The 40,607-nt window shown below is 72.7% G+C and carries 37 protein-coding genes, 1 tRNA gene and 3 pseudogenes; 23 read left to right on the top strand and 18 right to left on the bottom strand.

Annotated elements, in window-relative coordinates; all coding sequences use genetic code 11:
• Positions 1-57 precede the first annotated feature (57 nt).
• The 5 genes from BBH68_RS25690 to BBH68_RS25675 all read right to left on the bottom strand — a co-directional run bounded on the left by BBH68_RS25690 (position 58) and on the right by BBH68_RS25675 (position 3,805).
• Positions 58-486 carry a lasso peptide biosynthesis B2 protein gene (locus BBH68_RS25690; protein WP_065965874.1) on the bottom strand — a complete coding sequence of 143 codons (429 nt, stop codon included), beginning with the start codon at positions 484-486 and terminating at the stop codon, positions 58-60.
• The gene (locus BBH68_RS25685) at positions 483-746 is read right to left on the bottom strand and encodes a lasso peptide biosynthesis PqqD family chaperone (protein WP_065965873.1); all 264 of its coding nucleotides are present in this window, start codon (positions 744-746) and stop codon (positions 483-485) included. The genes BBH68_RS25690 and BBH68_RS25685 overlap by 4 nt, the downstream gene beginning before the upstream one ends.
• Positions 746-2,434, bottom strand: a complete 1,689-nt coding sequence (locus BBH68_RS25680) for an asparagine synthase-related protein (protein ID WP_079151205.1) — start codon at positions 2,432-2,434, stop codon at positions 746-748. Before BBH68_RS25680 ends, BBH68_RS25685 begins: the two co-directional genes overlap by 1 nt.
• A 171-nt stretch (positions 2,435-2,605) precedes the next feature.
• The gene (locus BBH68_RS40890; RefSeq protein WP_104531406.1) at positions 2,606-2,746 is read right to left on the bottom strand and encodes a lasso RiPP family leader peptide-containing protein; all 141 of its coding nucleotides are present in this window, start codon (positions 2,744-2,746) and stop codon (positions 2,606-2,608) included.
• A 135-nt stretch (positions 2,747-2,881) separates the two neighbouring features.
• Positions 2,882-3,805 (bottom strand): MBL fold metallo-hydrolase, encoded by a 924-nt coding sequence (locus BBH68_RS25675; RefSeq protein ID WP_065965871.1) that lies wholly within the window; start codon positions 3,803-3,805, stop codon positions 2,882-2,884.
• Positions 3,806-4,077: 272 nt separating this feature from the next.
• On the opposite strand from BBH68_RS25675, the gene BBH68_RS25670 reads away from it, so the two are divergent.
• Complete coding sequence (locus tag BBH68_RS25670) at positions 4,078-4,389, top strand: hypothetical protein (protein ID WP_065965870.1); 312 nt, start codon at positions 4,078-4,080, stop codon at positions 4,387-4,389.
• 49 nt (positions 4,390-4,438) lie between these two features.
• On the opposite strand, the gene BBH68_RS25665 is transcribed toward BBH68_RS25670, so the two are convergent.
• Positions 4,439-5,383: a LysR substrate-binding domain-containing protein gene (locus tag BBH68_RS25665; protein ID WP_065965869.1), complete on the bottom strand. Its 945-nt coding sequence runs from the start codon at positions 5,381-5,383 to the stop codon at positions 4,439-4,441.
• A gap of 107 nt (positions 5,384-5,490) precedes the next feature.
• Here BBH68_RS25665 and BBH68_RS25660 point away from each other — a divergent pair, with 107 nt between their 5' ends.
• The gene (locus tag BBH68_RS25660) at positions 5,491-6,642 is read left to right on the top strand and encodes a diaminopropionate ammonia-lyase (RefSeq protein WP_065965868.1); all 1,152 of its coding nucleotides are present in this window, start codon (positions 5,491-5,493) and stop codon (positions 6,640-6,642) included.
• Positions 6,643-6,721: 79 nt separating this feature from the next.
• The gene (locus BBH68_RS25655) at positions 6,722-8,002 is read left to right on the top strand and encodes a M20 family metallo-hydrolase (RefSeq protein ID WP_065965867.1); all 1,281 of its coding nucleotides are present in this window, start codon (positions 6,722-6,724) and stop codon (positions 8,000-8,002) included.
• Positions 8,003-8,206: 204 nt separating this feature from the next.
• On the opposite strand, the gene BBH68_RS25650 is transcribed toward BBH68_RS25655, so the two are convergent.
• Positions 8,207-8,713: a GNAT family N-acetyltransferase gene (locus BBH68_RS25650; protein WP_065965866.1), complete on the bottom strand. Its 507-nt coding sequence runs from the start codon at positions 8,711-8,713 to the stop codon at positions 8,207-8,209.
• A gap of 36 nt (positions 8,714-8,749) precedes the next feature.
• Positions 8,750-9,157, bottom strand: a complete 408-nt coding sequence (locus BBH68_RS25645) for a winged helix-turn-helix transcriptional regulator (RefSeq protein ID WP_079151204.1) — start codon at positions 9,155-9,157, stop codon at positions 8,750-8,752.
• A gap of 154 nt (positions 9,158-9,311) precedes the next feature.
• Between BBH68_RS25645 and BBH68_RS25640 the strand changes: the two genes are divergently transcribed.
• Complete coding sequence (locus BBH68_RS25640) at positions 9,312-9,860, top strand: SRPBCC domain-containing protein (RefSeq protein WP_079151203.1); 549 nt, start codon at positions 9,312-9,314, stop codon at positions 9,858-9,860.
• Positions 9,861-9,920: 60 nt separating this feature from the next.
• Here the strand turns inward: BBH68_RS25640 and BBH68_RS25635 are convergent.
• From BBH68_RS25635 to sucC, 4 genes are all read right to left on the bottom strand, one after another.
• A tRNA-Leu gene (locus BBH68_RS25635) sits at positions 9,921-10,005 on the bottom strand.
• Positions 10,006-10,162: 157 nt separating this feature from the next.
• Positions 10,163-11,707, bottom strand: a complete 1,545-nt coding sequence (locus BBH68_RS25630) for an aldehyde dehydrogenase family protein (RefSeq protein ID WP_065965865.1) — start codon at positions 11,705-11,707, stop codon at positions 10,163-10,165.
• A gap of 5 nt (positions 11,708-11,712) precedes the next feature.
• Positions 11,713-12,624 (bottom strand): succinate--CoA ligase subunit alpha, encoded by a 912-nt coding sequence (gene sucD / locus BBH68_RS25625; RefSeq protein WP_065965864.1) that lies wholly within the window; start codon positions 12,622-12,624, stop codon positions 11,713-11,715.
• A gap of 13 nt (positions 12,625-12,637) precedes the next feature.
• The gene (gene sucC, locus BBH68_RS25620) at positions 12,638-13,759 is read right to left on the bottom strand and encodes an ADP-forming succinate--CoA ligase subunit beta (protein ID WP_065965863.1); all 1,122 of its coding nucleotides are present in this window, start codon (positions 13,757-13,759) and stop codon (positions 12,638-12,640) included.
• 196 nt (positions 13,760-13,955) lie between these two features.
• Between sucC and BBH68_RS25615 the strand changes: the two genes are divergently transcribed.
• From BBH68_RS25615 to BBH68_RS25595, 5 genes are all read left to right on the top strand, one after another.
• Positions 13,956-15,638 carry a thiamine pyrophosphate-binding protein gene (locus BBH68_RS25615; RefSeq protein ID WP_065965862.1) on the top strand — a complete coding sequence of 561 codons (1,683 nt, stop codon included), beginning with the start codon at positions 13,956-13,958 and terminating at the stop codon, positions 15,636-15,638.
• Positions 15,639-15,650: 12 nt separating this feature from the next.
• A complete protein-coding gene (gene frc, locus BBH68_RS25610) occupies positions 15,651-16,880 on the top strand; it encodes a formyl-CoA transferase (protein WP_065965861.1) in 1,230 nt (409 codons plus the stop codon).
• A 2-nt stretch (positions 16,881-16,882) separates the two neighbouring features.
• A complete protein-coding gene (locus BBH68_RS25605) occupies positions 16,883-19,027 on the top strand; it encodes an acetate--CoA ligase family protein (protein ID WP_065965860.1) in 2,145 nt (714 codons plus the stop codon).
• Between the two features lie 75 nt (positions 19,028-19,102).
• Positions 19,103-20,494, top strand: coding sequence for an OFA family MFS transporter (locus BBH68_RS25600; protein WP_065965859.1), 1,392 nt, complete (start codon positions 19,103-19,105; stop codon positions 20,492-20,494).
• 127 nt (positions 20,495-20,621) lie between these two features.
• Positions 20,622-20,900: a ribosomal protein L7/L12 gene (locus BBH68_RS25595; protein WP_065965858.1), complete on the top strand. Its 279-nt coding sequence runs from the start codon at positions 20,622-20,624 to the stop codon at positions 20,898-20,900.
• A 28-nt stretch (positions 20,901-20,928) separates the two neighbouring features.
• Here the strand turns inward: BBH68_RS25595 and BBH68_RS25590 are convergent, their stop codons facing one another.
• On the bottom strand, positions 20,929-21,606 hold the full coding sequence (locus BBH68_RS25590) for a GntR family transcriptional regulator (RefSeq protein ID WP_076970635.1): 678 nt from the start codon (positions 21,604-21,606) through the stop codon (positions 20,929-20,931).
• 117 nt (positions 21,607-21,723) lie between these two features.
• On the opposite strand from BBH68_RS25590, the pseudogene BBH68_RS25585 reads away from it, so the two are divergent.
• Both BBH68_RS25585 and BBH68_RS44555 read left to right on the top strand, forming a co-directional pair.
• Positions 21,724-23,058, top strand: a pseudogene (locus BBH68_RS25585) (L-lactate MFS transporter); the annotation flags it as partial.
• 52 nt (positions 23,059-23,110) lie between these two features.
• Positions 23,111-23,221: an MFS transporter small subunit gene (locus BBH68_RS44555; protein WP_425428844.1), complete on the top strand. Its 111-nt coding sequence runs from the start codon at positions 23,111-23,113 to the stop codon at positions 23,219-23,221.
• A gap of 242 nt (positions 23,222-23,463) precedes the next feature.
• Here the strand turns inward: BBH68_RS44555 and BBH68_RS25580 are convergent, their stop codons facing one another.
• On the bottom strand, positions 23,464-23,880 hold the full coding sequence (locus tag BBH68_RS25580; protein WP_065965856.1) for a hypothetical protein: 417 nt from the start codon (positions 23,878-23,880) through the stop codon (positions 23,464-23,466).
• Between the two features lie 317 nt (positions 23,881-24,197).
• Here BBH68_RS25580 and BBH68_RS25575 point away from each other — a divergent pair.
• The 9 genes and pseudogenes from BBH68_RS25575 to BBH68_RS25535 all read left to right on the top strand — a co-directional run.
• Positions 24,198-24,341, top strand: a pseudogene (locus tag BBH68_RS25575) (NADH-ubiquinone oxidoreductase-F iron-sulfur binding region domain-containing protein); the annotation flags it as partial.
• A pseudogene (locus tag BBH68_RS25570) lies at positions 24,338-24,938 on the top strand (2Fe-2S iron-sulfur cluster-binding protein). The pseudogenes BBH68_RS25575 and BBH68_RS25570, both read left to right, overlap by 4 nt.
• Positions 24,939-24,954: 16 nt before the next feature.
• On the top strand, positions 24,955-25,809 hold the full coding sequence (gene fdhD, locus BBH68_RS25565) for a formate dehydrogenase accessory sulfurtransferase FdhD (protein WP_065965854.1): 855 nt from the start codon (positions 24,955-24,957) through the stop codon (positions 25,807-25,809).
• A 187-nt stretch (positions 25,810-25,996) separates the two neighbouring features.
• Positions 25,997-26,581, top strand: coding sequence for a TetR/AcrR family transcriptional regulator (locus BBH68_RS25560; RefSeq protein WP_065965853.1), 585 nt, complete (start codon positions 25,997-25,999; stop codon positions 26,579-26,581).
• Between the two features lie 130 nt (positions 26,582-26,711).
• The gene (locus tag BBH68_RS25555) at positions 26,712-28,046 is read left to right on the top strand and encodes an MFS transporter (RefSeq protein ID WP_065965852.1); all 1,335 of its coding nucleotides are present in this window, start codon (positions 26,712-26,714) and stop codon (positions 28,044-28,046) included.
• A gap of 55 nt (positions 28,047-28,101) precedes the next feature.
• On the top strand, positions 28,102-28,860 hold the full coding sequence (locus BBH68_RS25550; RefSeq protein WP_065965851.1) for an SDR family NAD(P)-dependent oxidoreductase: 759 nt from the start codon (positions 28,102-28,104) through the stop codon (positions 28,858-28,860).
• A gap of 154 nt (positions 28,861-29,014) precedes the next feature.
• Positions 29,015-30,292, top strand: coding sequence for a serine hydrolase domain-containing protein (locus BBH68_RS25545; RefSeq protein WP_065965850.1), 1,278 nt, complete (start codon positions 29,015-29,017; stop codon positions 30,290-30,292).
• On the top strand, positions 30,289-31,479 hold the full coding sequence (locus BBH68_RS25540) for a serine hydrolase domain-containing protein (protein ID WP_065965849.1): 1,191 nt from the start codon (positions 30,289-30,291) through the stop codon (positions 31,477-31,479). Before BBH68_RS25545 ends, BBH68_RS25540 begins: the two co-directional genes overlap by 4 nt.
• 46 nt (positions 31,480-31,525) lie before the next feature.
• Positions 31,526-31,888, top strand: coding sequence for a MerR family transcriptional regulator (locus BBH68_RS25535; protein ID WP_065965848.1), 363 nt, complete (start codon positions 31,526-31,528; stop codon positions 31,886-31,888).
• Here BBH68_RS25535 and BBH68_RS25530 read toward each other — a convergent pair.
• Positions 31,860-32,249 carry a winged helix-turn-helix transcriptional regulator gene (locus tag BBH68_RS25530; protein WP_065965876.1) on the bottom strand — a complete coding sequence of 130 codons (390 nt, stop codon included), beginning with the start codon at positions 32,247-32,249 and terminating at the stop codon, positions 31,860-31,862. The genes BBH68_RS25535 and BBH68_RS25530 overlap by 29 nt on opposite strands.
• A gap of 209 nt (positions 32,250-32,458) precedes the next feature.
• Here BBH68_RS25530 and BBH68_RS25525 point away from each other — a divergent pair, with 209 nt between their 5' ends.
• Together BBH68_RS25525 and BBH68_RS25520 are read left to right on the top strand one after the other, a co-directional pair.
• On the top strand, positions 32,459-33,100 hold the full coding sequence (locus BBH68_RS25525) for an NAD(P)-dependent oxidoreductase (protein WP_065965847.1): 642 nt from the start codon (positions 32,459-32,461) through the stop codon (positions 33,098-33,100).
• Positions 33,101-33,315: 215 nt separating this feature from the next.
• Complete coding sequence (locus BBH68_RS25520; protein WP_245738307.1) at positions 33,316-35,301, top strand: sialidase family protein; 1,986 nt, start codon at positions 33,316-33,318, stop codon at positions 35,299-35,301.
• 116 nt (positions 35,302-35,417) lie between these two features.
• On the opposite strand, the gene BBH68_RS25515 is transcribed toward BBH68_RS25520, so the two are convergent.
• The 3 genes from BBH68_RS25515 to BBH68_RS25505 all read right to left on the bottom strand — a co-directional run bounded on the left by BBH68_RS25515 (position 35,418) and on the right by BBH68_RS25505 (position 39,453).
• Complete coding sequence (locus tag BBH68_RS25515; protein ID WP_065965845.1) at positions 35,418-37,301, bottom strand: serine/threonine-protein kinase; 1,884 nt, start codon at positions 37,299-37,301, stop codon at positions 35,418-35,420.
• A 182-nt stretch (positions 37,302-37,483) separates the two neighbouring features.
• Entirely contained in the window at positions 37,484-38,269 is a 786-nt protein-coding gene (locus BBH68_RS25510; RefSeq protein WP_245738306.1) for a polysaccharide lyase family 7 protein, read from the bottom strand.
• A gap of 122 nt (positions 38,270-38,391) precedes the next feature.
• Positions 38,392-39,453 (bottom strand): bile acid:sodium symporter family protein, encoded by a 1,062-nt coding sequence (locus BBH68_RS25505; protein ID WP_065965843.1) that lies wholly within the window; start codon positions 39,451-39,453, stop codon positions 38,392-38,394.
• Positions 39,454-39,636: 183 nt separating this feature from the next.
• On the opposite strand from BBH68_RS25505, the gene BBH68_RS25500 reads away from it, so the two are divergent.
• Entirely contained in the window at positions 39,637-40,494 is an 858-nt protein-coding gene (locus BBH68_RS25500) for a LysR substrate-binding domain-containing protein (protein WP_065965875.1), read from the top strand.
• Positions 40,495-40,607 lie beyond the last annotated feature (113 nt).

Raw genomic sequence — 40,607 nt, 5'->3', positions numbered from 1 at the left:
ATGAGACAGCGACACGCCGACGTTACGGCGTGTCGCTGTCTCATACTCACCACAAACTCAACTCCGCTCGCGGGCCGCCGGGGCCACGGACAGCAGCGGGCGGTAGTGCCCCGCCGGGTAGGGCTCCCCGATGGGCTCGCCCGCGACCTCGATCCAGGCGTGGGCCTCGAACGGGCTGGTGCGCACCCCCGTGCACCAGGTGGGCCACACGCCCCGGCCGCGGCACAGCAGCGCCGCCGCGATGGACCGCTGGAGACACGCCTGGCCCGCGCAGCGCAGGCTCACCGCCACCACGGCCCGCCGGGCGGCCAGCGCCTGTTCGGCGGTGGCGGGCCGGGCGCCGCGCCGCAGGAACTCCAGCACCGCGCGCACCCGGGCCGGTTTGGCGCGGGCGAGCAGACGGGCCACGACCACCGCGAGCCAGGGCATCACCCGCCGGTGGAGCGGCAGCCGGTCGCGGTCGGGCAGCGCCACCGGGGCGCTCATCGGGCCTCCGTGAGCAGGTGCGCGGCCCGCAGCTGGGACACCAGGCGGGACACGTCGCGGCGGGCGTCGGCGGTGTCGAGGCGGTGGCGGGCGGCGAGCTGGTCGGCGGCCTGCTCGTCCGTACGCCCGTCCAGCAGGGTCTTCAGCACGAACACCCCGGTGGGGTTGAGCTGCCAGTAGCGTCCGGTGCGCTGGTGGAGCAGCACGGCGCCGTCGTCGGTCTCGGCCATGGACACGTCCTGATGCAGATTCAGGGACATCATCGCTTCCCAAGAGGTTTCCCGTGGGGCTTCCCCAGGGGTTGAGGTTGCCGTGCCGCGCGGGCCCAGGTCTCACAGCCCAACAGCTTTTCGGTGGCGATGTCCCGGGAGATGTCGGCGTGCGGTGTCAGCAGGTAGTCGCGCAGCGCCCCCGGGGACACCAGGCCCATGTCGGCCAGGGCGGAGTCGGAGAACACCTCGAGCAGCGCGGACAGGTTGCGTCGCCGCCCGGCCCGCACATCGGCGCTGAAGTCGCCTTTGGTGATGCGGCCGAGCACCACGTCCGGCACCAGGCCCCGCATGGACGCGGCCAGCAGCGGCTTGTACCGCCATGGTGTGACGCGCTCGTGGAGGCGCACCGCCAGCGCCGCCTCCACGACCCGGTCGTCCAGGTAGGGCTGGTGCAGTTCCACCCCCGCCGCGCCGAAGAGCCAGGACACCTGCCGGTACGCCGGCGCGGTGATCCGCAGCGCGGTCAGGTACTGGTGTTGGCCCCGGTCCTCGGCGAACGGCGCGGCGTGTTCGGCGGCCTCGCGCAGCGCTCGGCGCGCCGCGTCCACGGCGTCGGCGGTCGCCCAGACCGGGGCGCGGAGCGGTGTGAGGCCCCAGCCGAGGGAGGGGACTCTGCGGGGCGGGGCGGGGCTGGTCAGCTGCTCGGCCTGGGTCAGCCACCACTGGGCCGGGCCGTCCGTCCGCACCAGTTGGGCGAGGGTCGGGGCGAGGGACCAGCGGCTGAGCGCGCGGTGTCCGCGCAGATGCCGGAGCGCCGTCAGGGGCCGGCGGCGGGCCAGCCGGTGCAGATAGCCGGGGACCGGCCCGAAGAGCTCGTCGGCGCCGTGTCCGGCCAGGTGCGAGCGGGACCCGCGCTCGGCGAGCAGCCGCGCCGTGTACCGGACGCGCGCCAGGGTGCGCGGGTACAGATACGGCCGCTCGGTGTCGGCCAGGGCCCCGGGGTCGGTGAAGATCGACGGCAGGTCCCGCTGCCCCACGACCAGATGGCGCGCCTCGGGCAGCGAGCGGGCGGCCTGTTCGGCGAAGCGGGCGTCGTCGTTTCCGGCCTCGGCCTCGGCCCATCGGAAGGTCAGCAGGGTGGGGGTGTGCCGTGCGGCCAGGAAACTCAGCGTGGTCGAGTCCATGCCGCCGGACAGGTCCGCGCTGAGCCCGCCTCCCGCGCGGCGGCGCCCGTCCACGGCGGTGATCAGCGCCCCTCTGAGCGCCGATGCGCCTTCTTCCAGGCCGAGTTCGGGAGCGGGCGGCCGCCACCACCGCACCTCGCGCGCCCCACCCGGCTCCAGCCACAGGCTGTGGTCGTGCGCCACCGTGGCCACGCCCGCCCACACGCTCCGGTCGGCGAGCGGCGGCGGCAGCATGCCCCCGCACACGACGCGCACGGCCAGCGTGTCCGCGTCGATCCCGGCCCCGGTCATCGCCGCGAGCACATCGGCCCGGTCGGCGGCGATCGGCACCCCGCCCAGCCTGGTGTGGAACACCTGGCGCAGGCCCGTCACGCCGCCCTGCACACGTGTGGTGGCGCCGACGGCGGCGACCAGATGGAAGCTCCCCGGCAGCGCCTTGGCCACGGCGTCCACCTCGGCCACCGTGCGAACCCGCCGGCACAGCTCCTCGAGCCGGCCGGTGGTGACCGGGCAGAACCCGATCACCACCAGTCGCACGGGCCCGGTCGCCACCTGACGAATCTCATCCGGCTCCCACCGCCCCACCAGCCACGGTCGGCCGGACGGGTGCGGGATCAGCCGGGGAGCCTCAAAGGGATACGCATCAAACGAGAGCTGTGTACCCGGCGCGTCCGGAAGGACGACAAACCCGGCGCTCATCTCAAACGGTCCGGAAGGCTGCCGTCACCCCCAGCCCTGCTCGCCGAGCACGTCCTCGTACCGGTGGCCGAACCCCAGCGTGTCCTCCGAGAACTCGCCCACGCCCACCAGCGCCGGCGGCTCGTAGCTCTCGACGGTCTCGTCCGTTCTCGACTGCTTCTCCATGGGTTTCCTCCAGAGATTGATCCAGTGAATCGACCCCGAGGTCGCCCAGTCCCTACCCGCCCCCCACACCCCACTAGCCACAACGCGGCGGCAGCTTCCTGACACGTCGGAGCGGACTCGTTCCTGACACGTCGCTCAGACCCGGGTGGGCAGCGGCCCTCCGTTGTAGGCGATCGCGTCGGCGAAGGTCCCGAACGGGTCGAAGTCCGCACCGGTGCGGTCCGCGTACGCGCGGTGCAGGTTGAGGACGATGCGCTCGGCGTCGGGCAGACCGCCGAATTCGCCGAGCGAACAGCCCCGCGCGGCCTCCAGCGGCGTCAGCCCGTCCCGCAGACCGGCCTCGGCGGTGTCCACCACCAGCCGGTAGTAGCGCCGGTGGGTGTCCAGCACCTCGGGCAGGGTGTCCGCGTCGATGAGCGGGCCGTGCCCGGGTACGACACGCTCGGGCTCGAACGCGGCGATCCAGTCGAGCGAGCGCAGCGCGCCCTCCAGCGAGCCCATGAACACCAGCGGAGTGACCTGGTGGAAGAGCAGATCCCCGGCGAACAGAACACGCTCCCCGGAAAGCCACGCGACGGCGTCGCCGGGGGTGTGCGCGGCGTACCCCGGGTGACGCAGCTCGATGCGCCGCTCCCCCACGTGCAGCGTCAGCGCCGTACGGAAGGTCACCCCGGGCGCCCGCCGCGCCACCCCGCCCCAGTCCGGCAGCGGATGCCACGCGGGCGGACACCCGTCGATCACGGTGTCCGCCAGGATCCCCTCGCGGGTCGCCTCGTGCGCGACGATCGTCGTGGCCTCGGGCAGCAGGCTGTTCCCATGGGTGTGGTCGCCGTGCAGATGGGTGTTGACCGCGTACCGCACGGGCGCGCCACCGGTGGCTTCGGCGACGGCGCGCAGCAGATTGCGGGTGCGGCGCTCGGTGGCGCAGGTGTCGATCAGGACGACACCGTCGTCCGTGGCCACCACCCCCGCGTTGTTGACCCACCACGAGCCGTCCGGCTGGACCCAGCCGTAGACGCCGTCGGCCACCGGCTGGAGGGTGCCGGTCTGCGCGCTCATCGGTGGGTGGCGAATCGCAGGAACCGGGTCCAGGCGAGTTCGTTCGCCCTCATAGCTCTCCTCGCAGTCGCTCCGGCAAGTCCCCGCGCGTCCTGGTCAGTCGGGGCCTGGGAGCGCAGTGTGTCACACCGCCGATGGAGCGGACGCGCCTCTGTCGAGTCGGCCTCCTCCCCATCGCGGCTCCACCGGAATTCCGGTGCGTGCCGGTATCCAGGGACTGTCGGTCGGTCTGGGACGGCCACACCGACCGCAGCCCTCGGAAGGAGTCAGGCATGATGCGCCGCCTCACCACCACTGCCGGGATTCTGGCCGCAGCGGGAGCCCTCACCCTCTCGATGGCCACCTCGGCGTCCGCCGCTCACGGCGACCTGTTCAACAGCACCTGGCGTGTCGTCAACCCAACGGGCTGCGTCCGGGTGCAGCTGGAGGACAACAGGTTCCACGTGTACAACGACACCAACGAATACGCTCTCGCCTACGCGAACAACGACTGCAGCGGGCCGGTCATCGATGTGATCCCGCCCGGCGGCCGCTCCCAGGAGGGCGAGATCGCCATCCTGGGCCGGGCCGTCTGGATCCGTTGACGTAGGCGAGGCCCGCAACCGACGCACGTGGCCTGGCCGGCCGGCGCGCTCATGGCCCCGGGGTTCCCGCCTGTTGGTCGGACCGGAGGCCGACCGCGCGCAGGAGGGCGTCGCGGCAGGCCAGGATCGCGGGGTGTCGGCTGCGGCCGCGGCGTACGACGGTGAAGATGCGGCGGGTGCGGTGGCCGCGGGGCAGCGGCCGCAGGGTGACGGTCGGGGGTTGTGCGCTCCAGACGAGGTCGGGCAGGAAGGCGGCGGCGTGTTCCTGCTCGACGAGGCGGAGGTGGAGCAGGAGGTCGGTGGTCTCGAACCGCACATCGGGTTCGAAGCCCGCGTTGCGGCACAGGGTCATGGCCCAGTGCCGGGCGGCGGTGCCCTCCGGCTCCATGACCCAGGGCCGGTCGGCGAGTGAGCGCAGCGCCGCCATCGGGCCGCCGGTGGCCACCTCCGGGCGGTCGGCCGGGGCGGGCAGGGCCAGGCGCAGGGGATCGTCGAGCAGGTCTTCCTGTTCCAGTCCGGCGGGCCGCGGGTTGGGGTTGCCGGGGTATTCCTCGGCGATGACGAGGTCGAAGTCGCGGGCCTGAAGGGCGGGCAGGGACCTCTCCGGCTCCATGTGGGTCACGTGGACGCGCAGCCGCGGGTGGAGGTCGCGCAGCAGGCCGAGCGCGGTCGGGACCAGCGCCAGGGCAGCCGTCTGGAACGAGGCGACGCGCAGGGTGCCGGTCAGGTCGGTGAGGGAGGTGGCGATGTCGGCCTCCGCCCGCTCCAGGCGTTCGAGGACGGCCTCGGTGTGGGCGACGAGGATCTCCGCCTGCTCGGTCAGCCGCACCCGCCGCCCGACGGGCTCCAGAAGACGGACACCGACCTCGGCTTCCAGCTGCGAGAGCTGCTGGGAGACGGAGGAGGGGGCGTAGGACAGGGCGGCGGCGACGGCCGCGAGGGTGCCGCGGTGCTTCAGCTCGCGCAGCAGACGCAGTCGGTGCAGGTCGAACACCGGCGGTCTCCTCTGGACTCGCCCTTCAGCAATCATCGGTGGTTCCGACGACTATAGGTCGAAAACATTCGCTGGACCGATCGTGGCCGTCCGTGGACCCTGATCGTGTGCCTGAGAACGCTCCCTCCCTCCGTACGCCCGCCCTCCACACGCCCTCCCTCCGTACGCCGCCGTGGACCGCGCGGTCGGCCGCCCGCGGCTGGCGCTGCGCACCCGCCCCCGCCGAGGTGCGTGGCTTCCACGCCGCGCTGCCGGGCTACTCCCCCACCCCGCTGACCGAACTCCAGGCCCTGGCCATCGAGTTGGGGGTCGGCCGGGTCTTCGTCAAGGACGAGTCGTGCCGTCTGGGACTGCCCGCCTTCAAGGCGCTGGGCGCGTCCTGGGCGGTCCACCGCATCCTTGCCGAGGCGGCCGCGGACGGCGCCGAGCCGGGCCCGGTCACCCTGGTGACCGCCACCGACGGCAACCACGGCCGCGCGGTGGCGCGCACCGCGCGGCTGCTCGGGCAGCGTGCCCACGTCTTCGTTCCGCGGGGTGTGCATCCGGGCGCCGTGGCGGCCATCGCCGCCGAGCAGGCGGAGGTCACCCAGGTCGCGGGGCCGTACGACGAGGCCGTGCGCCTGGCGGCCGAAGCCGCCGCCGCGCCGGACGCGGTCCTGGTCCAGGACACCGCCTGGCCGGGCTACGAGCGGATCCCCGGGTGGATCGTCGAGGGCTACTCCACCCTCTGCGCCGAGATCGACGAGCAGCTGGCGGCCGCGGGGGCCACCGAGGGACCCGATCTCGTCTCCGTACCGGTGGGCGTGGGGTCCCTGGCCCAGGCCGTGATCACCCACTACCGCAGCCGCCCGTCCGGGCGGGCTCCGGCGCTGCTGTCGGTGGAGCCGGAGGCCGCGGCCTGCGTCCTGGAAAGCCTCACCCGCGGCGAACCGGTCAGCGTCGCCACCGGCGACACCACCATGGCCGGGCTGAACTGCGGCACCCCCTCCAGCATCGCCTGGCCCTACCTGCGGGGCGGCCTGGACGCCGCCGTCGCCGTCCCCGACTCGGCCGCCGCCCACGCCGCCGCCCGCCTCGCCGCCCTCGGCGTCGCCTCGGGCCCCTGCGGGGCCGCGACGCTCGCCGGCCTGCGGGTGGCGCTCACGGGCGCGGGCGCCGAGGAGCGCCGGGCGGCGCTGGGGCTCGGCCCGTCGTCGGTGGTCGCGCTGCTCAGCACGGAGGGCCCGGCGGCCAACCCCCACGCGGCCACCGCCCACTGACCACCGACCACCGAGCACCGCCCTCCGCGCCCTTCGCCGGTTTCCGGCACCAGAACACCAGACATCCGGGAGAGAGCCCATGCCCGCCCCCACCCCCACCCCCGCCACGATCACCGTCAACGGCGACCGCCTGTGGCAGTCGCTGATGGACCTCGCCGAGATCGGGGCGTACGACGACAAGCGCACCGGCCTGCGCGGCGTCAACCGCCTCGCCCTGACCGACGCGGACGCGGCCGGCCGCCGCCAGGTCATCGCCTGGATGGAACAGGCCGGCCTGGCCGTCCGCGTGGACCGGATGGGCAACATCTACGGCCGCCGGGAGGGCACCGACCCCACCGCGGCCCCGGTGCTGACCGGCTCGCACATCGACAGCGTCGCCACCGCGGGCGCCTTCGACGGCTGCCTCGGCGTCCTCGGCGGCATCGAGGTCGTCCGCACCCTCGACGAGCGCGGCATCGCCACCCGCCGCCCGATCGAGGTCGGCGTCTTCACCGAGGAGGAGGGCGTCCGCTTCGGCACCGACATGCTCGGCAGCGCCGTCGCCGCGGGCCGCCTCACCCTGGAGTACGCCCACGCCCTGACCGACCGCGACGGCCTCACCCTCGGCGGCGAACTCGCCCGCACCGGCTTCGACGGCCCCGCCGACGTACGCCTCGCCCCGCCGCACGCCTACGTCGAGTGCCACATCGAACAGGGCCCCGTACTCGCCGAGCGCGGCGTGGAGATCGGTGTCGTCACCGGCGTGCAGGGCATCTCCTGGCAGGAGATCACCATCCACGGCCGCGCCGCCCACGCCGGCACCACCCCCACCCGTCTGCGCGCCGACGCGGGCCTCGCCGCCGCGCAGATCGTCGTCCACCTGCGGTCCCTGGTGGACTCCGGCGCGTACGGAGACCTGCGGGCCACCGTCGGCCACCTCACCGTCCACCCGGACCTGACCAACATCGTCCCGGCCCGCGCCGAGCTGACCGTCGATCTGCGCAACCCCGACGACGGCCAGATGGCCCGGGCGGAGGAGGCCCTGGCCGCGTTCCTGGGCGACCTGGAGGACAGGTGGCCGGGCCTGTCGCTGACCACCCGGCGCATGGCCCAGACCGCCTACGTCCCCTTCGACGAGGGCGTGCAGAAGGTCATCGCCCAGGCCGCCGACGACCACGGCCTGGACCACGTCTCCCTGCTCTCCGGCGCCGGACACGACGCCCAGGAGATCGCCGCCCTCTGCCCCACCGCCATGATCTTCGTACGCGGCGAGTACGACGGCATCAGCCACAACCCCCGCGAGTACTCCACCCCCGAGGCCTGCGCCCACGGCGTCGACGTCCTGGCCACCACCCTGCTGCGCCTGGCCGACCAGGACTGACCGCTCACGCCGCTCCCGCGGCGTCGAGATCCGCCACTGGAAAAGCGCCCCGGCCGGCCCTCACTCGTCGCGACCGCCCGCGCCCCCGGCGGCGGCCGCTCCCTCATGCGGCCTGGCGCCGAGGGAGTGCTGGAGCCCTTCACCGCCGACGCGGCGCGCGTGCCGGCGAGCGCGCCCCGAGCGGTCGCGGCCCGCCCGTCGGGGCTACGCCGGCGGAAGCTCCCACCTGATCTCGCCCTCGTGCCGGTGATCGGTGGGCGCCAGGCCGGCAGCGGCGGCAACGGCACCGGACGCGTGGTGGTCCGGATGGATGTGGGCACGGATCGCCCGCACTCCTTGCTCCCGCAGCCACCCGACCAGCCCTCGTGCCGCCTCGGTGGCGATCCCGCGCCCTTGCCACGGGGTCCCGACCACCCAGGCGACCTCGGCCGTACAGCCGCGCCCCGCGGTGGTGATCGTCGCCTGCACCGTCCCGGTCAGACATTGCTCCTCGCGGAGCCGGATCACCCAGTTCCACCACGTCCGGGCGGGGTCGGGCGAGCCGGCCACCAGGCGTTCGTACCGTGCCCGCAAGGCCTGCGGAGAGTGCGGGGCGCCGCCGATGAAGACATGCAGAGCCGGGTCGGAGAACACCTCGGCCATCTCGTCCGCGTGCTCGACGGCGAGCGGCACGAGGCTCAGCCGGCCCGTCTCGACAGCCTTGATCTCCATGGCGCTGACGCTACCCCCTGCCCCGTCCGGCCCGCCTCACCGCGCCGCGGGCTCGTCTCCTGCGAACACCTCGCGGTTCCGGACGATCTCCGCCTGGTGTTCCCGCACCCAGCCCACGACATGCGCGACGGATTCGCTGAGCGATCGGCCCAGCGGGGTGAGCTCGTATTCGACCCGGGGCGGTACCTCGGCGTAGGCGGTTCGCGTGACCAGGCCGTCGCGGGTGAGGGAGCGGAGCGTCTGGCTCAGCATCCGCTGGGACACCCCGGCGATCCGCTGGTGCAGGGTCGTGAAGCGCAGCGGTCCCTCGGCGAGCGCGGTGATGACCAGGACGGTCCACTTGTCGCCGACGCGCGCGAGCACGTCCCGCACGAGCTCGATGGTCGCCGCGCACTCCGGGGCGACCCCGGCGGCCGCCAGTTGGGAACGCAGCGCGGAGCCCATGGGTCTGTTCCCCTCCAGTGCGTAGCTTCCAGTGCGTAGCTGACTTCAAAGTGCGTGACGGCGGGCCCTTGATCGTGGCGACCGCGTCCCCGTTACATACGGATGGTAACCACGGGGCGCCCGCCCCGATCCGCGACTGCCACCTGAGGGAAGCATGGCCACCACGGAAGCCACCGCACCTGACCCGCCCGCCGACGGGCACGTCGGCGACCCGGTCCCGGGGGTGCGCCACGACACCTTCACGGTCGGTCTCCACCTGGCCGCACCCGCGAGCGCGGTCTTCGAGGCCTTCGCCGACACCTCCATCCGGCGCCGCTGGTCCAAGCTGCCGGGCCGCCACGTGTCGTACGAAAACGACTTCACGGTGGGCGGCGGCGAGACGGCCTCGAGCCTCTTCCCGGTTCCCGGCGCGGCGCCGGAACGGCTCGGGTACGAATCCCGGTACCTCGACATCACCCCGGACTCCAGGATCGTCTACACGTACACGGCCCGCGTGGACGACGTGCCGCGGTGGACCTCGTTGGTGACGGTCGAACTGCTCCCGGAGGCCGCCGGCACCCAGCTGCGGTGGGTCGAGCAGGCGGCCTTCCTCACCGCCTCCGCGGAGCCCGACCACGACCTCCCCCACCTGCGCGGCGCCACCCGCCTGCGGTTGAACGGCCTCGCTGCGGCCCTGAGGCCCGGCCCCGGCCGCGCCGGTTAACACAACGGCGCGGGCCGTGACCCTTGGGTCACGGCCCGCGCCATCCGTCTGTGTGGATCGTGTCCGAGGGGGGACTTGAACCCCCACGCCCGATAAAGGGCACTAGCACCTCAAGCTAGCGCGTCTGCCATTCCGCCACCCGGACAAGGTGTGCTCCGCGGTTGCCCGCGGCGACAGGGACAACGATACCAAGGTTTTGGAGTGCGTTTCACCTGCGTAAGGGGCCCGCCCCCGGGCCGCGCCGACCTGCGGGGACGCGGCCTGGGAGCCGGTGGGGGGCCGGTCGGGGTCACGGTGGGTGGTCAGGTGGGCATCAGGTGGTAGTCGGGGAAGTTGCCGGGGGTGCGGTCGGGGTCGGGGCCTTCGGTGACGGCGTGGACGAGGAGGTGGCCGCCGACGAAGGCGCCGCGCCAGGAGGCGCCGAAGCCGCCGAAGAGCTCGTCGCGGTCGCCGCGGGAGCGGGGGGTGCCGTGGCCGGTCTTGAAGGCGCGGATCTGGGGGGCGAGGCGCTGGTAGGTGGCGGGGTCGTCGCAGGAGAGGGTGGCGACGAGGGCGCCGTTGCTGGCGTTCATGGCGGCCAGCAGCTCGGCCTCGGTGTCCACCAGGACGAGGGTGTCGACGGGGCCGAAGGGCTCGGCGTGGTGGAGGGGGGAGGACGGGGGCGGGTTGAGGAGGGTGACCGGGGCCAGGTAGGCGGAGCGGTCCTGGTCGGGGAGGAAGTGGCCGGCGGCGAGGTCGCCGCGGTGGAGGGGGACGGCGCCGCGGTCGATGGCCTCGGCGACCTGGTCGCCGAGTTCCTTGGCCTTGGCGGCGTTGATCAGCGGCCCGAAGTCGAGGTCGGGGAGGGGGGCGGCCGGGTGTTCGACGGCGAGGGGGTGGCCGAGGCGGATGGCGCGTACGGCCGGGAGGTAGACGGCGAGGAAGGCGTCGAAGCTGGAGCGCTGGACGACGAAGCGCGGGTAGGCGGTGCAGCGCTGCTTGGCGTAGTCGAAGGTCTTGCGGATCTGCGGGCCGAGCCGCTCCCAGCCGGTGAAGTTCCACACGCCCCAGGTGTTGAGGCCCTCCTGTTCCAGGATGTGGCGTTTGCCGAGGTCGGCGACGGCGGTGGCGACGCGGGCGCCGGTGTCGCGGCCGCCGACGAAGGAGACGCAGCCGATCTCAGGCGAGCGGACCAGGGCCTCGGACAGCTCGCCGCCGCTGCCGCTGACCAGGGTGACGGGGACGCCCTCGCGGGCGGCGAGGGCGCAGGCGAGGGTGAGGCAGGCGAGGCCGCCGTCGGTGGGGGTCTTGGCGATCACGGCGTTGCCCGCCAGGGCCTGGACCAGCATGGCATGGGCCAGGACGCTCATCGGGTAGTTCCAGCTGGCGATGTTGGAGACCGGGCCGGGCAGCGGGGAGCGGCCCTCGAGCATGCGGTCGATCTCCTCGACGTACCAGCGGACGCCGTCGACGGCACGGTCCACGTCGGCCCGGGCGAGCCGCCAGGGCTTGCCGATCTCCCAGACGAGGAGGAGGGCGAGCAGGTCCCGGTGGGCGGCGAGCGCGTCGAGGGTGGCGGAGACGCGGGCGCGGCGCTCGGGGAGGGGGAGGTGGCGCCAGGCGCGGTGCTGGTCGAGGGAGGCGCGTACGGCCTGGCGGGCGGGGGCCGCGTCCAGCCGGGGCGGGCCGGGGATGGGGGTGCTGTCGATCGGCGTGGTCGCGGGGAGCGGGTGGCCGTCGTCGTGCCAGCGGCCGTCCCAGAGGTTGCGGACGCGGTCGTCCTGGAACGCCTCGGGCGCGGCGGCCCGGCTGCGCTGCCAGGCGTCGGCCCAGGCGGTGCCGGGCTTGAGGGTGAGGGTGGCTGCCATCCTCATCACCTTCCCGACCGGTGGCGGGCCGCATCACCGGTGTCCGCCAGAAGGGCGAACACCAGCTCGGCCGTCTCCGTCGGGGTGGCCCCGACCCGTACGCCGGCGGCCTCCAGCGCCTCTTTCTTGGCGCGGGCGGTGCCCAAGGAGCCGGACACGATGGCTCCGGCGTGGCCCATGGTTTTGCCCTCGGGGGCGGTGAAGCCCGCCACGTAGCCGACGACCGGCTTGGTGACGTCGGCCTTGATGAAGTCCGCGGCCCGCTCCTCGGCGTCGCCGCCGATCTCGCCGATCATCACGATCAGGTCGGTGTCGGGGTCGGCCTCGAAGGCGGCCAGGGCGTCGATGTGGCTGGTGCCGATGATCGGGTCGCCGCCGATGCCGACGCAGGTCGAGAAGCCGATGTCGCTCAGCTCGTACATGAGCTGGTAGGTCAGCGTGCCGGACTTGGACACCAGGCCGATCCGGCCCGGCTTGGCGATGTCGGCGGGGGTGATGCCCGCGTTGGACCGGCCGGGGGAGATCAGGCCGGGGCAGTTGGGGCCGATGATCCGGGTGGCGCGGGCCCGGGCGTGGGCCTGGAAGGCGACCGCGTCGTGGACCGGGATGCCCTCGGTGATCACGACGGCGAGCGGGATCCGGGCGTCGGCGGCCTCGGTCACCGCGGCCTTGGCGTGCGGCGGCGGGACGAAGACGACGGTCACGTCCGCGCCGGTGGTGGCCACCGCCTCCGCCACGGTGCCGAAGACGGGCACCGTACGGTCGTCGAAGGCGACGCGTGTCCCGGCCTTGCGGGGGTTGACGCCGCCGACGACGTTCGTGCCGGCGGCGAGCATCCGGCGGGTGCGCTTCCTGCCCTCCGCGCCGGTCATGCCCTGGACGATGACCTTGCTGTGCTCGGTGAGGAAGATTGCCATGCCGTGAGCCTCCTCAGGCCGCGAGGTGGGCGGCCCGCGCGGCGGCGCCGTCCATGGTGTCCGCCTGGTGTACGAGCCGATGGGCGCGCGCGGCGAGGATGGCCCGGCCGCGTGCCGCGCTGTTGCCGTCGAGCCGGACGACCAGCGGCTTGGTGAGGGTGACGGTGTCCAGGGCGCGGACGATGCCCTCGGCCACCGCGTCGCAGGCGGTGATGCCGCCGAAGACGTTGACGAGCACCGACCGTACGTCGGGGTCGCCGAGGACGAGCGCGAGGCCGCCCGCCATGACCTCGGCCGAGGCGCCGCCGCCGATGTCGAGGAAGTCGGCGGGGCGGGCGCCGCGGCTCGCCACCACGTCCAGGGTGGACATCACCAGGCCGGCGCCGTTGCCGATGACGCCCACGTGGCCGTCCAGCTTGACGTAGTTCAGGCCCTTGGCCGCCGCCTCCGCCTCCCGCGGGTCATCGGCGGTGTCCGCCGCGTACGCGCGCGGGCGGCGGAAGCGCGCGTTGTCGTCCAGCGTGACCTTGCCGTCCAGCGCGACGATCGCCCCGTCCCGCGTCCTCACCAGCGGGTTGACCTCGACCAGCAGCGCGTCCTGCTCGGTGAGCACCCGCCACAGGCGGCGCACGGTCGGCGCGGCCTCGGCCGGCAGCCCGCCCGCCGCGGCGATCTCGGCGGCCTTCGCGTCGGTGACGCCCTCGTCCGGGTCCACCGGGATCCGGGCCACCGCCTCGGGGCGGCGCGCCGCCACCTCCTCGATCTCCATGCCACCCTCGGCGGAGGCGATGGCCAGGAAGCGGCCGGCGGCGCGGTCCAGGGCGTAGCCGAGATAGAACTCGCGCTCGATCTCGACCGGTTCGGCCACCATCACGCGGTGGACGGTGTGCCCCTTGATGTCCATGCCGAGGATCTGACGCGCGGTCAGATACGCGGCCACCGGGTCGGCGGCGAGCCTGACGCCACCCGCCTTGCCCCGTCCCCCGGCCCTCACCTGCGCCTTGACGACGACTCGGCCGCCCAGCCGCTCGGCGGCCGCGCGGGCCTCGGGCGCCGAGTCGGCGACCTCCGCCCGTGGCACCAACACGCCGTAGTGCTCGAAGAGTTGCCGTGCCTGATGTTCGAACAGGTCCATGCCCGCTCCTTCGGTCCGGGTCGCAGCGGCCCGGTCGCAGCGCTTGGTCAAACCCTTGCCGAACGCCCCCTGGACATCGATCAGTCGATGCGGGATAACAATGTTCATACCGCATAACGTCGACTGTATGCAATCTGCCTCCATGTGAGACACGCGAGACCGCACCCCCACCCCCGACGAAGGGACGCGCATCGCCATGCCCGACGACAGCCAGGAACTCATCTCCGGCGGGCACTTGGTCGCCAAGGCACTCAAAGCCGAGGGGGTCGACGTGATCTACACCCTCTGCGGCGGCCACATCATCGACATCTACGACGGCTGTGTCGACGAGGGCATCGACGTCATCGACGTACGCCACGAACAGGTGGCCGCCCACGCCGCCGACGGCTACGCCCGGATCACCGGCAAGCCCGGCTGCGCGGTCGTCACCGCGGGACCCGGCACCACCGACGCGGTCACCGGCGTCGCCAACGCCTTCCGCGCCGAGTCCCCCATGCTGCTCATCGGCGGCCAGGGCGCCCACACCCAGCACAAGATGGGGTCGCTCCAGGACCTGCCGCACGTGGACATGATGGCGCCGATCACCAAGTTCGCCGCCACCGTCCCGGACACCGCCCGCGCCGCCGACATGGTCTCCATGGCCTTCCGCGAGTGCTTCCACGGCGCGCCGGGGCCCTCCTTCCTGGAGATCCCGCGCGACGTCCTGGACGCCAAGGTCCCGGTCACCAAGGCCCGGGTCCCCGAGGCCGGGAAGTACCGGGCCTCCACCCGCACGTCGGGGGACCCCGAGGCGGTCGAGAAACTGGCCGACCTGCTGGTGCGGGCCGAGAAGCCGGCGATCCTGCTCGGCAGCCAGGTGTGGACCTGCCGGGCCACGGACGCGGCCATCGAGCTGGTGCGGACGCTGAACGTGCCCGCGTACATGAACGGCGCGGGGCGCGGCACGCTGCCGCCCGGCGACCCGCACCACTTCCAGCTCTCCCGCCGCTACGCCTTCGCCAACGCCGACCTGATCGTGATCGTCGGCACCCCGTTCGACTTCCGGATGGGCTACGGCAAGCGGCTCTCCCCCGACGCCACGGTCGTCCAGATCGACCTCGACTACCGCACCGTCGGCAAGAACCGCGACATCGACCTCGGCATCGTCGGCGACGCCGGGCTGGTCCTGTCGGCCGTCACCCAGGCCGCCTCGGGCCGCATCGACGGGGGCGCGGGCAAGCGCAAGGAGTGGCTGGACGAGCTGCGCGCCGCCGAGCAGACCGCGCTCGGGAAGAGGCTGCCGCAGCTGCGCTCGGACGCCTCCCCCATCCATCCGTACCGGCTGGTCAGCGAGATCAACGACTTCCTCACCGAGGACTCGGTCTACATCGGTGACGGCGGCGACATCGTCACCTTCTCCGGCCAGGTGGTGCAGCCCAAGTCGCCCGGCCACTGGATGGACCCGGGGCCGCTGGGCACCCTCGGGGTCGGGGTGCCGTTCGTGATGGCCGCCAAGCAGGCCCGCCCCGACAAGGAGGTCGTGGCCCTCTTCGGGGACGGGGCGTTCTCCCTCACCGGCTGGGACTTCGAGACGCTGGTCCGCTTCGACCTCCCCTTCGTCGGCATCGTCGGCAACAACTCCTCGATGAACCAGATCCGTTACGGCCAGAAGGCCAAGTACGGCGAGGGGCGCGAGCGGGTCGGCAACACCCTGGGCGATGTGCCGTACGACCAGTTCGCGCGGATGCTCGGCGGCCACGGCGAGGAGGTCCGCGACCCGGCGGACATCGGCCCGGCCCTGCGGCGCGCCCGCGAGTCCGGCAAGCCGTCGCTGATCAACGTCTGGGTGGACCCGGACGCGTACGCCCCCGGAACGATGAACCAGACCATGTACAAGTGAAGGGGCCGCGAGATGACCAAGGCTCTTGAGGGCGTGCGCGTCCTCGACATGACGCACGTACAGTCCGGTCCCTCCGCCACCCAGCTGCTGGCCTGGCTCGGCGCGGACGTCATCAAGCTGGAGTCCACCACCGGGGACATCACCCGCAAGCAGCTGCGCGACCTCCCCGAGGTCGACTCCCTCTACTTCACGATGCTCAACTGCAACAAGCGGAGCATCACCCTCAACACCAAGACGGAGCGCGGCAAGGAGATCCTGACCGAGCTCATCCGGCGCAGCGACGTCATGGTGGAGAACTTCGGCCCGGGGGCCGTGGACCGCATGGGCTTCCCCTGGGAGCGCATCCAGGAGATCAACCCGAGGATCGTCTACGCCTCGATCAAGGGCTTCGGCGACGGCCCGTACACCAGGTTCAAGGCGTACGAGGTGGTCGCGCAGGCCATGGGCGGGTCGATGTCCACGACCGGCTTCGAGGACGGGCCGCCGCTGGCGACCGGGGCACAGATCGGCGACTCGGGCACCGGGGTGCACTGTGTGGCGGGCATCCTGGCCGCGCTCTACCAGCGCACCCGCACCGGGCGCGGCCAGCGGGTCAATGTGGCCATGCAGCACGCGGTGCTGAATCTGTGCCGGGTCAAGCTGCGCGACCAGCAGCGGCTGGCGCACGGGCCGCTCGCGGAGTACCCGAACGAGAGCTTCGGGGACGAGGTGCCGCGCTCGGGCAACGCGAGCGGCGGCGGGCAGCCGGGCTGGGCGGTCAAGTGCGCACCCGGCGGGCCCAACGACTACGTCTATGTGATCGTGCAGCCGGTCGGCTGGCAGCCGATCACGGAGCTGATCGGCCGGCCGGAGCTGGCGGAGGATCCGGAGTGGGCGACACCGGAGGCGCGGCTGCCCAAGCTGGCCAAGATGTTCCAGCTGATCGAGGAGTGGTCCGCCACCCTGCCCAAGTGGGCGGTGCTGGAGGCGCTGACCGCCCACAACATCCCCTGCGGGCCGATCCTGTCCACCAAGGAGATCGTCCAGGACGCGTCGCTCGCGGCCAACGGGATGGTGGTGAAGGTCGACCACCCCGAGCGCGGCACCTTCACCACCGTCGGCTCGCCGCTGAAGCTCTCCGACTCCCCGGTGGACGTGGAGCGCTCGCCGCTGCTGGGCGAGCACAACGAAGAGGTGTACGTCGGGGAACTGGGCCTCGACGGCGAGGAACTGCGGCTGCTCAAGGCGAACGGAGTGATCTGACGGTGGCGGAGCCAACGTATGACACAGCGGCCGTGCGGGCCGTGCTGGACACCGCCCGCGCCGAGGGCCGCTCGGCGCTGACGGCGCCCGAGGGCAAGCGGATCACCGACGCGTACGGGATTCCGACCCCGGCCGAGGGGCTGGCGGAGTGCGCGGACGACGCGGTGGCGCTCGCGGACCGGATCGGCTTCCCGGTCGCGCTCAAGATCGTGTCCCCGGACATCCTCCACAAGACCGACGCGGGCGGGGTGCGGGTGGGCCTGGCGTCGGCGGCGGAGGTGCGCGGCGCGTTCACCGCGATCGTGTCGAACGCCCGGGCGTACGACCCCAAGGCGCGGATCCAGGGCGTGCAGGTGCAGCAGATGGTGCCGGCGGGCGGCCAGGAGGTCATCGTCGGCGCGGTCACCGACCCGACCTTCGGGAAGGTCGTCGCGTTCGGCCTGGGCGGGGTGCTGGTGGAGGTGTTGAAGGACATCACCTTCCGGCTGGCCCCGGCGAGCCGGGACGACGCGCTGTCGATGCTGGACTCCATCCGCGCGGCCGAGGTGCTGCGCGGGGTGCGCGGCGGGGCCGCCGTGGACCGGGAGGCGCTGGCCGGCCTGGTGGTCCGGGTCTCCCGGCTGGCGGCGGACTTCCCCGAGATCGCGGAGGTGGACCTCAACCCGGTGTTCGCCTCGCCGAGCGGGGTGCTGGCCGCCGACGTACGGATCCTGATCGGCGACGCGCCGCCCGCCGAGCGGCGCCGCTACTCGCGGGAGGAGATCCTGGCCGCGATGCGGCGGCTGATGCAGCCGCGCTCGGTCACCGTCATCGGCGCCTCCAACGAGCAGGGCAAGATCGGCAACTCGGTGATGCGCAACCTCATCGACGGCGGTTTCCCCGGCGAGATCCACCCGGTGAACCCGAAGGCCGACGACATCCTGGGCCGCAAGGCGTACCGGTCGGTGACGGAGGTGCCCGGCGAGGTGGACGTGGCGGTGTTCGCGATCCCCGCGAAGTTCGTCCCCGCCGCGCTGGAGGAGGTCGGCCGCAAGGGCATCCCCAACGCCGTGCTGATCCCGTCCGGTTTCGCCGAGACCGGCGAACACGAGTTGCAGCGGCGGATCGTGACGATCGCCGAGGAGCACGGGATCCGGCTGCTGGGGCCGAACATCTACGGCTACTACTCGACCTGGCAGGATCTGTGCGCCACCTTCTGCACCCCGTACGACGTCAAGGGCCCGGTGGCGCTGACCTCGCAGTCCGGTGGTATCGGGATGGCGATCCTCGGCTTCGCCCGCACCACCCGCACCGGCGTGTCGGCCATCGTCGGCCTCGGCAACAAGTCGGACGTGGACGAGGACGACCTGCTCACCTGGTTCGGTGAGGACCCCAACACCCGGTGCATCGCCATGCACCTGGAGGACCTGAAGGACGGCCGCGCCTTCGTCGAGGCCGCGCGCGCCACCGTGCCGAAGAAGCCGGTCGTGGTGCTCAAGGCGGGCCGTACGGCGGCGGGGGCCAGGGCCGCGGGCTCGCACACCGGGGCGCTGGCCGGTGACGACGCGGTCTACGACGACATCCTGCGCCAGGCCGGGGTGATCCGCGCCCCGGGGCTGAACGAGATGCTGGAGTACGCGCGGGCGCTGCCCGTGCTGCCCACGCCGCAAGGTGACAACGTCGTCATCATCACCGGCGCCGGGGGCTCCGGGGTGCTGCTGTCCGACGCGATCGTCGACAACGGGCTGTCGCTGATGGAGATCCCGGCGGACCTGGACGCGGCCTTCCGCCGCTACATCCCGCCCTTCGGCGCGGCCGGCAACCCGGTGGACATCACCGGCGGCGAGCCGCCGGCCACCTACGAGGCGACCATCCGGCTGGGCCTTGAGGACCCGCGCATCCACGCGCTCGTCCTCGGCTACTGGCACACCATCGTCACCCCGCCCATGGTGTTCGCCGAGCTGACCGCGCGGGTCGTGGAGGAGTTCCGGGCGCGCGGCATCCGCAAGCCGGTGGTGGCCTCCCTCGCGGGCGACACCGAGGTCGAGGAGGCGAGCCAGTACCTCTTCGAGCGCGGCGTGGTGGCCTACCCCTACACCACCGAGAAGCCGGTGGCCGTCCTGGGCGCGAAGTACCGCTGGGCCCGGTCAGCGGGGTTGCTCACGTAGAGCCCGCCGTTCTCCCGAGCACGAAGAGTTTGGACAGGGGGCGCTGGCCAGTTCCTTCGAAGCCAAGGGGACGTCATGAGCACAGAGCAACACCGGAACGGGACCGTGCCGTACCGGGAAGTGCGGGACGGCAAGGGGCGCGTCTACCGCGTCGGCGAGACGGACCGCGACATTCTCGGCCACAGCCGGAAGCTGATGGTCTACCTGCCGTGGGTCGCGATGATGGCCATCAGCGTGTCCGAGTACGCGTACGGATCGGCGGAGGACACGCTCTCCGATGCCCACGGCTGGAGTCAGAGCAACACGTTCTGGATCCTGAGCGTGTGGGTGTTCTTCCAGGCGGGGATCGCCTTCCCCGCCGGCTGGCTGCGGGAGAGGGGGATCCTGACCGCCCGCAGGGCGATGTACACCGGGTCGGGCCTGTGCCTGGTGGGCTTCCTCGCCCTCTCCCACCTCGACAACGTCTCCGCCGCGATCTGCGGCTTCGGCGTCATCGGGGGGCTCGGCTCCGGGCTCGTCTATGCCACGTGCATCAACATGGTGGGCAAGTGGTTCCCGGAGCGGCGCGGCGCGAAGACCGGATTCGTCAACGGCGGCTTCGCCTATGGCGCGCTGCCGTTCATCTTCATCTTCAACTACTGGTTCGACACCGGGAACTACCACGAGGTACTCGACCTCATCGGTGTCTACGTCCTGCTCGTGGTGGCGGTCTGCGCCTGGTTCTTCAAGGACCCGCCCAAAAACTGGTGGCCGGCCCACATCGACCCGACCCGCGCCGGCGGCACCGCCAAGAGCGCCGCGAGCCTGGCCAAGAACCCGCCCGCGGTGCGGCAGTACACGCCCAGGGAGGCCATCCGGTCCGGCATGCTGCCGCTGATGTGGCTGGCGCTGGTGATGACCGCCGGGGTGTCCATCTTCGGCATCTCCTTCCAGGTCGACTACGCCAAGGACGTGGGTTTCGGCCCGCTGGTCGCGGCCTCGTCGATGGGCATCATGTCCGTCATCAACGGCGTGGGGCGCGGGGTCGTGGGCTGGCTCTCGGACATCTGGGGGCGCAAGACGACCCTGGTGTTCGTGATCGTGCTGCTGGGCCTCGCGCAGTTCGGGGTGATCTGGGCGGGACATCTGCACAACGAGGCGCTGTTCCTGGCCTTCGCCTTCCTCTCCGGCTTCGGCGGCGGCGCGTTCTACCCGATGTTCGCCGCCCTGACCCCGGACTACTTCGGCGAGAACTACAACGCCACCAACTACGGCCTGGTGTACAGCGGAAAGCTGGTCAGCGGGCTGTTCGGCGGCGGACTCGGCTCCATGGTGGTCGACGCCTGGGGGTACGACGGCGCCTACGCGCTGGCCGGCGGCATCTCCATGCTGGCCGCCGGGGTCGCCCTGCTGCTGCGCCAGCCGGGCCGCCCGAGGGTCCGCGACATCGCGCCCAACCCGCGGCCGATCAGCCGGGAGGCGGTGTGACGGCGACATGAGGACGGCCGCCCGACGGCGGCCGGTTCGGGACGGCGGCACGCCCGGCACCACGGGCGTGCCGCCGTCCGTTTCCCGGCGGGGCGACGGACCCGCGTCCTCGTTAGGATCGCGGAGCATGGAACTGACAGTGGTAGCCCTGCTCATCATGGTCATCGCGACGATGTGGTCGGCCATCGAGCGCAAGGTGGACAAGCTGAACCGCAGGACCGCGCAGTTGACCCGCAAGGTCGACCTGATACTCGAACACCTGGGCATCGAGGAACCCCAGCCGGATCTGGCGCCCGTGCGGGCCCTCGTCGTGGAGGGGAAGAAGATCCACGCCGTCAAGGCCTACCGGGAGATCACCGGGGCGGACCTCAAGGAGGCCAAGGAGGCCGTCGACCGCATGGGGTGACACGCCTCCGCGGCGACCCGGCAGCCCGTCAGTCGCGCTCGCGCTCGTGATACGTGCGGCGGGTGTGTTCGGTGTGGGCGCGCATGACGGCGGTGGCGCGCTGTTCGTCGTGGTCGGAGATGGCCGCGATCAGCTCACGGTGTTCGATCCAGGACTGCTTGCCGCGCTGCCGGGCCACCGGGGTGTAGTACCAGCGGACCCGGCGGTCCACCTGGGCGGCCAGCTCGGCCAGGACCGTGTTTCCCGCCAGCTCCATCACCTTGGCGTGGAACTCCGCGTTGGCCGCGACCGCGCCGTCCACGTCGTCGGCGAGCACCGCGCGCTCGCCCCGGGCGCACAGCTCCTCCAGGGCCTCGACGCCGGACGGGCCCGCGCTCGCGGCGGCCAGCCGGGCGGCCTCGGCCTCCAGGAGGGTGCGGACCGTGAGGAGCTGGTCGGCCTCCTCCTCGGTGGGCTCGTGGACGAACGCGCCCTGGGCGGGGCGCAGGTCCACCCAGCCCTCGGTGTTCAGCCGCTGGAGCGCCTCGCGCACCGGCTGGCGGGAGACGCCGAGCTGGGCGGCCAGCTCGCTCTCGACGAGGTGCTGACCGGGGCGCAGGGCGCGCGTGGTGATCAGCTCGAGCAGGGCCTCGTAGACGCGCTCGCGGAGCGGCCCCGGCCGCTCCAGCCTGGGCACCGCGCCCTGCGGCAGTCCTCTCACCGTCATCGGGCCCCCTAGGGACGGACTCTGCGGATTGGCTATTGTCTACAGTTTACTCATACTGTCCACACATAGCGGCCTGACATCTGGTCAGGCCGTGGCCGAATCCATAGAGTCGCGGCCATGCCCTCCACTCCCCGCCCCGGCCTCCTCGACCGCTCCCGCTCGCTCGCGCCGCCGGGCTGGAGCCGCTGGCTGGTCCCGCCCGCCGCGCTGTCCGTCCATCTCGCCATCGGCCAGGCGTACGCGTGGAGCGTGTTCAAGCCACCGCTGGAGTCCTCGCTCGACCTGTCGGGGACGGCGAGCGCGCTCCCCTTCCAACTGGGCATCGTGATGCTGGGCCTCTCGGCGGCCTTCGGCGGCACGCTGGTCGAGCGCAACGGCCCGCGCTGGGCGATGTTCGTGTCGCTGGTCTGCTTCTCCTCGGGCTTCCTCATCGCCGCGCTGGGCGCCGCCACCCGCCAGTACTGGCTGGTGGTCCTCGGCTACGGCTTCGTCGGCGGCATCGGCCTCGGCATCGGGTACATCTCCCCGGTCTCCACGCTGATGAAGTGGTTCCCCGACCGGCCGGGCATGGCCACCGGCATCGCCATCATGGGCTTCGGCGGCGGCGCGCTCATCGCCTCCCCCTGGTCGACCCGGCTGCTGGAGGCGTTCGGCACCGACAGCTCCGGCATCGCGTCCACCTTCCTGGTGCACGGGCTCACCTACGCGGCCTTCATGACGCTCGGCGTGCTGCTGGTGCGGGTCCCGCCGGACGGCTGGCGGCCGGCCGGCTGGGTGCCGGCGACCGCCCCGGCCCGCCTGATCAGCACGGCGGACGTCTCGGCGCGCAACGCGATCCGCACCCCGCAGTTCTGGTGCCTGTGGGTCGTGCTGTGCATGAACGTCACGGCGGGCATCGGCATCCTGGAGAAGGCCGCGCCGATGATCTCCGACTACTTCGCGGACACCTCCACCCCCGTCACCGCCTCCGCCGCCGCGGGCTTCGTGGCCCTGCTGTCGGCGGCGAACATGACCGGGCGGCTGGTGTGGTCCTCGGCCTCGGACCTGATCGGCCGCAAGAACATGTACCGGATCTACCTGGGCGGGGGCGCGCTGATGTATCTGGCGATCGCGCGGCTCGGGGACTCCTCCAAGCCACTGTTCGTGGTCTGCGCGCTGGTGATCCTGTCCTTCTACGGCGGCGGGTTCGCGACCGTGCCGGCGTATCTGAAGGACCTGTTCGGCACCTATCAGGTGGGCGCGATTCACGGGCGGCTGCTGACGGCCTGGTCGCTGGCCGGCGTCCTCGGCCCGTTCATCGTCAACAAGGTCGCCGACCACCAGAAGGAGGCCGGACACACCGGCCCCGGCCTCTACTCGCTCTCCATGTCCATCATGATCGGGCTGCTCGTCGTGGGCTTCCTGGCCAACGAGCTGATCCGGCCGGTCCATCCGCGCTTCCACGAGCCGGCCGGAGATCCGGTCGGGATCGCAGAAGCCGCCCCGCCGAGAAGGGAACCGACCGATGAGGAACCGCACGGCGCTGGCCGTCGCCGCCTGGGCCTGGGTCGCGCTGCCCTTCGCGTACGGGGTCTACGAGCTCGTACGCAAGGCCAGCCGGCTCTTCACCGGCTGAGCCGAGAACTGCGGCGTCCGGCCAGGTCTCACACAACTGGCGGATCACAGGCAGCGGCCCCGGCCGTCCGGAAGTGCCGGACCGGGGCCTCTTCGTCTCGTCGCCGGGCCCGGGGAAGGCCCTGGAGCTTGCCCTGGAGAGCGAGTCTCTCGGAGTTGACCAGCCGGTTTCAGCTTTGAGCGGCAGGGTCACGGGTCGAGGTGGTCGCGCTCCGAAACCAGCTCGCTGTCCGGAGCTCTGGGTCAGGCCCGCGTCGCGCGCAGCGCCGCGTACTGCAGGGCCGCGAAGCCGCCGACCGTGACGGCCTGCAGCGGGATCCACACCGCACCCGCCGTCGTCGGCGCCAGCCAGGTGGCGAGCGCGATCAGGCTTACCACGGCCCAGGCCACGTTCGACTCGATGACGGCACGGACCGGCAGCACCGGCGGGCTCTTGCGCGTGGCGAGGATTCCGACGCCCGCGCCGAAGAGCGTGAGGAAGGCGCCGAGTCCCAGCAGCAGCCCCTGGCCCATGCCGAGAAATCTGCCGAGCGGCCCGGAGGCGGCGAGGTAGGCGAGCCCGTTGCCGGTGGTGACGACGGCGTCGACGGCGAGGAAGCGGCGCAGCATGGTCTGCGGCTCGGAGGTGCGGGCCAGGGCGGCGAGCTGTACAGCGGACATGACGGATCGGCCTCCGTGGGCGTCGGGGTCCCGTGGGGATGGTCTGCCAGGGCTCGGGCCGGAGTGCGCCGGCCCGCGGCCTGGTGGAAACCACTCTGCCCGGCGGGATTCGGACGGTCGATTACGTCAGGGGTAATGCGCGTACGCCGCGGCTGCACTGCAAGGACGCTGCGGAACCCTTCCCTGACAACCTCAGTAGGCATACTGTATTCAATATCCTGTCGACATGCCCGCGTTGCCGACGATGTATGAGCCGTCATGCCGTCATAAGGAGCCCGCCGTGGCCCGTCCCCGCGACCGACAGCCCAGGCGCTATCCACGTCGCGCTGCTGCGCGAGGTCGGGCAGGCGATGCGGGACGCCTCGATCTGCGGTCTGGGCCAGACCGCGTGGAACGCCGTCGAGTCCGCCATCGACCGGCTCGGCGTCTTCGGGCAGGCCGAGAAGGGAGTTCGCTCATGACCGCCGTCCCGCTCCAGCCGCCGCGCCGCCTGGTCGACCTCACGCTCGACGGGGAGCCGGTGCGCGCCCCCGAGGGGTCCACGCTGCTGGACGCCTGCCGCGCCGCGGGCAAGGACGTCCCGACGTTGTGCCAGGGCGACACGCTCACGCCGAAGAACGCCTGCCGGGTGTGCGTCGTGGAGGTGGAGGGCGCGCGGACCCTCGCCCCCGCCTGCTCGCGCCGCGTGGAGCCGGGGATGGAGGTGCGTACGGACACCGAGCGGGCCCGGCACAGCCGAAAGGTCGTCCTGGAGCTGCTGGCCTCCTCGGTCGATTCGTCGACGACGCCGCGTGCCGCGGAGTGGATCGAGGAGTACGGGGCCGAGCCGGGCCGCTTCGGGCCGGACGCCGCCCGGGTGGACGAGGAGCCGAAGATCGACAACGACCTCTATGACCACGACCGTGTGCGCCTACTGCGGTGTGGGCTGCAACCTCACGCTCCATGTGCAGGACAATGAGATCGTGAAGGTCACCTCACCCCACGACAACCCGGTGACCCACGGCAATCTCTGCATCAAGGGGCGCTTCGGCTACCAGCACGTGCAGAACAGGGACTGACGGGACTGATATCGATATGGGACGGGTCACCGAGCGCCGCCGCGTCATCCGGATCCGGGACGGCGCGATCAGCGCGCGTGCGGACACCCTCGTCGCCGAGGAGCCCCTCGAGATCCGGCTGAACGGCAAGCCGCTGGCGATCACCATGCGGACGCCGGGCGACGACTTCGCGCTGGCCGCCGGTTTCCTGGTGAGCGAGGGGGTCCTGGGGCGGGCGGACGAGCTGGCGAACATCGTCTACTGCGCGGGGGCGACCGAGGACGGCGTCAACACGTACAACGTGGTGGACGTGAAGCTGGCGCCCGGCGTCCCGGTCCCCGACATCACCCTGGAGCGCAACGTCTACACGACCTCCTCGTGCGGGCTGTGCGGCAAGGCCAGCCTGGACGCGGTGCGCACCACGGCCCGCTGGCCGGTGGGCGACGACGAGAACAACCCGGTGCGGATCGACCCGGAGACGCTCGCGGCCCTCCCCGACCGGCTGCGCTCGGCGCAGCGCGTCTTCGACCGGACCGGGGGGCTGCACGCGGCGGCGCTGTTCACGCCGGACGGCCGGCTGCTGGACGTACGGGAGGACGTGGGCCGGCACAACGCGGTGGACAAGCTGATCGGGCGGGCGCTGCAGCAGGGGCTGCTGCCGCTGTCCGGAGCGGTGCTGCTGGTCTCCGGCCGGGCCTCCTTCGAGCTCGCGCAGAAGGCGGTCATGGCGGGGATCCCGGTCCTCGCGGCCGTCTCGGCGCCCTCGTCGCTGGCCGTCGACCTGGCCGCCGAGACCGGGCTGACGCTGGTCGGCTTTCTGCGGGGCGCCTCGATGAACGTGTACGCGGGCGAGCACCGGCTTGCCCTGCGGACGGCGGCCGGCGGCACCTGACACCGGTCCGCGTACCGGTCCGCACACCGGTACGCCCGCCCGCTGCACGGGATGACGGACCGGCCGGTGAGGAGCGCCCCCTGCGCCGGCCGGTCCTTCCCCCGGCGCCTCGTGACGCGCATCGCTCGCCGGACCTATGACGAACATATATTGACCGATCGTTCTGGTTGACCGTAGAGTCTGCGCCATGGCCAGAACCAAGGAATTCGACCCCGACGCCGCACTGCAGTCGGCCCTCGAGCTGTTCTGGCGGCGCGGCTACGAGGCCACCTCGATGGCCGACCTCGTCGAACACCTCGGTATCGGCCGCGCCAGCATCTACGCGACCTTCGGCAACAAGCGCGAGCTGTATCTGAAGGCCCTGGACCGGTACGCCGAGACGCACGACCCGGCGGTGCTGGGCGAACTGTCCCAGCCGGGCCCGGCGCTGCCGGCGGTGCGGGCGGTGGTGCGCCGGTTCGCCGCCGAGGCCGCCTCCCCCGAGGAGCGGCGGCACGGCTGCTTCGTCACCAACAGCGCGGCGGAACTGGCCCCGCACGACCCGGCGGTGGCCCGGCGGGTCGAGATCAGCTGGGAGCACATCGAGACCCCGCTGTACGCGGCGCTGGTCCGCGCCCAGGCCCAGGGCGAGCTGGCCGAGGACCGCGACCCGCGCGCGCTGGCCCGCATGCTCTTCGTGCTGCTGCAGGGCCTGCGGGTGGTCGGCAAGGCGTCGCAGGACCCGGCCAGGGTGAAGGAAGCGGCCGAGCAGGCGCTGGCCCTGCTGGACTGAGCCGCAACCGGGCCGCAACCGAGCCTCGGCTGAGCCGTACACGCCGCTTCGGAGTCTTACGCGGCTCCCTTGTTCACACCCACATAATGAACCGTTCGGTCAATAATCAGGTCACGACATCGGGGGGATCATGACCGCCACCACCCGGCAGCGCGGCGCCTTCGTCCTGCTGGGCGGCGTCCAGGCCACGCTGATCTTCACGCTCGCCGCCATCTCCGTACCGCTCCCCCGCATCGGGCGCGAATTCGGCCTTCAGCGCTCGGACGTGATCCTGCTGAGCGCCGCCTACGGGCTGACCTTCGCCGGGCTGCTGCTGTTCGGCGGGCGCCTGGCCGACCGCTACGGCGGGCGGCCGACCCTCACCGCCGGGCTCGCGCTCTTCGCCGCCGCCTCGGCCGCCGCCCCGCTCGCCCCCGGCATCGAGGCCCTGCTCGCGGCGCGCTTCGCACAGGGCGCGGGGGCGGCGCTCAGCGCGCCCGCCGCCATGGCCGTGCTGCGCGCCCTCTTCCCCTCCCCCGCCGCGTACGGCAGGGCGATGGCGACCTGGGGCGGCCTCTCGGTGCTCGGCGCGACCGCGGGCAATCTGCTCTCCGGCGTCATCTCGACGCTGCTGTCGTGGCGCTGGAACTTCGCCGTGCCGCTCCTGGTGGCCGGCGCGGCTCTCGCCCTCGCGCCGCGGCTGCTGCCGGACACCGCGCCCAGCGGGGGCAGGGCGCTCGACCTCCCGGGCGCCGCGCTGGCCACTTCAGGGATCACGCTGGCCAGCTACGGGCTCGTGGTCACCGACGGCCGCCCCTGGTCATCGGCCGACGTGCTGGTGCCGCTGCTCTCCGGGGCGGCACTGCTCGCCGCCTTCTGGCGCGCCGAGCGCCGGGTCCGCGACCCGCTGCTGCCGCCCCGCTTCCTGCTCGACCGGCGGCGGGCCCTGGCACTCACGGCGATCGCGCTGACCGCCTGCGGGACCGCGATGACCTTCGTGATCCTCTCGCTCCACCTCCAGCAGGAGCGCGGCTGGTCGGCGCTGCGCACCTCGGCCGCCTTCGCGCCGTTCGCCGCCGCGCTGCTCGTCTCCGGGCGGGCGGCGGGACCGCTCATCGCGCGGTACGGCGCGCGGGCCGTCACCGCCGCCGGGCTCGGCACCGCCGGGGCGGGGCTCGCGCTCCTCGCGCTCGGCGGGCTCGACACGGACACGTCGTACGCCTCCGGGCTGCTGCCCGGGCTGGTGCTGCTGCCGGCCGGCACGGCGGCCTCCTTCGCGGGCGCCGCCGTGCTCGCCACCGACGGCGTGCCGCGGGAGCAGTCCGGGCTCGCGGGCGGCGTGATGAACACGGCGATGGAGTTCGGCCCGACCGTCCTGTTCGCCGTCGTGCTCACCCTCGGCGGCGACGCCTCGTCCCTGGCCGTGACGGGGACCTCGCTGGCCGCGCTGGCCGCGCTCACCGCGCTGAGCCGGCGCCCTTCCTGAACCACCTCACTTTTTCCCAACCTGTTCCGCTTCACCATCACTCAAGGAGTCACCCATGAACCGCTTCCCCGGCAGGACCGCGCTCGTGACCGGCGCGGGCTCCGGCCTCGGCCGCGCGATCGCGCTCGCCTTCGCCGCCGAGGGCGCGTCCGTGGTCGCCGCCGGGCGCACCGCGGCCACGCTGGAGGAGACAGTCGAGCTCATCGAGGCCGCGGGCGGGACGGCCGCGGCCGTGGCGGCCGACGTGACCGACTCCGGGGAGGTCCGCGCGCTCGTCCAGGAGGCCGTCACCCGCTTCGGCGGGCTGGACATCGCGGTGAACAACGCCGGGATACTGCGCGGCACCGGGCCCGTGGCCGAGGTGAGCGAGGAGGACTGGGAGGCCGTGCAGCGGACCAATGTGACCGGGGTCTGGCTGGCCATGAAGCACGAGATCGCGCACATGAAGGAGCACGGCGGCGGCGCCATCGTCAACATCTCCTCCAACCTGGGCGCGCACCGCCGGGCCCCGGGCCTCGCCGCGTACATCGCCTCGAAGGCGGCGGTGTCCGCGCTCACCCGCGCCGCCGCCCTCGACCATGTCCACCAGGGCGTCCGCATCAACGCGGTGAGCCCTGGGGCCGCGGCCACCTCGATGTCGCTGCGGCCGGGCGAGACGGAGGCGGAGCGGGCCGAGCGGATGAAGCGGGAGACCCCGCTGGGCCGGGTCGCCGAGGTGGACGAGGTCGCCGCGGCGGTGCTCTACCTGGCCTCGCCCGCGGCCGGCGCGGTGGTCGGCGCGGACCTGGTCATCGACAGCGGGGCGTCGGCCTGAGGGCCCTTCGCGCGGATCGCGGGAGGGGCGGGGCGGGAGGGGTAGGGCTGGCCATACCCGCGGAGTAGGGCTGGCGCGACCTTGGAACTAGGGCTGGCGTGATGGTCCCACCACCACCGGCTCCGCGATGGTGGTGGGCATGAAAGAGCCCACCATGACCTGTACGTCATCCTCCGCCCCGACATCGGGGAAAAAGCCCCGGTTAAGGACTCGGGCCGTCGCGGCCGCGGCGCTTGCCGTGGCCGCGGTCGGTGGCGTCGCGGCGGTCCCGGCCGGAGCGGCCCCGGCCGCCGCGGCGCCCCACTCCTCGCCCGGCGCCTCGCTCAGCCAGGACGAGTTGCGGCGCGAGGTGGCCGACACCCTCCGCGAGGCCGGGTACATCGGCATGACCGTGGAGGTGCGCGACGGCCGCCGCCGGATCCACGCCCGCGCGGGCGAGGCCGAGTTGAACACCGGCCGCCCGGTGCCGTACGGCGCGAACTTCCGGGGCGCCAGCACCACCAAGACCTTCGTGGCCACGGTCGTGCTTCAGCTGGCCGCCGAGGGGCGGCTGTCGCTGGACGACACCGTGGAGAAGTGGCTGCCGGGCGTGGTGTCGGGCCATGGCAACGACGGCAGTCGCATCACGATCCGAAATCTGCTCCAGCACACCAGCGGCATCTACAACTACGGCCTGGAGGAGGACCTGGGGGGCACGGCCGAGGACTTCGAGCGGACGAAGCTCTACCACGTCGACCCGGAGCAGAGCATCGCCGGAGCGATGCGGCACAGCCCCGACTTCCCGCCCGCCGACCCGGACGACCCGGAACCGAAATGGAACTACTCGAACCCCAACTACATGATCGCCGGCCTGATCATCAAGAAGGTCACCGGGCGGCCCTGGGCCGAGGAGGTGCGCGACCGCATCATCCGGCCGCTGGGGCTGAAGGACACCTATGAGCCCGGGGACGACCCCTATCTGAAGCAGCCGTACGCCCACACGTACCACCGCTTCACCGGCTCCGACCGGTGGACCGACACCACCGTTCGGAACATCTCCTGGGCCGATGCCGCCGGGTCGCTGGTGACCAGCCAGCGGGACCTGGACCGGTTCTTCACGGCCCTGTTCGGCGGTCGCCTGCTGCCCGCCGCGCAGCTGGCCGAGATGCGCCGGACGGTCCCCGTGGGCGCCGACTTCGAGATGGCGTTCCCCGGGCTGCGGTACGGGCTCGGGCTGATGCAGCAGCCGCTGAGCTGCGGCGGGGACCGCTGGGGCCACGGCGGCGACCTCGAAGGCGGCACGGTGAGAACGGCGTTCAGCGCGGACGGACGACGCTCGGTGGTGATCAGTGCCAGCGGGACCACATCGGACGACGAGCGGCTACTCAAGGCCGAGAAGGCCATGCAGTCGCTTCTGGACCGGGTGATGTGCGGTCAGGTGGTGCGCCGGTGAGCACCGTCGGGCGCCGCCTGGCCGCGTCCCTGGCCGCCCTGGCGGGTGTCGCCGCTCTCGTGGCGGCGGCCCCCGCCGCCCCGGGCGGGAGCGGCGCCCCCGGCGGGAGCGGCGCGGAGGTGTTGCGCCGCAACACGCGGGCGGTCCACCGGGCCGGGGCGGTGGGGGTGGCGGCCGTGGTGGACACCCCGTCCGGCACGGCCACGGCCGGCGCGGGGAAGGCCGATCTGCGCACCGGCGCGCCCATGCGGGCCGACGCCCACTACCGCGCGGGCAGCACGGTGAAGACCTTCGTGGCCACCGTCGCCCTGCAACTGGTCGGCGAGGGCCGGCTGGCGCTGGACGACACGGTGGACCGGTGGCTGCCGGGCCTGGTGTCGGGCCACGGCAACGACGGGCGCCGCATCACCGTGCGGCAGCTGCTCCAGCACACCAGCGGGCTGCGGGGCTACACGAGCATCCCCGAGCTCTTCCCGGCGGGATACTCCGCGCGCGGCTACTACGAGAACCGCTTCCGCCACTACACCGCCGGGGAGCTGGTGGCCGCCGCGGTGGGCCGTCCTCCGAACTCCGAGCCCGGGGCGGCGTACCGCTACTCCAACACCAACTACGTTGTCACAGGAATGATCATCGAGAGGGTCACCGGGCGCCCCTGGCGCACGGAGGTCCACGACCGGATCGTCCGCCCGCTGGGGCTGTCCGCCACGACCCTGCCGGGCGACCAGCCGTATCTGCCCGCGCCGTACGCGCATGGGTACCACGCCTATGCGGAGGAGGGGCGCCGCGTCGACACCACGGTCTTCAACGCCACGGCGGCCGACGCGTCAGGCGACCTGGTCACCACTCCGCACGACGTCAACCGCTTCTTCGGCGCGCTCCTCACCGGCCGGCTGCTGCGCCCGGCGGAGCTGGCCGAGATGCGGCGGACCGTCCCGATACCCGACGAGCCGGGGCGCGGCGCCGGTCTCGGCCTCGAGACGACCCCGCTGAGCTGCGGCGGCTTCTACTGGCACCACGGCGGCAACGCCCTGGGCTACTCCAGCGAGAACGGCGTCACCGACGACGGGCGACGGGCGGTGACCGTGTCGACCAACAGCTTCGACGAGTCGGACACGGCACGGCAGGAACGGACGGACAAGGCGGTGAAGGCGCTCATAGACGACGTGCTGTGCCGGCGCGCCGGGTAAACTCTGACATCCGTTGGAGACCTGTGGCGCGATGAGGGGACATGTCATGCGCATCGGTGAACTGACCCGGCGCACCGGGGTGAACGAGCGGCTGCTGCGCTACTACGAGCAGCAGGGTCTGCTCCAGCCGGAGCGGCTGCCCAGCGGCTATCGCGTCTACCGGGAGTCCGACGTGGCCGCGGTGAACCGCATCCGCTCGCTGCTGGCCGCCGGGCTGTCGACCGCCACGATCGCGCAGATCCTGCCGTGCCTGCGGGAGGAGGGCGAGCGTCTGGTACCCACCTGCCCCGACCTCATCGCCCAGCTCCGGGCGGAGCGGGAGCGGATGACCTCGGCCATCGAGGAGCTGGAGACCTCGCGCTCGCTGCTGGACTCGGTGATCACGGCCGGGTTGGCGACGACGGCCTAGCCGGCTCGGATGGGCCGGGCGCGCGCCGCCGCTCGTACGCCTCGCGCGCGTCGAGCAGCCGGCCCAGGTGGCGCCGCCCCCATTCGCAGGCGGCGTCCATCGGGCCGAGCAGCGAGCGCCCGAGGTCGGTCAGCGCGTACTCGACGCGGGGCGGGTTCTCGGGGTAGGCGGTCCGCGTGATCAGGCCGTCGCGCTCCATCGCGCGCAGCGACTCGCTGAGCACCTTGGGGGTCACCCGGGCCAGCGGCACCCGCAGTTCGGAGAAGCGGCGGGGACCGCCCTCCAGACAGCGGATGATCAGCCAGGCCCATTTGGCATCGAGCCGGATGAGCGCGCGGTTCGGGCACTCGGGGCCGAACATGTCGGCGGTCAGTGGCTGGGGTGGCCCGGGCAGGGGCTCGGTGAGTGAGTCGGTCACCGCTCCGACGGTAGCCGACGCGGGTGGCCCGCGCCGCCGGCAGCCGCCAGTAGCCGCCGACGGCCGCCGATATCGTTGAAGTAACCGGCACTTCCGCCGTTACGGTCCGGGCAGTCCAGCAGTCCAGCGACTGAACCGAAGGGAGTGCCGCCATGGCACGCATCGCTGTTTTCGGGGCCGGCGGAAGGGTCGGCCGGCATCTTGTCGCCGAGGCGGACGGCCGCGGTCACCAGGTCACCGCGGTCGTCCGCGACCCGGCCAAGTACCCCGGGCTCGCCGCCGGGAATGTCACGGTCGTGGCGGGCGATGTCACCGACCCGGCGGGCGTGGCGGCGGCCGTCACCGGACATGACGCGGTGATCAGCTCGATCTACCGGGAGGACATCGACGCGAAGGAGCTGTACGGGGGCGCGGCGCGGGCGCTGCTCGCGGGGCTGGGCGAGGCCGGGGTGGGGCGGCTGGTCGTGATCGGGCTCGCCGCGACGCTGGAGACGGAGCGGGGCGTACGGGTCCTGGACGCGCCCGACTTCCCCGAGGCGTTCCGTACCTTCGCCCTCGGACACGCGGCGGGGCTGGAGGTGCTGCGCTCCGCGCCCCCGGAGCTGGACTGGCTGGTCGCCAACCCGCCGATGAACTTGGAATGGGAGGGCGCGCGCACGGGACGGTACCGCCTCTTCGGGGGCCAGCTCCCCCCGGGCGGGGGCCGGATCTCGTACGCGGACCTCGCGATCGCCGTGCTCGACGAGATCGAGACGCCCCAGCACCACCGCACCCAGCTCGCCGTGGCCGACTGACCGTCCGAGCCGACCGAGTCGGGCGAACCGGTCAACCGGCGCGGCGCGCACACGATCTGACGCACGCTCCTTGTGGGGCGTGGGGGCGAGACGGGACACTTCTCCGGCACCACTCGATCAGACGTTGGATGTCTTGATGTCGTGACGTCCAGATGCACGTCTCTCGTGATGTCCAGTCGCATGTCCAGATGCCGCTGAAGGGCAGGTCGGTGACGATGACCTCAGATCTTCGCGCTCCACGCAAGCGGTCCAGACCATGGCGGCGCCGGGCGGCGGTGTTCCTCGCCGCCGCCGCGCTGGCCCTGATTCCGATTCCGGTCCGGGCCGCGGAAGCGGAATCCTCCGCTTCCGCGGCCCGTACCGACTTCGAGCAGCACGTTCTCTTCAAGTCTTCCCAGGACAGCGGGTACTCGTGCTTCCGGATCCCCGCCGTCGTCAAGTCGAAGGACGGCACGCTGCTGGCCTTCGCCGAGGGGCGGGTGAACAACTGCGGCGACGCCGGTGACATCGATCTCGTCCTCAAGCGCTCCACGGACGGCGGCCGCACCTGGGGCCCGCTGCAGGTGATCAACGAGGGCGCCCGGGACACCCACGGCAATCCCGCTCCCGTCGTGGACCTGCGCACCGGCCGCATCCTGCTGGCCAGCACGTACAACACCGGGCGCGACGACTCCCAGGGCTGCGATGTGCCCTGCGACCGGACCCCGCACCTCCAGTACAGCGACGACGACGGCGTCACCTGGTCCACCCCGCGCGATCTGAGCGACTCGCTGCTGCCCGCCTCGTGGAACTCCTGGTACGCCACCGGGCCCGTGCACGGCATCCAGCTCACCCACGGCCGGTACCGGGGGCGGCTGCTCTTCACCATCAACACCGAGAGCCACGACGGCACCCGGATCACCGCCAACCACGCTGCGCTGGCCTACAGCGACGACGGCGGCGACACCTGGCGCGTCGGCGCGGTGGACAGCTGGCCGGTCACGGCGGACGGCACATTCCGCCAGAAGCCCTCCGAGATGACGCTGGTGGAGCGCGAGGACGGCTCGGTCTACGTCAACGGGCGCGAGCAGGACGGCACGGACCTCGGCCATCGCGACTTCGCCGTCAGCCGCGACGGCGGCGAGAGCTTCACCGGGCCGTTCCGCACCATCCCCGACCTGTACACGCCCCAGGTACAGGGCTCGATCCTGCGGCTGCGGAGCGAGGACCGGGACGGCTACAGCCGGCTGCTGCTCGCCGCGCCCGCCGACCCGGACCGCCGGCGCACCATGACCATCCGGTCCTCGTGGAACGAGGGGCGCGACTGGGACAGCGCCGACCGCGGCAAGGTGGTGACCACCGACTGGTCCGGCTACTCCGACATGGTCCGCGTCTCGCTCGACGAGGTGGGGCTGATGTACGAGGGCGGCGCGGTGGACGCCCGGGACGAGATCCGTTTCGCGCGGTTCACCGAGGACTGGCTCGGGCCGCGCCGCGGCCCCGACCCGACCACCGCCGACCGGGCGCCCGGCGCCCGCCCGGCCACCGTCCTCGGCGGCCCGGCCAGGACCGAGGGGCGGTTCGGGCGGGGGCTCTCGTTCGACGGCACGGACGACGCCGTCCATGTTCCCTTCCGGCCCTCGCTGCCGCTGGGCACCCGTGACTTCACGGTGAGCCTGTGGTTCCGCTACACCGCCGCCACGGGCCAGCAGCCGTTCCTGTGGATGGGCGGCATCGGCAACAAACAGCCGCAGGTGTGGCTGCGCGGCGAGCCCTCGAGCGGCCGGGTGCGGGCGCTGATCACCACGGTGAACGGCACCGCCACCTTCACCAGCGCCTCGGTGAGCACCGGCTCGGCGTACAACGACGGGCAGTGGCACCACGCCGCGCTCATCCGCGCCGGGGGCCGGCTGAGCCTGGCCATCGACGGGGGCACGCCCGTCTCCGCCGCCGACGTGCCCGGGCCGGTCACCCGCACCTCGCCGTTCGGCATCCATGTGGGCGAGGCCGTCGACAGCCGCTCGCACCTGACGGGTGCTCTGGACGAGGTCCGGGTGTGGGGGCGCGCGCTGTCGGACACCGAGCTGCGGCAGGTCCGGGAGTTCAACGCCACCCCGGACGGCCACGGCGACCCGGGCGACCGGGGCGACCGAGGCGGCAAGGACTACTCCGCGCTGGTCCGGCTCCCCTTGGACCGCGTCCGCCCGGCGGACGACCGCTGAGGTTCTCGGTTCGGGGTGACGGCGACCAGCGCGGCCACCGCCATGACGTCCATGACGTCCACGGCGTCCATGACGTCCACGGCGTCACCCCGAACCCGACCCCGCCGACGGCGGGGTCAGGCGGGCGGCAGCGCGGCGGCGGCCGAACCGGCGAGATCGGTGGCCAGCTCACAGGGCCGGTCCTCGCGGCCCACCCCCTTGATGACGACGGCCACCCGCTCGGTCCCCTTCACCCGGTCCACGGTGGTGTAGTCACGATGCACCACCTCGACGCGGCAGGTCCTCGGGCCCTCGTGCTCCGGCAGCACGATGGCCTGGTGATCGCCGAGCCTGGTCGACCGGGCGTTGTCGTCCGTCGGCAGCCCACCCTGGTCGAACCGCAGGTCCACCTCGAACTCGCCCGTGGTGCTCTTCCACTGGCAGTCCCAGCGGCCGAACCCGACGTCCGGATCCCGGGCGTCGACACCTGGCACCTTCTCCAGGGCCTTGCCGTCGAGCAGCGTGCACGCGTCCTGGTGCGCCAGCGAATTGGCCGGGAAGCCGGGGGAACGACGGGGGATCTCCCCGCGGTTGAGCACCGTGACGGCGAAGCGCGCGGCGATGTCGGCGGTGTCACACAGCGGCTCCCTGACCTCGGCGGGCCGTCTCGCGACCGCGGTGACCCGCAGGCTGTTGCCACGAGCGCCCGTCACCGCCATGCCCCGCTCGCACTCGTCGCCCTCGGCGTCGCGCTCCACGACGGTGACCCTGCCCGCAGTCCTCCTCGTCACGGCCTCCGGCAGCGGGTCGGCGTCGAGCTCAACCCTGACGTCCACCACGTCCTCGCCGCGCTGCTTCAGGATGACGTCGCAGCGGTTGAAGTTGCCCTCGTCGCGGTCCAGTTCGGCCTCTTCGTACCGATCGAACGCGGTGGCGCTCAGCAGAGCGCAGGGGTCGGCCGTACGGGGGTCGCCCATGAAGCCCGGCGCGCCGCTCACGCGGGACGGCGACGGGGCGGCCCTGTCCGCCCCCGCCTCGCCGTCCAGGCTCATCACGAGGAACGGAACGGCGACGGCCAGTCCGGCGCCCGCGACGACACCGGCCGTGAGCAGCGGACTGCGCCGGACGAGGGTCGCCGTCCGGCGCCGCTGCGCTCCCGGCGGGTCCCCGCCGACCGAAACGGTGTCCGCGCGGGACGTGGTCACCGAGGTCACCGAGGTCAGCGGGAGGGTCGGGAGTCGGTCCGGCGATCCCGCGATCCCGGCGAGCGCGCGGAGCGCCTCGGTGGCGGTGGGCCGGGCCCTGGGGTCGGCCCGGAGCATCGCGCCGAGCACCCCGCCGAGCGGCCCGACCTGGGGGCCCAGGGCTTCCAGCCGCACCACGCGTCCGGGGCCGCGCAGCGGTGGAGTCCCCGTGACCAGCCGGTACAGCGTGGCGCCGAGGGAGAACACGTCGGACGCCCGCTCGGGAGCCCCCGCGAACGCCTCGGGGGCGGCATAGGCCGGGGTGAGGCTGATCTGCCCGTTGGGGGTGATCGTCTCACCGCCGTCCACCCGGTACGCGGCACCGAAGTCGGCCAGCTTGGCCACTCTGTCCCGCGTGATCACGATGTTGCCTGGCTTGACGTCGCAGTGCACGATGCCCTTGGCGTGCAGGGCCGCCAGCGCGCCCGCGATCTGCGCGCCGATGTGCGCCGCGAGCTCCGGGCCCATCTTCACCGGGACGTCCAGGCTCCCGCCGGTCACATGCTCCATCACCAGCCAGAACGTGGCCCTCCTGCCCCTGCCCACGCGGACGGCGTCATAGAGGGTGACCACATGCGGATGGCTGAACTTCGCCAGAGCGCGCGCTTCGGCCAATAACTGGTCGAAGACGGCCTGGCTGTTGTCCTCCAGCAGGGCCCGCTTGAGGACGACGGGCCGGCCCAGCTGGGTGTCGACGGCGAACCAGACCGCGCCCTTCCCGCCCTCGACGGGCCCCTTGGTGAGCCGGTACCTGCCCACCTTCTCCCCCCGGCGCACAGCGGCACTCCCCTCCCGCACGACCAGAATCTCTGCCGTTACCAGGCACGCGATCCGAACTTACTGCGTACCGGGAGGGGCTCACACGAACTACGGGAATTCACATATCACCCCAGAAATCCGCACCTTCTGTAGAGGCGCGGGCGGAACCCGGAGGCGCATGCGCGTTCGCGCCCGTTGGGTCAGGAGTGGATGACCTGGATGCGGGATACGCGGACCTCGCCGTAGTTGTCGCTGTCGCACGGGTCCGAGTTGTCGCAGTTGGCCTGCGTGTACGCCCCCGCCTTGAAGTAGTTGGTGTCGCCGTCGTGGGCGATCGTGGTCTCGAGCCTCCCGTTGTAGTACACGTCGATCTTCCCGTTCCGCGCCACGAACCTGGCCTCGAACTCGGTGCCCAGCTCGTAGTCGTCGGTGACGAGGTGGTGGTGGGAGTCGTCGCCGTCGGTGATGTAGAGCTTGCCGCCTTCGAGGCGGAAGACCGTGACGTCGTCGTCCCCGCCGTGGACCTGGGCGCCGACGAGGTGCGGCTTGTCGTCGGGAAGCGCGAGGAACGCCTCTTCGACCACCAGCGTGTGGGTGCCCTCGGTGGTCGACCAACTGGCCTCCTCCTCCCCGCCGTCCGTCATCTCCCGCAGCTCGGAGCGCGGGTAGCGGGAGCCCCCCGTCGTCACGCCGTCGACGGGCGCCCGGAACCGGACCGCGGTACACCCCGCGGTGGCCTGGAACCAGGGCTTGGCGGAGAAGGTGGCGAGCCGCGGCTGTGTGATCTCGGTGGGGTCCTCCTCGTCGCCGGTGGGGAGGGTCAGCTTCCAGTCGGTGAGGTCCAGGACGTCGGCGGGGTACTGGCACCGGGTCGCCGTGGTGTCATGGCGAACGGCCGGGGTGCCGGCCTGCGCGGGGAGCGCGAGGGCGGCCGTCGAGGCCACCGCGGTGAGGCCCGCGAGGGCGATGCTGCGGATGCGCGTCACGGGATCTGCCTTCCTGTTCGGGGGAACGGGCATGGGTCGGCCCATTGTTCGCCGCCGTTTCCGGGAGGGGGCCCGAGGAGGAGCCCCGGGGAAGGAGGGGCCCCGGGGAAGGAGCGGTCCGGTCAGACGCGGGCCGGCGCCCTCGTCTCCCGCGCCGCCGGCGTCGCGCGAGCCGACTCCGGGCCCGCCGACTCCAGGGCCGCCTGCTCCGGCGCCGTCCTGGCGAAGCGCCTGGCCAGCACCGCGCACACCATCAGCTGCATCTGATGGAAGAGCATCAGCGGCAGCACGGCCAGGCTCGCCTGCGCGCCGAACAGCACGCTCGCCATGGGCAGTCCGGCCGCGAGGCTCTTCTTCGACCCGGCGAAGACGATCGCGATCCGGTCCTCGCGGCCGAAGCCCAGCCGCCGCGAGCCGTACGAGGTGAGCAGGAGCATCACCGCGAGCAGCACCGCCTCGACGGCCAGCAACGCGCCCAGCCGGACCGGGGTCACCTGGTGCCAGATGCCCCGGACCATGCCCGCGCTGAAGGCGGCGTAGACGACCAGGAGGATGGAGCCGCGGTCGGCGTAGCCGAGGACCTTGCGGTGGCGGGCGACGAAGCCGCCCACCCACGGGCGCAGCAGCTGCCCGGCGAGGAAGGGCACCAGCAATTGCAGGGCGATCTTCACCATCGCGTCCGCCGAGAACCCGCCGCCCCCGCTGCCCAGCAGCAGGGCGGCCAGCAGCGGGGTGAGGACGATGCCCACCAGGCTGGAGAAGGAGCCCGCGCAGATGGCGGCCGGGACATTGCCGCGGGCGATCGAGGTGAAGGCGATCGAGGACTGGACGGTGGAGGGCACCAGGCACAGGAAGAGCAGTCCTGTGTAGAGCGGGTGCGTCAGCACGTACGGCACCAGGCCGCGGGCGGCCGTGCCGAGCACCGGGAAGACCACGAAGGTGCAGGCCAGCACGGTCAGGTGGAGCCGCCAGTGGCGCATCCCGTCCAGCGCCTCGCGGGTGGAAAGCCGCGCGCCGTACAGGAAGAAGAGGAAGGCGACCGCGACGGTGGTGGCCCCGTCGGCGACGGTCGCGGCGCGGCCGCTCGCGGGCAGCAGCGCGGCGAGGCCGACGGTGCCGATCAGCGCGAGGATGAACCAGTCGAGGGGGAGCCAGGACGGGAGGGTGATCTTACGGCGGCGCATGTGCTCTCTTTCTCGGCGTCCTGTTCTCGGCATGTCCTCGACAACGGCCCAGCGCGGCACAGCGCCCAGCGGCGGCACGGACGGTGCCCTCTCCAGCTTGCGCTTGATCAGCGCTATCGGGAATCCCACTGACCGCTCTGACTGTCATCGCCTTCCGTGATGACCGCCGCCTACACTGGCGGTGTGTACGACCCGTCCCAGCTGCGGACCTTCCTCATGGTCGCCCAGACGCTGAGCTTCACCCAGGCAGGCCACCGCCTCGGCCTGCGCCAGTCCACCGTGAGCCAGCAGGTGCGCAGGCTCGAGGCCGCGGTCGGCCGGCCGCTGTTCGCGCGGGACACCCACGGGGTGGAGCTGACCGAGGACGGCGAGGCGATGCTGGGCTTCGCGCGGACGATCCTGGAGGCGAACGAGCGGGCGGCGAGCTGGTTCCGGGGCACCCGGCTGCGCGGGCGGCTGCGCTTCGGCGCCTCGGAGGACTTCGTCCTGAGCCGGCTGCCCGAGATCCTGGAGGGCTTCCGCCGGGACCACCCCGAGGTGGACCTGGAGCTGACCGTCGAGCTGTCGGGCACGCTGCACGAGCGGCTGGCGGCGGGGAAGCTGGACCTGGTGCTGGCCAAGCGCTCCGAGGACCGGCCGGGGGGCCGGCTGGTGTGGCGGGACAAGCTGGTGTGGATCGGCGCGGAGCGGCTGCGGCTCGACCCCGACCGCCCGCTGCCGCTGATCGTCTTTCCGCCGCCCGGCCTGACCCGGGCCAGGGCGCTGGAGGTGCTGGAGCGGCACGGCAGGCCCTGGCGGATCGTGTGCACGAGCGGCAGCCTCAACGGGCTGGTCGCCGCGGCCCGCGCGGGCCTGGGGGTCATGGCGCACACGCGCGGCCTGATCCCGCCCGGCCTGGCGCCGGTCCCGGACCGGGCCGGGCTGCCCGATCTGGGGCCGGTGGAGTTCGTCCTGCTGCACGGGAGGCGGCAGCGGGACTCGGCGGCCCGGGCCGCGGCCGACCGGCTGGCCGCCGCGATCCTGGCGGGCCCCGTGCCCTGAGCCGTACCCTGCGGGCCTCGCCCCCTCAGCCGATACCCTGCCCCAAGCCCCGCGCCGTGCCCCGCGCCGCGCCTCGCGCCGTGCCCCCCGCCCCGCCCCGCGCCCCCCGCCGC

This window comes from Streptomyces sparsogenes (assembly GCF_001704635.1).
GTDB classification, from domain to species: Bacteria; Actinomycetota; Actinomycetes; order Streptomycetales; family Streptomycetaceae; genus Streptomyces; species Streptomyces sparsogenes.
The sequence above is the reverse complement of the archived record's forward strand: the minus strand, read 5'-3'. Positions and strand labels throughout refer to the sequence as shown.

Excerpts from the sequence above, each read along its gene's own strand:
- BBH68_RS25535 (WP_065965848.1), top strand. The coding sequence starts at position 31,526 with ATGCGCATCGGTGAACTGACCCGGCGCACCGGGGTGAACGAGCGGCTG.
- BBH68_RS25545 (WP_065965850.1), top strand. The coding sequence starts at position 29,015 with ATGACCTGTACGTCATCCTCCGCCCCGACATCGGGGAAAAAGCCCCGG.
- BBH68_RS25580 (WP_065965856.1), bottom strand. The coding sequence starts at position 23,880 with ATGTCCGCTGTACAGCTCGCCGCCCTGGCCCGCACCTCCGAGCCGCAG.
- BBH68_RS25555 (WP_065965852.1), top strand. The coding sequence starts at position 26,712 with ATGACCGCCACCACCCGGCAGCGCGGCGCCTTCGTCCTGCTGGGCGGC.
- BBH68_RS25670 (WP_065965870.1), top strand. The coding sequence starts at position 4,078 with ATGATGCGCCGCCTCACCACCACTGCCGGGATTCTGGCCGCAGCGGGA.
- BBH68_RS40890 (WP_104531406.1), bottom strand. The coding sequence starts at position 2,746 with ATGGAGAAGCAGTCGAGAACGGACGAGACCGTCGAGAGCTACGAGCCG.
- BBH68_RS44555 (WP_425428844.1), top strand. The coding sequence starts at position 23,111 with ATGAGGAACCGCACGGCGCTGGCCGTCGCCGCCTGGGCCTGGGTCGCG.
- frc (WP_065965861.1), top strand. The coding sequence starts at position 15,651 with ATGACCAAGGCTCTTGAGGGCGTGCGCGTCCTCGACATGACGCACGTA.
- BBH68_RS25645 (WP_079151204.1), bottom strand. The coding sequence starts at position 9,157 with ATGGGCTCCGCGCTGCGTTCCCAACTGGCGGCCGCCGGGGTCGCCCCG.
- fdhD (WP_065965854.1), top strand. The coding sequence starts at position 24,955 with ATGGGACGGGTCACCGAGCGCCGCCGCGTCATCCGGATCCGGGACGGC.
- BBH68_RS25655 (WP_065965867.1), top strand. The coding sequence starts at position 6,722 with ATGCCCGCCCCCACCCCCACCCCCGCCACGATCACCGTCAACGGCGAC.
- BBH68_RS25630 (WP_065965865.1), bottom strand. The coding sequence starts at position 11,707 with ATGGCAGCCACCCTCACCCTCAAGCCCGGCACCGCCTGGGCCGACGCC.
- BBH68_RS25690 (WP_065965874.1), bottom strand. The coding sequence starts at position 486 with ATGAGCGCCCCGGTGGCGCTGCCCGACCGCGACCGGCTGCCGCTCCAC.
- BBH68_RS25615 (WP_065965862.1), top strand. The coding sequence starts at position 13,956 with ATGCCCGACGACAGCCAGGAACTCATCTCCGGCGGGCACTTGGTCGCC.
- BBH68_RS25505 (WP_065965843.1), bottom strand. The coding sequence starts at position 39,453 with ATGCGCCGCCGTAAGATCACCCTCCCGTCCTGGCTCCCCCTCGACTGG.
- sucD (WP_065965864.1), bottom strand. The coding sequence starts at position 12,624 with ATGGCAATCTTCCTCACCGAGCACAGCAAGGTCATCGTCCAGGGCATG.
- BBH68_RS25590 (WP_076970635.1), bottom strand. The coding sequence starts at position 21,606 with ATGACGGTGAGAGGACTGCCGCAGGGCGCGGTGCCCAGGCTGGAGCGG.
- BBH68_RS25520 (WP_245738307.1), top strand. The coding sequence starts at position 33,316 with ATGACCTCAGATCTTCGCGCTCCACGCAAGCGGTCCAGACCATGGCGG.
- BBH68_RS25675 (WP_065965871.1), bottom strand. The coding sequence starts at position 3,805 with ATGAGCGCGCAGACCGGCACCCTCCAGCCGGTGGCCGACGGCGTCTAC.
- BBH68_RS25595 (WP_065965858.1), top strand. The coding sequence starts at position 20,622 with ATGGAACTGACAGTGGTAGCCCTGCTCATCATGGTCATCGCGACGATG.
- BBH68_RS25640 (WP_079151203.1), top strand. The coding sequence starts at position 9,312 with ATGGCCACCACGGAAGCCACCGCACCTGACCCGCCCGCCGACGGGCAC.
- BBH68_RS25530 (WP_065965876.1), bottom strand. The coding sequence starts at position 32,249 with ATGTTCGGCCCCGAGTGCCCGAACCGCGCGCTCATCCGGCTCGATGCC.
- sucC (WP_065965863.1), bottom strand. The coding sequence starts at position 13,759 with ATGGACCTGTTCGAACATCAGGCACGGCAACTCTTCGAGCACTACGGC.
- BBH68_RS25550 (WP_065965851.1), top strand. The coding sequence starts at position 28,102 with ATGAACCGCTTCCCCGGCAGGACCGCGCTCGTGACCGGCGCGGGCTCC.
- BBH68_RS25685 (WP_065965873.1), bottom strand. The coding sequence starts at position 746 with ATGTCCCTGAATCTGCATCAGGACGTGTCCATGGCCGAGACCGACGAC.
- BBH68_RS25525 (WP_065965847.1), top strand. The coding sequence starts at position 32,459 with ATGGCACGCATCGCTGTTTTCGGGGCCGGCGGAAGGGTCGGCCGGCAT.
- BBH68_RS25560 (WP_065965853.1), top strand. The coding sequence starts at position 25,997 with ATGGCCAGAACCAAGGAATTCGACCCCGACGCCGCACTGCAGTCGGCC.
- BBH68_RS25600 (WP_065965859.1), top strand. The coding sequence starts at position 19,103 with ATGAGCACAGAGCAACACCGGAACGGGACCGTGCCGTACCGGGAAGTG.
- BBH68_RS25650 (WP_065965866.1), bottom strand. The coding sequence starts at position 8,713 with ATGGAGATCAAGGCTGTCGAGACGGGCCGGCTGAGCCTCGTGCCGCTC.